This is a genomic window from Pseudomonas sp. C321, assembly GCF_055407105.1.
The window spans coordinates 115,343-173,013 of record NZ_JBUZRB010000001.1; the positions used below are offsets into that span (position 1 = coordinate 115,343).

The window sequence follows — 57,671 nt, forward strand, 5'->3', positions numbered from 1 at the left end:
CCGACGCGGCTCAGGGTGGTGTTGGTGGCGATCACCGCGTCCATCCCCGATTCCAGCAGGGCCTGGGCCACCAGTACGGTTTCTTCGTCACTCATGTCCGGAGCGATCTTGATCGCCAATGGCACCCGTTTGCCATGACGCACGGCCAGGTCTTCCTGACGCTGGCGCAAGGCTTCGAGCAGTTGCTTGAGAGTGTCACCGAATTGCAGGCTGCGCAGGCCCGGAGTATTGGGTGAACTGACATTGACCGTGACATAGCTGGCATGGGCGTAAACCTTGTCCAGGCAGATCAGGTAGTCATCCACGGCACGCTCCACGGGCGTATCGAAGTTCTTGCCGATGTTGATACCCAGGATACCCTTGTACTTCGCGGCTTGAACCCGCGACAGCAGGTGATCAACGCCAAGGTTATTGAAGCCCATGCGATTGATGATCGCCTCGGCCTCCGGCAGGCGGAAAATTCGTGGTTTGGGGTTACCCGGCTGCGGCCGAGGCGTGACGGTGCCGACTTCGACGAAACCAAACCCCAACTGGGCAAAGCCATCGATGGCCGTACCGTTCTTGTCCAGGCCTGCAGCCAGCCCTACCGGGTTGGGGAAGTCGAGCCCCATCACCGAGACCGGCATCTTCGTCGGCGCCTTGCACACCAGGCCATTGAGCCCCAGGCGGCCACCGGCACCGATCATGTCCAGGGACAGATCGTGGGAGGTTTCCGGAGAAAGTTTGAACAACAGCTGACGGGCCAGGGTATACATGGGCGGGTTTGACTCGGATGGCGGCGGATGGTGGCGCCGATTATAGCCGGGGGGACGGTGCGCGCGCGAGGTGTGGCGCACAGGTAGCACGATCATCCGTTACGCGCGGCCATCAACTCTTCGTAGCGCGTCCAGATTTTTTGCGCATAACGAAGCCGCAGCTCCTCCCGATGAGCCCCCTCCCCGGCACCGACGTTGTAGGAGCCCACCGCCGTCCAGTTGTAGCCAAACTGCTTGATGAAGTCAGCGAGAATGGAGGCCGCCACTTCTACCGACAGGCAGGGCTCACCCAGTAACCGCTGTTCGGTGATGCCTTGCTTGAGCAGGCGCGGTAGATGAATGCTGTTGATCTGCATCAGGCCAATATCACGGGTGCCATTTTTGTTGCTGTAATTCATGGCCTCGGCTCGATAACCGGACTCTACGGCAGCAATGGCCTGCAACAACTCCGGTTCTATATCATATTGGCTCGCAGCTTCGGTCCAGCAGTAAGCCTTAGCCTGACTCGACACGGCCAGAGCAACCAGCAGCATCACCTTGCTCCAGGCCCTCTTCATGTCAGACCGCCCCAGTTACTCTCCTGTCCACAGGCAGAGCACACGTAAATGGCGATGCCAGGACCAGCACGTGTTTGGCCAGGCACGTCGACCATCACTACCGGACAGCTGAAGCGATAGCCCTTGCCATATACGGTCGTGATAAATCCCTTGTTGTCCTTGAGGTGCTTGCGCAACGAATAGATACAGCGGGTCAGGGACTCCTCAGCGACTTCGCCATGGGGCCAGACCAGTTCCAGCAAATGATCCTTGGTGACCAGCACGCCCGCCGAGGCGAGCAACAGGCGCAATACATGCCATTCCTTGGGAGGCAATTGAATATCCGAGCCATCGCCTGTCAGCCTGCCATCACCCTGTAGCGTCCAGTGCCCAAAAGCCAAAGAGACGGACGTCAAACCATCAACCACGCCGACCATTCAAACCTCTGTAGCTGCCTACTGACATTCACGGCTCCTTAATTTCAGCATTGCCCCACCAGGGATGGCGCGACTATAGAAACCTGCCCCTTGGAACACCGTAGGCAAAAACCCATAAACTCAAGAAGTTCTGGACACAACCTGTAAGACGCTTCGATACAAGCAGCACACAACCCCGCTAGACCTTCTTGGGTGCGAGCGCACAGAAGGCCTCTGCGGGTGCACCTGTCATTGGTGAACGAGGTTGCACAGCTCTTCAACGTGGCTCAAAAACTCATTAAAAAACGCGCCTGATTTCATTACTCGGACAAGCGAGTGAAGGCGCCTTGTACGTGCTCGTATTGAGCAGCCGTCAGCGGCGGCGGATTCCCCTGCCCGGTCGCGGTCTTAAGTTCGTCACCCACGGCCTGGGCCTGGATCAAAAACAGACGCACACTGTTGGCCATTGGCCCGTCGTAGCGACCGAACATGGCACTACGCTCTGCAGCCTCGCCATCACGCCGAAAACTGCCCAGCAACAGGCGCTTGCCCTGGGCCACACGGACGACGGTATTGATACCTACACGCCCAACCGCCGCCGATGCCCCATTGCGACCACCGACCTTTCCTATCTGGCGGCCATCCTCAATGGTGAGCAGCATCTCGATTTCGTTCGCCTCGGCGAAACGCGGCAGGACGCTGACCTGTGTGCCATGGTTGATCGGCTGCCACTCATCGCTGTCCTCAGTAGATCGGGGCAGATAAAGGGTCTGGTTGTCATGGAAAACCGCCGGCACATTCTCCTGGGTCAGAATCACCGGCAACGCCACCACCCTTGCTCGCCGACGACGCTCCAGGGCCTGAACCCGCGCCATGAAAGCGCGGTCCTCAACGGGCGCCAGCACGCGACTCACTTGCCGCGACGTGTCCGGCCCCTTGCCATCACTGTCCGGGGCCATGCCCATTTGCTCGAATTCATGTCGATCCACGTCCACCAGCCATAGCGACACCTCAACCGGACGCTTGGGCACGTCCAGTTCCGCCACCAGACTCTCTAAAAAGCGCACTTGCGCAGGCATCCCCTTGATCAGCAGGCTGTTGGTGTCCGGGTAAGCCATCACTGAAATGTTTTTGTCGGCCAGCAACCCTGACTGCCGCGAACGACCTGGGGCGACATTCTTCTGCTCGGCTGCCAGCAGTTTTCCGATCATCGTGGCCATTCCCGGCACGGTGATCTGTTCACTTCCCATGTCGTACTGACGATCGGCGACATGGGTATTAAGCACCTGAACCACGCCGATCTTCTGAAGCCCCATGCGCAACTCGGCACGCTGCCTGTCCATCAGCTGGGCCAGGCGCAGCACCTGATCGACGTAGTTGGGTGGCCCGGAAACATAAAACATCCGTGTGCCCCCCTCACGAAGGGGATAACGCGCCTCGCTGAGACCCGACCGCCGCATGAACGCACGCAACATGTCGACCGAGATGTGCCGCAGGCTGACCACCGAGCTTTTTGCCTCGCTGGCGTCGTAGAGATAGAGCACCTGACCGTCGCTGTACCAGATCAACCCTTGCTGCAGGGCAACCTCCTCAAGGGTGCGTTGCACAGGATCGAAATCGTACTGCCCGGTGATTCGCTTGCCAGACGCCTTCTTGCTGACAACGATGGGTTGGCCCAAGGGCACTGACAACTCGGTAAAAAAAGCTTGCAGGCTTTCGTCATGCGCCTGATAAACCTCGCCCAAGGCAGGCGCACTGCCCAGCATCAGCAGGCAGCAGAGCAACCACCGCAGGTCGAGGCATACGGTCAGGCGGTACATCAGGGAAACCGACCCGAGGGCCGGCTGTAGATCTTTGCTGCAAAGTGATCGAGGTACACGCGGGGGTTCCTGAGCAGCCTGGCATTAGGGAGCGGCCATAGTGAAAGGCCCCCGACCTGCAATCTTGATGGGAAGTTGATCAAGCACCTCCCCGAACATGCCCCGTGGCATGTGCCTTGCTTTGCGTTATTCATCGCAGCCCGCACCAACGACGGAGCGGGCTCAAGGACAAAGGCGTCGTTACCCGTGAGCTGCTTGCACAAGCTGCCCGCAGGAACGGCGCTTTTTTTGAGAAAGAAGGTCATGAAAGGTAGATGTTGATGAATGATTCGGTCGACAACAGCCAGAAGAGCGATCCACTGGCCTGGGTCAACGGCAGCGATGCTCCGGAAAAGAGCAGCCTCAACCTGGGTTTCATGGCCTTGAGCGACTGCGCCTCGGTAGTCGTTGCCGCAACTCAGGGTTTCGCCCAGCCTTATGGACTGACGCTGAACCTCAAGCGCCAGTCATCCTGGGCCAATCTGCGGGACAAACTGGTCAGCGGCGAACTGGACGCGGCCCACAGCCTGTATGGACTGATCTATGCCGTGCACCTGGGCATCGGCGGTGTGGCGCCCACCGACATGGCCGTGTTGATGGGGCTGAACCAGAACGGCCAGAGCATCAACCTGTCCCACAGTTTGCAACAACAAGGGGTGACCAGTCCTGAGGCACTGGATCGCCACGTGCACCAAAGCCGAACAAAACTCACCTTCGCCCAGACCTTTCCCACAGGCACACACGCCATGTGGCTGTATTACTGGCTCGCCAGCCAAGGTATTCATCCGCTGCGGGACGTCAATAGTGTGGTGGTACCGCCGCCGCAAATGGTCGCGCACCTGCAAGCCGGACGGATTGACGGTTTTTGCGTGGGCGAACCCTGGTGCGCCAGTGCGGTAAAACAGAACCAGGGCTTTACCCTGGCCACCACCCAGGCGATCTGGCCGGATCATCCGGAAAAAGTCCTCGGCTGCACCAAGGCCTTTGTCGAGCAATACCCCAACACCGCCCGCGTATTGGTGATGGCTATTCTGGAAGCCAGTCGCTTTATCGAACAAAGCCCTGAAAACCGCCGCTCTACCGCGCACTTGCTAAGTGCCCGTGAATACCTGGACGCACCGCTCGATTGCATCGAACCGCGCTTGCTGGGTAACTACGACGACGGTCTGGGCAACCATTGGCAGGATGCCCACGCCCTGCGCTTTCACGCAGGTGGCGAGGTCAACCTGCCCTATCTGTCCGATGGCATGTGGTTCATGACCCAATTTCGTCGCTGGGGCTTGTTGCGCGAAGACCCTGATTACCTGGTTATCGCCCGTCAGGTGCAGCAGTTGGCGCTCTATCGTGAAGCCGCCACGGCGGCGGGTATTACGGCCGGGGATACAGAAATGCGCAGCAGCCAGCTGATCGACGGCAAGGTCTGGGATGGCTCGGACCCGACCGGCTATGCCCGCAGTTTCCGCCTGCATGCCATGGTCGACAACACCGCCCAGCTTGCTCGACGCTGACAGGAGCCGGACTTTATGCTGCGTATCCTGCTGATCAACGACACCCCGCGCAAAGTCGGACGCCTCAAGGCGGCGCTGACTGAAGCCGGTTTTGAAGTCATCGACGAGTCCGGCCTGACCATCGACCTGCCGGCGCGGGTCGAAACGGTGCGCCCGGATGTGATTCTGATCGATACCGAGTCACCGGGCCGCGATGTGATGGAGCAAGTGGTGCTGGTCAGCCGCGACCAGCCGCGCCCCATCGTGATGTTTACCGACGAGCACGACCCAGACGTTATGCGTCAGGCGATTAAGTCCGGGGTCAGCGCCTATATCGTCGAAGGCATCCAGGCCCAGCGCCTGCAACCGATCCTCGACGTGGCGATGGCTCGCTTCGAGAGCGACCAGGCCTTGCGCGCGCAGTTGCAGGCCCGTGACCAGCAACTGGCGGAACGCAAGCGCATCGAACTGGCCAAGGGCCTGTTGATGAAAATGAAGGACTGCAATGAAGAAGAGGCCTACACCCTGATGCGCCGCCAGGCCATGAGCCGGCAGCAGAAGCTGATTCAAGTGGCCGAGCAGATTATTGCCATGAGTGAGTTGTTGGGCTGACCTCACACCAACATTGGCTCAGCTCTTGCTATGTAATCACCACAGGTAACCAACGGCGGTTGCCCCCTCTACGACAAAGACGTCGCCCACCCGGTTTGCCCACGCGGACCCCGGTGGCGGCGTTTTTTCGTTTTGGCCCCATAGCCCGGGGCCGGTGGGGCGACTCTAACCAGCTGCTCCATCACAAGGCCTTCTTACAAGACCCCTTACCGCTGAGGTGCGTGATGAAATCAAGCTTCTGGAAATCCGGTCACACCCCGACCTTGTTTGCCGCGTTCCTGTATTTCGACCTGAGTTTCATGGTCTGGTACCTGCTGGGCCCGTTGGCGGTGCAGATCGCCACCGACCTGCAACTGACCACCCAGCAGCGCGGCCTGGTGGTGGCGACGCCGATCCTGGCCGGCGCCATATTGCGATTCCTGATGGGCATGCTGGCAGACAAGCTCTCGCCCAAGACCGCCGGCCTGATCGGCCAGGTAATTGTCATCTGCGCGCTGTTCGCCGCTTGGAAACTGGGCATTCACAGCTATGAACAAGCCCTGCTGCTGGGGCTGTTCCTGGGCATGGCCGGCGCCTCTTTCGCCGTCGCCCTGCCCCTGGCCTCCCAGTGGTACCCCGCCGAGCATCAGGGCAAGGCCTTGGGCATTGCCGGTGCGGGCAACTCGGGCACAGTGTTTGCCGCCTTGCTGGCACCGGTGCTGGCGGCTGCGTTTGGCTGGAGCAATGTATTTGGCTTCGCGTTGATCCCGCTGATCCTGACGCTGATCGTCTTCGCCTGGCTGGCCCGCAACGCGCCTGATCGACCGAAAGCCAAATCCATGGCCGACTATTTCAAGGCGCTGGGCGACCGCGACAGTTGGTGGTTCATGTTCTTCTATAGCGTGACCTTCGGCGGCTTTATCGGCCTGGCCAGCGCCCTGCCCGGCTACTTCAACGATCAATACGGCTTGAGCCCGGTGACCGCTGGCTATTACACCGCCGCCTGCGTGTTTGGCGGCAGCCTGATGCGCCCCTTGGGAGGTGCGTTGGCGGATCGTTTCGGCGGGATTCGCACCCTGCTCGGCATGTACGGCGTGGCGGCGATTTGCATCGCGGCGGTGGGCTTCAACCTGCCGAGTTCCTACGCAGCCCTCGCTCTGTTCGTCTGTACAATGCTTGGCCTCGGCGCTGGCAACGGCGCGGTGTTCCAGCTGGTGCCCCAGCGCTTTCGTCGTGAGATCGGCGTGATGACCGGCCTGATCGGCATGGCCGGCGGCATCGGCGGCTTTGCCCTGGCGGCGGGCATGGGCGCAATCAAACAAAGCACCGGCAGCTATCAGCTTGCGCTTTGGCTGTTCGCCAGCCTGGGTGTGTTGGCCTGGTTCGGCCTGTACGGCGTCAAGCGTCGCTGGAGAACCACCTGGGGTTCGGCGGCGGTCACCGCTGCGCGAGTCTGATGAGCCTGCAACTGAGTTTCGCCCAGGCCAGCGCCATCGGCCCACGGTCGGAAAACCAGGACGCCCTGCGCCTGGTTACCCCGGCCCCTGAGCTGGCCGCCAGCAAAGGCTATCTGTGCGCCATTGCCGACGGCGTCAGCCAGTGCGCCGACGGCGGCCTGGCCGCGCGCTCGACCTTGCAGGCCCTGGCCCTGGATTATTACGCCACGCCGCAAACCTGGGGCGTGGCCCAGTCCCTGGACCGCCTGCTGCTGGCGCAAAACCGCTGGTTGCAGGCCAACGGTGGCGGCCTGCCACTGCTGACCACCCTCAGCGCCCTGGTATTTCGCGGGCAGCGTTTTACCCTGGCCCATGTCGGCGACTGTCGGGTCTACCGCTGGCTCGATGACCAATTGCTGCGTATCAGCGAAGAGCACGTCTGGGAGCAACCGGGCATGCAGCATGTGCTCAAGCGCGCCCTGGGCCTGGATCAACACTTGGTGGTGGATTTCCTCGACGCAGAACTGCGCGAGGGCGAATGCTTCCTGCTGCTCAGCGATGGCGTCTGGGCCTCCCTGGGAGATCACGCCATCAGCGCAATCCTGCGGGAACAAACGGACCTGGACCTGGCCGTGAATACCCTGGTCAACTCAGCTCATCTGGCCGGCAGCCAGGACAATGCCAGTGCGATGCTGGTGCGTATCGACCAACTCGGCGCCGCCACCCTCGGCGACGCTCTGGTGCAGGTGCAGCAGTGGCCATTACCCCCCGCGTTGAAACCGGGGCAATACTTCGAAGGCTGGCAGGTGGAAGCGGTGCTGGGGCAGAGCCGGCAGTCCCTGCTCTATAGGGTGCGTGATGCCCAGCAACAGGCTTGGCTGCTGAAGACCCTGCCGGTCAGCCATGATGATGACCTGCAAGCTGCGCAAGCCTTGCTGGCGGAGGAATGGTTTTTGCGCCGGGTGGCCGGGCGGGCGTTTCCTGAAGTGCATTCAGCCAGCGGGCGTCAGCATTTGTACTACGTGATGCGTGAATACGCAGGCCAAACCCTCGCCGAACTGTTCAAGCAGCACGGCCCGCTGCCACTGGCGCAATGGCAGTCCCTGGCCGAGCGCCTGCTGCGGGCCGTCGGCCAGTTGCACCGAAGGCAGATCTTGCATCGAGACATCAAGCCGCAAAACCTGCTGCTGGGAGAGGACGGCGAACTGCGCGTGCTGGATTTTGGCCTGGCCTACTGTCCCGGACTTTCCGAGGATCGCGCGCACCTGTTGCCGGGCACACCGAGTTTCATCGCCCCCGAGGCCTTCAACGGCGACCGTCCTACCCCACAGCAGGACTTGTACAGCATTGGGGTGACCTTGTATTACCTGCTCACTGGGCATTATCCCTATGGTGAAATCGAAGCCTTTCAACGGCCAAAATTCACCACACCTGTCAGTGCCAGTCGTTATCGGCCGGACCTGCCCGAGTGGATGCAACAAAGCCTGGAACAAGCCGTAGCAGCGCAACCCGAACAACGCTACGAAACCGCCGAAGAGTGGTTGCTGGTGCTGGAGCAGGCCGACCGTCGTGAATTGAGTATCCGGCCCAAACCGCTGCTGGAGCGAGAGCCGCTGAAGGTCTGGCGAACGCTGGCGCTGGTGTCGTTGTTGATCAATCTGGTGCTGCTGTACTGGCTGTTGCACCACTAACGGGCGGCTCGCCTTGAATGGGTGCAGGCCGACATCGATAAAAAACGTCGAAAGCCAATAAATACGTGCTTCACGCCACTTGGCACAACCACTGCATTACCTTCCTCAACAACACACATACAGCCCAGCCTTCAACGACGAAGGCTGCGCTTCCCGAGAGAACGGGACCAGGACAAAGGCGTCCTCGCTAGCTAACTAGCGGGGACGCCTTTTTTTGTTTGCGCGTGATTTGTCGAGCCTGCGGAGAACGACATGAAGAAACTCAAACTGGTGATGATCGGCAACGGCATGGCCGGGGTTCGCACCCTTGAAGAATTGCTCAAGCTGAGCAGCGAGCTGTACGACATCACCGTCTTTGGCGCCGAGCCCCACACCAACTACAACCGCATCCTGCTGTCGCCGGTGCTGGCCGGAGAACAGACCTTCGAGGAGATCGTGCTCAACGACCTGAGCTGGTACCTGGACAACAACATCAAGCTGTTGCTCAACCGCAAAGTGGTGCAGATCGACCGGGTCAAACGCAAAGTCATCGCCGAGGACGGCAGCGAAGCCGAGTACGACCGCCTGCTGATCGCCACCGGTTCGACGCCTTTTATCCTGCCAATCCCAGGCAACACCCTGCAGGGTGTGATCGGCTACCGCGACATCGCCGACACCCAAGTGATGATCAACACCGCCAAGACCCACAAGCACGCGGTGGTGATCGGCGGCGGCCTGCTGGGTCTGGAAGCGGCCAACGGCCTGATGCTGCGGGGCATGCACGTCACGGTGGTGCATATCGGCGAATGGCTGCTGGAACGGCAACTGGACAAGACCAGCGGCCAACTGCTGCAAACCGAACTGGAAAGCCGTGGCCTGGTGTTCCGTCTGTGCGAACAAACCACCGCCCTGCACGACGCAGGCAACGGTCGGGTCGGCTCGGTGCAGTTCAAGAATGGCGACGTGATCCCCGCCGACCTGGTGGTGATGGCCGCTGGCATCCGTCCCAATACCGAACTCGCGGAAAAATCCGGCATCCCCTGCAACCGCGGGATTCTGGTCAACGACACCCTGCAAACCTACGACCCGCGCATCTACGCCATCGGCGAGTGCGCCAGCCATCGCGGAATTGCCTATGGCCTGGTGGCGCCGCTGTTCGAACAAGCCAAGGTCTGCGCCAACCATCTCGCACAGCTGGGCTTTGCTCGCTATCAGGGCTCGGTGACCTCGACCAAACTGAAAGTCACCGGTATCGACCTGTTTTCCGCCGGGGACTTCATGGGCGGCGAAGGCACGGAAACCATCACCCTTTCCGACCCCATTGGCGGCGTCTACAAGAAGCTGGTGATCAAGGACGACATCCTCGTTGGCGCGTGCCTGTACGGCGACACCGCAGACGGCGGCTGGTATTTCCGGCAGATCCGTGAGAACCACGCCATTGGCGAGATTCGCGACCACCTGATGTTTGGCGAAAATGCCATCGGTGATGTAGGCCACCAAGGCCAGGACAAAGCCATGAGCATGGCCGACAGCGCCGAAGTCTGCGGTTGCAACGGCGTGTGCAAGGGCACCATCGTCAAGGCCATTCAGGAACACGGGCTGTTCAGCGTCGATGACGTCAAGAAGCACACCAAGGCCGCCAGCTCCTGCGGTTCCTGTGCAGGATTGGTGGAACAGATCCTGATCAACACCGTGGGCGGGGCGGCCGACGTCAAACCGAAAAGCGAAAAAGCCATCTGCGGCTGCAGCGACCACAACCACGGGCAGATCCGCCAGGCCATCCGCGACCAGCACCTGCTGACCATCGCTGGCACCATGAGCTACCTGAACTGGCGCACCCCCAACGGCTGCGCAACTTGCCGCCCGGCGCTGAACTACTACCTGATCTCCACCTGGCCAGGCGAAGCCAAGGACGACCCGCAATCAAGGCTGATCAACGAACGGGCCCACGCCAACATTCAGAAAGACGGCACCTACTCAGTAGTCCCGAGGATGTGGGGCGGTGTGACCAATCCCTCCGAACTGCGCCGTATCGCCGATGTGGCCGACAAGTACAACGTGCCGATGGTCAAGGTCACCGGCGGGCAGCGCATCGATTTGCTGGGCATCAAGAAGCAGGACTTGCCGGGGGTCTGGAAAGACCTCGATATGCCGTCCGGGCACGCCTACGGCAAATCCATCCGCACCGTGAAGACCTGCGTCGGCAGTGAGTTCTGCCGCTTCGGCACACAAAATTCGACGCAACTGGGCATCGAGCTGGAACATGACCTGTTCAACATGTGGTCGCCCCACAAGGTCAAGCTGGCGGTCTCCGGCTGCCCGCGCAACTGCTCGGAAGCGGGGATCAAGGATGTAGGAATCATCGGTGTCGATTCCGGCTGGGAGATGTACATCGGCGGCAACGGCGGGATCAAGACAGAAGTCGCCGAGTTCTTCGTCAAGCTGAAAACTGCCGAAGAAGTACGCGAATACAACGGCGCGTTCCTGCAGCTGTACCGCGAAGAGGCCTTCTACCTGGAGCGCACCGTGCACTACCTGCAACGAGTCGGCATGGAGCACATCAAGAAAGCCGTACTGGAAGACCCGGCACGGCGCCAGGCCCTTAACGAACGCCTGCAGTTCTCCCTGTCGTTCGAACAGGACCCGTGGAAAGAACGCCTGGAACAGCCGTTACTGAAAAAGGAATTCGACACCATCTCCGTCAAACAGCTGGAGGTACTGGCATGAACTGGCTGGATATCTGCGCCCTCGAAGAAATCAACGCCCTCGGCTCGCGCATCATCAAAGGACCGAAAGGCGAGATCGCGATTTTTCGTACCAGTGACGACGAAGTCTTCGCCCTTGACGACCGCTGCCCGCACAAGGGCGGCCCGCTGTCCCAGGGTTTGATCTACGGCAAACGCGTGGCCTGCCCGCTGCACAACTGGCAGATCGACCTGGCGTCCGGTGAAGCTCAGGCCCCGGACATCGGCTGCGCCCACCATCATCACGCCCGGGTCGAAAACGGCCGGGTGATGCTGGCTCTGCGGGAAGCCGGTTGATGAACCGCCAGACCACCGCCTCGACCTGCTGTTATTGCGGAGTCGGTTGCGGCGTGCTGATCGAGCATGATGGCGAGCGTATTCTCGGGGTCAGTGGCGATCCGACGCACCCGGCCAACTTCGGAAAGCTGTGCAGCAAGGGCGCCAGCCTACACCTGACCGGCGACCTGGCGGCGCGCGCGTTGTACCCGGAACTGCGCCTGGGCAAAGGCCTGGCCCGCAGCCGCACCGACTGGGACACCGCCCTGGAACATGCGGCCAACGTGTTCGCCGAAACCATCGCCGAGCACGGCCCCGACAGCGTGGCGTTCTACATCTCCGGGCAATTGCTGACCGAGGACTACTACAGTTTCAACAAACTGGCCCGGGCGCTGGTAGGCACCAACAATATCGACAGTAATTCCAGGCTATGCATGTCGTCGGCGGTGGTCGGTTACAAACGCAGCCTGGGGGCCGATGCGCCGCCGTGCAGCTACGAAGACCTGGAGTCCAGCGATTGCGTACTGATCGTGGGCAGTAACATGGCCTACGCCCATCCGGTGTTGTTCCGACGGCTGGAGGAAGCCAAAGCCCGTCGTCCAGACATGAAAGTGGTGGTCATCGATCCCCGGCGCACCGACACCTGTGACCTGGCGGATCTGCACTTGGCGATCCTGCCCGGTACCGATGTCGCCCTGTTCCATGGGATTTTGCACCTGCTGCTGTGGGAAGAGTGGGTCGATCGTGACTTTATTCAGGCCCATACCGACGGCTTGGCAGAATTGAAAAGACTGGTGCATGACTACACGCCGCAAATGGTCACGCAACTGTGCGGGATCAGCGTCGAGCAATTACGCCAATGCGCCGAATGGGTCGGCACCTCACCCAGCTTTCTGTCGTTGTGGTGCATGGGGCTCAACCAGTCCACCGCCGGCAGCGCAAAGAACAGCGCCCTGATCAACCTGCACCTGGCCACTGGCACAATCGGCCGTCCAGGCTGTGGGCCGTTTTCCCTGACCGGCCAGCCCAATGCCATGGGCGGAAGGGAAACCGGCAGCCTGTCGAACTTGCTGCCAGGGCATCGCGAAGCGGCCAACCCTGAACACCGAGCGCAAGTGGCCGCCTACTGGGGCGTGGAGCAACTGCCCGCCAGCACCGGCTTGACCGCCATCGAACTGTTCGAACAAGTGCAGGCCGGCAAGATCAAAGCCTTGTGGATCGCCTGCACCAACCCCGCACAATCCCTGCCAGACCAGAACGCCGTGCGCCAGGCACTGGCCGCGTGCCCGTTCGTGGTCTTGCAGGAAGCCTTCCGCACCACGGAAACCGCACCTTTCGCCGACCTGTTATTGCCGGCCGCCAGTTGGGGGGAGAAAGAGGGCACGGTGACCAACTCCGAGCGACGTATTTCCCACGTGCGCCAAGCCATTGTCCCACCGGGCGAGGCACGGCCCGACTGGGCAATTACCGTAGATTTTGCTCAGCGTCTGGAGCGACGTTTGCGCCCAGGTTTGCCAAGCTTGTTTTCCTTTGAACAACCGGCGCAGATCTTTGATGAATACAAGGTGCTGACCCACGACCGCGACCTGGATTTGTCAGGCATCAGCCATGCCCTGCTCGACCAGATCGGGCCCCAGCAATGGCCGTTCCCGGCCAATGCGCAAACGGGCACACCACGGCTGTACACCGATGGCGTTTTTCCGACCGAAAGTGGTCGTGCGCATTTTGTCGCCGATCCCTACCGCGCCGCCAAGGAGCAGCGCGACGCGCGCTTTCCCCTGACCCTGATCACCGGCCGTCTGCGGGATCAATGGCATGGCATGAGCCGCACCGGCACCGCTGCGCAGTTGTTCGGCCATGTCAGCGAAGCCTTGCTGAGTCTGCACCCCGATGAGTTGCGCCGGCATCGGCTCCTGGAAGGTGACCTGATCAACCTTAAGAGCCGTCGCGGCAGCGTGATTATGGCCGTGACCCGTGATGACAGTGTGCGTCCCGGCCAGGCTTTCCTGCCGATGCACTGGGGCGATCGTTTTCTCAAGGGCGGCGTCAACGCCCTGACCCAACCGGCGTTCGACCCCTTGTCGAAACAACCGGAACTCAAGCACAGCGGGGTACGCCTGGAAGCCGTGCAATTGCCTTGGCAGTTGTTCGCGCTGATCGAGGGTGACGTCCAGCAACACTTTGAAGCCTTGCGCCCGCTATGCGAAGACTTTGCCTACGTCAGCCTGAGCCTGACTGGTCGCGAACGGCCAGCGCTGCTGATCCGGGCAGCCCATAGCGAGGCGCCAGACCTGCAGTTGCTCAGGCGTATCGATCAACTGCTGGGCCTCAATGACGGCCCGGTCATGGCCTATGACGACCCACGACGCTCTATCGGCAAGCGCGTGAAAATCGAGAAGGGCCGGATTACCGCAATTCGCCTGGCCGGCGAAACCCTCGCCCGACACTGGTTGCAAAGCCTGTGGCTGGAAGGCCGGGCCGATGAGCAACTGCGTCGCTGGCTGCTGGCGCCATTGAGCGCGCCACCGGGCAATGCAACAGGAAGCTCTACCGCCAATAAAATTCTGTGCAACTGCAAAAACGTCAGTGAAAACACCGTGTGCACCGGCATCGCCCAGGGCCTTGACCTGAATGGCCTGAAACAGGAATTGGGCTGCGGCACGCAATGCGGCTCCTGTGTACCGGAAATCAAACGACTATTGGCCAGCAACAAGCAGCCAATCGCAATCAGTGTGTGAGGGCAATAAACATGAACGCAAAAGTCTGGCTGGTGGGTGCTGGCCCCGGTGATCCGGAGCTGTTGACCCTCAAGGCGGTACGGGCTCTGCACGAGGCCGATGTGGTGCTGATTGATGATTTGGTCAACCCGGCGGTGCTTGAACACTGCCCCGGCGCGCGGGTGATCACAGTCGGCAAGCGTGGCGGATGCCGCTCCACACCGCAGGATTTTATCCATCGCCTGATGCTGCGTTATGCCCGTCAGGGCAAGTGCGTGGTGCGGCTCAAGGGTGGCGATCCGTGCATATTCGGGCGCGGCGGCGAAGAAGCGTTATGGCTCAGGGAGCGCGGTGTCGAGGTGGAACTGGTCAACGGCATTACTGCCGGGCTGGCAGGGGCGACCAACTGTGATATTCCGCTGACATTGCGTGGGGTCAGTCGCGGCGTGACCCTGGTTACCGCCCACACACAGGACGACAGCAGCCTCAACTGGCGAGCACTGGCCGAAAGCGGTACGACGCTGGTGGTCTATATGGGCGTGGCAAAACTGGAGGAAATCCGGCAGCAGTTACTGGAAGGTGGCATGGCCGCCGATATGCCGGTGGCAATGATTGAAAATGCTTCGTTGCCGCAGCAGCGGGAGTGCCGCAGCAGCCTGGCCTGTATGCATGATGACGCCAGGGCGTTTGCCTTGAAGAGCCCGGCGATTCTGGTGATTGGTGCAGTCGCGGCAACAGCGGTTGAAGCTGCCTTGCTGGCAAGCGCCTGAGCCAAATTTCAGGCAAAAAAAACCCGGCCTAAGCCGGGTTTTTTCTACAACTCAGTAATTACTGAGCTGCTTGAGCTTCAACCGATGCTTCTACGCGACGGTTAACAGCACGGCCTGCTTCAGTTGCGTTATCAGCAACTGGGCGGGATTCACCGTAACCAACCGAGCTTACACGGCCAGCGTCAATACCGTCTTTGACCAGGACTTGCTTAACAGCGTCAGCACGACGCTGGGACAGCTTCTGGTTGTAAGCGTCAGGACCGACGGAGTCAGTGTGACCTTCAACAACGGTAGTGGTTTGTGGGTACTGCTTCATGAAGTCAGCGAGGTTTTTCACGTCGCCGTAGCTGTTAGGCTTAACAACCGACTTGTCGAAGTCGAACTTCACGTCCAGCTCAACACGAACAACCTGAGCAACCGGAGCTTCTGGCTCTGGAACTGGCTCTGGAGCTGGTGCTGGGGTAGGAGCTGGTGCTGCTGCGCCAGCGTTACCGCCGAAGTTGACGCCCAGGCCGACCAGTGCGGAGTAATCCCACTTGCCGTTGTCCAGGTTGTGGTCAGCTTCAACGCCTGCACGTGCGAACAGGTTGTTGGTGAAGTAGTACTTCACACCGGTACCAACGATAGCCAGAGTCGACTGATCGCGACCGCTGTGGCCGTCAGCTTTGACGTTGCCACGGCTTTGGTGACCGAAACCACCTTCTACGTATGGACGCAGGGAGTCGACGCCAGCCTGACCGAAGTGGTAGGTAGCCAACAGGCTGCCGGTATCACCTTTGATCTTCTGGTTGCCAGTACCGTCGTTCGAACGGGTGTGGTTGGTCTTGTCGTAGGACAAGTTCAACGACAGGTCGTCGGTCAGGAAGTAACCGATGCGAGCGCCAGGATTGAAGCCGTCTTCGATGTGCTTGACGCTATCGTTGTACTGCTTCTTGTAGAACAGCTCGCCTTCAACTGCGCCTTGGCCTTGTGCCAGAACGCCGAAAGAAGTAGCGGCAATAAGAGAACCAATGGCCAAGCCCAAGGTGTTTTTCAGTTTCATCCGTTAAATCCCCATCTGGTGATTGTAAAGCAGTCCCACATACCGGGGGACAACTCGGCGACAAGTCTATCAGAACTTGCCTACACGTAAGAGATATTTGCCTCGCACTAAGTTTCAGTACTGTCCGCAAATTTCTCACGTAATTTATCAAGAGCACGTTTGTAACGCATTTTTGTAGCACTCAAGCCCATATGCATGATGTCAGCAATTTCCTGAAATTCCAGTTCTGCGACAAATCGCAGCACCAAAATTTCCCGGTCAATCGGATTCACATACACCAACCAGCGATCAAGCCCGCCCTTCTCCTCAGGTGTCGGCGCCTTTTCTTCAGACGCTTCCTCAAGGGGGTCCAGACTCAAGGCGTCCATCAAGCGACGCTTTCGCCGTTCCTTACGATACTGCGTGATGCATTCGTTGTACGTGATGCTATAGAGCCAGGTTTTGAACTTCGATTTACCCTCGAAGTTCTTCAAGCCATACAACACCTTCAACATCACTTCCTGACAGACATCATCCGCATCACGATCGTTCCCCAAATATCTTGAACAAACGTTGAACAGCGTGCGTTGATACCTGCGCATCAATTCTTCGTACGCGCGTGTTACGTGAAACAGCTCCGTGTGCGAGCGCGCGACCAACTCCTCATCAGAGAGCTCACGTGGGTCATAGCGCGTGGACAGCGTTTGGGCTTTATTCAAAACAAGTCGTGCCGACAGTCAGGTCAATGTCCGCCACAGCCTGGATAGCCAGGATTGCGGCGGCGTACATTAGCAGGGATTACCGGGTTAGCGGCTACTTACCTGCTGCTCCAGCAGAACTCGATTGGACAACGACACTAGTTCGCCATCATCGGTCAGCACTGTAGTTTTTACCGTGCCGATCTCTTCGATCTGCCCTTCGACCTCGCCCACACGCACGTGCTGCCCAACCTGATACAACTCACGCACATAAATTCCCGCAAGAATCTGACCGGCAATTTCCCGGCTTCCCAACCCCATGGCCAGCGCAACAGCCAGACCAACGGTAATCAAAACAATCACAATCACATGGTTAAGCAGGTCAGTCTTGACCTCCAACTGGCTGATCGCGACTGAAATACTGATGATGATCACCAGCCCCTGAGCGATTCGCCCCAGACCGCTGGCGTAATCCAGACCGACGCCTTCAGCCGCACCGCGCACCAGCCCATTGGCCAGTTGCGCCAGCAAAACCCCCACCAGCAACACCAGCGCGCCACCGAATACCTTCGGCAAATACAGCGCCAGCATATCGAGCGTAGCTGAAACTCGCTCAAGTCCAAGGGATTGCGCTGCAGAAACCAGAAAAATCAGCAGCACGAACCAATAAACGATCTTGCCGACCAGTGTCGAGATAGGCACTTTGAGCCCGGCACGCCCCAATAACTTGGTCAGGCCGGTGCCACCCATCAGGCGATCAAGGCCCAGTTTGGCCAACAGTTTGGACAGCAGGGTGTCGAGCAGCTTGGCCACGACAAAACCCAACAGCACCAGTACCAGCGCGCCAAACAGGTTGGGAATAAAATTCGCCACCTTGGTCCACAACGCAGTCATTGCAGTTACCAGACTCTGAGTCCAGAGATCAAGTTCCATATTCAATCAGCCTTATCAGCAGTGCGAGCAATAGGTTTACGACGGGAAACCGGGGAAACATGGGCCGAACCGTTGTTCAGGGCCATCATCAATGCCGGCAACCAACGGCCAAGCAAACCGAACAGGTCTCCCGCGCCGACTTGACGGTTGGCGGTTTTCAGTACGCGACCAAGGCAGGCATCGTCGTCACGGTTGGGCGGCGAAGCGTTAAGCATGTCACGCAAAGACTGTTCGAACGGATCGTGCATAGGGACCTCTCGCAAGTGAATTAAAAGACGAGGGTAAAATTCTTCGGGTCACATGACCTCTTGCCCCGTTCAGGTCTCATTCAGGTCAGACCCAACGTAAACGCCGGAACAACCACCACTGCCCCAACGCCACCGAGATCATCATCAGGCAGGCAATCAGGAACCCGTAAGGGCTGGAAGAGAACGGGATACCCCCCACGTTAATCCCCAGAAGCCCGGTGAGAAAACTCATCGGCAGGAAGATTCCGGTGATAATCCCGAAGCGGTACATGGTGCGGCTCATACGCACGCTCAAGCGTCGGCCTTCGGCCTCAAGCACAAGCCCTACGCGCTCCCGGGTCAACTCCAGCTCTTCCAGGTAACGGGTCAGGCTGTTGTTCAATTCGTTCCAGTAGTCGCCGTCATCGTCTACGAACCAGGGCAGTTTGATGCGTGTCATCTGAGCGAAAATATCCCGCTGGGGCGCGAGGAAACGCTTGAGCCCCGCGGCCCGCCGACGGATTTGCAAAATGCTGCCATGTTCGGGAGCGTACCGTTCGTCGGTATCCAGTTTTTCTTCTTCGGCGTCGACGACTTCCGAGAGGTCGCTGACCAGGTCCTGAACTTTGTTGGTCAGGTACTGCGCCATACAAAGGATCAATTCAGAGGCTGTTTTCGGACCTTTGCCATCCGCCAACTGCACCAACAGTTCATCGGTTGCACGCAAGGGACGTAAACGCAGGGAGATGACCCGCGTCCTTGAGGCAAAGATTCGCACCGAGACCATGTCTTCCGGTTCAGCCCCAGGGTTGAGATTGATCCCTCGCAGGAACAGCAGCAATTCGGCATCCGACAGCGGCAACAGCCGTGGACGGGTGTTCTCCTCCAGCAGCAGGTCACAGGCGAATTCGCTCAAGCCACTGGATTTGCGCAACCAGGTCTGGGTCTGCGGATGGCTGCGATCCCAATGCAGCCACAGGCTCTCCTGCGGCTGCAATTGCAGTTCGTCGAGCTCAGTCCGGGCAATCGAACGCGCACCGCCTTTACCGTCCAGCACCAGGGCGTGCACCAGCCCCCACTGCGCGTTTTCTTCCTCGAACATCCTCACCCCTGTCGGCTACAGCAATTTATTCAGGCATTTTCAGCGGGCTGGGCGAAACAATCACGCCATTATTGTCGGCGTAGACATATTCACCCGGACGGAAGGTCACACCGGCAAAGGTCACGGCCACGTTCAGATCGCCAATACCGCGCTTGTCGGTCTTCATCGGGTGGCTGGCCAGGGCCTGCACGCCCAGATCGGTCTGGGCGATGACGTCGACATCACGGATGCAACCGTAGATCAGCAGCCCTTCCCAGCCGTTTTTCGCGGCCTTCTCAGCGATCATGTCGCCCAGCAACGCCCGACGCAGGGAACCGCCGCCGTCGACCACCAGCACCTTGCCAGCGCCGTTGAGCTCGGCCTGTTCCTTGACCAGGGAGTTGTCTTCGAAGCACTTGATGGTGACGATCTCGCCACCAAAGGAGTCCCGGCCGCCGAAATTGCTGAACATCGGCTCGACCACCTGTACCAGTTCCGGGTAGGCATCGCACAGATCGGGGGTAAGGTAATGGTTCATCGAGAAGCTCCTGTCGGGGAAAGAAGGTGTCGAACATCCACTGTTACATCAGGAAAACGCACCGTAGCGACGAATCTTTAAGCCTGAAGCCGGCAATGATCAGACCCGCCGCCGAAGAACACAACACGCACTCAACGACTGAATGTGACCGGAACCGCACAAGACGTCATATCTTAGCCGTAAGCGCGGACGAGCGAAACGCCCCCGTTAGAGCCTCTGCCTTAAACTGTCACGACCGCCTCGGGCTGCACGGCGACCAACGGTGCCAGCGGGTCATTCAACCAGCGCTGCACCAGCGGCCAAACCTGCGCCTGCGCCGCCTTGCTGACCAGCATCTGCACATGGCCGAAGTCATCGGCAAAGCCTTGCTTGCGCCCCAGGCACAGATACTGACGGTGCTCGGAGCCCATTTGCTCGAACAGCTTGCGGCAGGCCCAGGCCGGGTCCTGATGATCGCCGGCAGCACTTACCGCAAGCACCGGCACGTCCACATCGGCCAAACCTTTCCACCAATCGCGCTCGGCGTCGCCAAAGCGCCCGAATAAACCGTGCCAACGCATGCTTTCCAGGGCTAGGCCGATGGGCTCGTCTTCAGGGCCGCGCTTGAGACGTGAGCCGGAGAGCTGAGCAAAACGTTTCAAAATGAACCGCCCGCCCCACTCCACCGGAGGGATTTTCAATGGCCAATAAGTCCGACTGACCTGGCAGCCAAACAACGCTACAGAGGCCACTGCCGGCGCTCCCAGGTAATGACCGCCCAATGCCGCCGCCAAGGTCGTCCCGCCCAGGGAATGGCCGATCCAGTGCGGAATCTGCGCGCTTTGTTCACGAACAAACGCGGCAATGGCCGGTAAATCGTAACGAGCATAGTCGGCTACGCGGTTCTTGGCGTAATCCTGATTGCGCCGCGAAAGGCCATGGCCGCGCATTTCCGGTATCCACACATCGAACCCCTGCCGCGCCAGATAAGCCCCAAGACCAATGCCCTTGGGCGAATACCAGAAACGCCGGTTGGAGAAGCTGCCATGTAATAGAACCACCGGCACGCCGCGGTTTTCCGGAGCATCAGCCAAGCCCAGGCGAGTCACTGCCAACTCGACGGTGCCATCAGGGCTATTGCCGGGTTTAAGACGATAAACATCTTCACTCAGGTCGCCACGACGCTCAGCGCTGATCAAGGCGACGGGAAACAGGTTGCTGCTGCTTTGCATAATGTTCTTGCACAAAAAAGGGCGGCGTCCAGATGGATTTCCGCCCTGTACAGAATGAGAAATGCCGGCCAACCCTTACGATTGACCGGCACTTTTGATGTTACGGCTTACGCCGGCGCTTGACCTTCAGCCAGGAAGAACCAGGTTTCCAGCACGGAATCGGGGTTCAGCGAGACGCTCTCGATGCCCTGTTCCATCAGCCATTTGGCCAGGTCGGGGTGATCGGAAGGACCTTGGCCGCAGATGCCGATGTACTTGCCGGCCTTGTTGCAGGCTTGGATGGCGTTGGCCAGCAGCTTCTTGACCGCAGGATTACGCTCGTCGAACAGGTGGGCGATAATCCCGGAGTCGCGGTCCAGGCCCAGGGTCAACTGGGTCAGGTCGTTGGAGCCGATGGAGAAACCGTCGAAGAATTCCAGGAACTCTTCAGCCAGGATGGCATTGGACGGTAGCTCGCACATCATGATCACGCGCAGGCCATTTTCGCCACGGGACAGACCATTTTCGGCCAGCAAGTCGATCACCTGGCTCGCTTCGCCCAAGGTCCGCACGAACGGCACCATGATCTCGACGTTGGTCAGGCCCATCTCGTTGCGCACACGCTTGAGGGCGCGGCATTCGAGTTCGAAGCAGTCACGGAAGGCTTCGCTGATGTAACGCGAGGCGCCACGAAAGCCCAGCATCGGGTTTTCTTCTTCCGGCTCGTAGAGCTTGCCGCCGATCAGGTTGGCGTATTCGTTGGACTTGAAGTCCGACAGGCGCACGATGACCTTTTTCGGGTGGAACGCCGCCGCCAGGGTGCTGATGCCTTCCACCAGTTTCTCGACGTAGAAACCCACCGGGTCGTTGTAGCCGGCGATGCGCTTGTCGACGCTGTCCTTGATGTCTTGCGGCAAGCCGTCGTAGTTCAGCAGCGCCTTGGGGTGCACGCCGATCATCCGGTTGATGATGAATTCCAGGCGGGCCAGGCCCACACCAGCGTTCGGCAACTGGGCGAAATCGAAAGCACGGTCCGGGTTACCGACGTTCATCATGATCTTGAACGGCAGATCAGGCATGGCTTCAATAGAGTTTTGCTTGATGTCGAAGCCCAATTCACCTTCAAAGATGAAACCGGTATCGCCTTCGGCGCAGGACACGGTAACGCCCTGGCCGTCTTTCAACAGTTGGGTGGCATTGCCGCAACCCACTACGGCTGGAATCCCCAACTCACGAGCGATGATCGCCGCGTGGCAGGTACGCCCGCCGCGGTTGGTGACGATGGCGCTGGCGCGTTTCATCACCGGCTCCCAGTCCGGGTCGGTCATGTCCGAGACCAGCACGTCACCTGGCTGGACCTTGTCCATCTCGGACACGTCCTTGATGATCCGCACCTTGCCAGCGCCGATGCGCTGGCCGATGGCACGGCCTTCAACCAGCACGGTGCCGGTTTCTTTCAGCAGGTAGCGCTCCATGACGTTGGCCGAGGTGCGACTCTTCACGGTTTCAGGGCGAGCCTGAACGATGTACAACTTACCGTCGTCGCCGTCCTTGGCCCATTCGATATCCATCGCGCACTTGTAGTGCTTCTCGATGATTATCGCCTGCTTGGCCAGTTCGTTGACTTCGGCGTCGGTCAGACAGAAACGCTCGCGTTCGGCCTTGTCGACATCAACGGTTTTCACCGAGCGACCGGCCTTGGCCTCGTCGCCGTAGATCATCTTGATGGCCTTGCTGCCCAAGTTGCGGCGCAGGATCGCAGGGCGACCGGCTTCAAGCGTGTGCTTGTGGACGTAGAACTCATCCGGATTGACCGCACCTTGTACGACGGTTTCTCCCAGGCCGTAGGCGCCGGTGATGAATACCACGCCACGGAAGCCTGATTCGGTGTCCAGGGTGAACATCACGCCGGCAGTACCGGTTTCCGAACGCACCATGCGCTGTACACCGACAGACAAGGCCACCAGCTTGTGGTCGAAACCCTGGTGTACACGGTAGGAAATGGCGCGGTCGTTGAACAGCGAAGCGAAGACTTCCTTAGCCGCTCGGATGACGTTTTCCACACCACGAATGTTCAGGAAGGTCTCTTGCTGACCGGCGAACGAGGCGTCGGGCAGGTCTTCGGCGGTGGCCGAGGAGCGCACGGCGACGGCCATGTCCGGGTTGCCCGCCGACAGCGTGGCGAAGGCAGTGCGGATCTCGGCGTTGAGCTTCTCGGGGAACTCGGCTTCCATGATCCACTGACGGATCTGGGCGCCGGTCTTGGCCAGGGCATTGATGTCATCGACGTCCAACGCATCGAGGGCCGCGTGAATTTGATCGTTGAGGCCACTCAATTCGAGGAAATCACGGTAAGCCTGGGCGGTGGTGGCAAAGCCACCGGGCACTGAAACACCAGCACCCGCAAGATTACTAATCATCTCGCCCAGGGATGCGTTCTTGCCCCCCACATGCTCTACATCATGGACACCGAGCTTATCGAGGGAAACTACGTACTCTACCAAGGTGATCTCTCCACTAACTATGTTGGAAAAGCTCAGGACGCCGGCGGCTCAATAGGAGCAAACACCTGCGCTTGTGGCCTGGACCTGGAAAATAAGTGAGAATGCGGGCCACTGGGTGCCGGCAAAGTCGCGCCTATCATATCCAAGATTCGTCATCAGCTTAAGGCCCAAGGCTCAAATGAAACGATCTGCTTTCTTTATCTCCGACGGCACCGGCATCACAGCCGAAACCCTGGGGCAAAGCCTGTTGGCGCAGTTCGAAAACATTACCTTCGCCAAATTCACGCGTCCCTATATCGATAGCGTGGATAAAGCGCGGGCTATGGTACAACAAATCAATCTTGCCGCCGAAAAAGACGGCTTTCGCCCGATCATTTTTGACACCATCGTCAATCAGGACATTCGTGAGATCCTAGCAACCTCCAATGGTTTCATGATCGACATCTTCTCCACCTTCCTGGCGCCGCTGGAGCAGGAGTTGAGTGAAGATTCCTCATACTCGGTGGGCAAGTCCCATTCCATTGGCCACAACACCAACTATATGGAGCGGATCGAGGCAGTGAACTTCGCCCTCGACAACGACGATGGCGCCCGCACCCACTACTACGACAAGGCCGACCTGATTCTGGTGGGCGTGTCCCGCTGCGGCAAAACGCCCACCTGCTTGTACATGGCCATGCAATTCGGCATTCGCGCGGCCAACTACCCGCTGACCGAAGATGACATGGAGCACCTGCAACTGCCGGCTGCCCTGCGCGCCCATCAGCACAAGCTATTCGGCCTGACCATCGACCCGGACCGCCTCACCGCCATCCGCAACGAGCGCAAGCCCAACAGCCGCTATTCAAGCTACGCCCAGTGCGAGTTCGAAGTGCGCGAAGTGGAAAATTTGTTCCGCAGGGAGAATATTGCGCACATTAATTCCACGCATTTTTCGGTGGAAGAGATTTCGGCGAAAATTTTGGTGGAGAAAGGGGTTGAGCGGCGGTTCAAGTGATGCTCATTGCCTGAACTACCTGTGGCGAGGGGGCTTGCCCCCTCGCCACAACAGCCAGCTCACAGACAAAACCGCCCACCGCCCTGCCCCAACGCCGTCGCCAGCGCATCAAACCCATCACGCAACAACTGATCATCCCCCGATGTATTGCAGATACTCGCCCGAATAAACTGCGGCACCGCCGTCTGCCCGACAGCAAATGCCTCGGCGGTGGCGATCAGGTAATTGTTCTGCTTGAGTTCGGCCTCTATTTCCGACGCTCGCCACGGCTCAGGGACTTCGATCCAGAAGTGCGGGCTGTTGAGATGGGTGCGGTATTCCAAGCCGACCAACAGATCTTCGACCAGGGCCTTGCGCCGGCTGATCTCGCTGATCTGCTGGCGCAGCAAATGGTCCGCCGTACCGTTTTCGATCCATTGGGTCGCCAATTCCAGGGTCACCGGCGTAGCCATCCAGCAGGTGGAGCGCAAAGCGGCGGAGATGCGACTGACCAGCGCCGGCGGCGCATGCACGTAACCAACCCGCAATCCCGCCGACACCGCCTTGCTCAGGCTACTGATCAGGATCGTACGTTCCGGGGCGAAATGGCTGAGGGGTGGCGGACGGTCTTCCACCAGCACGCCATGGGCTTCGTCTTCGAGGATCAGCAGGTTGTGTTCACGGCACACCTTCACCAGCGCCTCCCGGCGGGCGACTGACAGTACCGCCGTGGTCGGATTCTGGATGGTCGGTGTGCAGTACAACGCCGATATTCGGTGGTTGCGACAGACGTCATCCAGCGCCCCGGGCAGCAAGCCTTCTTCATCCATTTCCAAGCCGATCAAGCGTACCCCGAGCATTCGCGCGGCGGTGATCAGCCCAGGATAGGTCAACTGCTCAGTGACCACCGTATCGCCGGCCCGCAACAAGGCCATCATCGCGCACAGCAAGCCATGCTGGCCGCCGTTGACGCAGATCACCTGCTCGGGAATCGGAGTGAATTGCTGCTGGATCAGCCAGCGCGCACCAGCGGCACGATAGCGGGGCAACCCGGCATCCGGGGTGTAGGCGCTGATGTCCTGCAGAAACTTGGCATTGCCCGCCAGGCTTTGAAAGCTCTGCGCCAGGAATGCCGTTTCCTGCCCAGGGATATGCATGTTGCGGCTCATGTCGAAGTACTGACGCGGCTCGTCGCTGAAGTTGCGAAAGCCTTCATCGCGCTGACGCTCCATCCCACGCTTGCGCACGAAGGTTCCGTCACCGACCCGCGCCACTACCAGCCCGAGACGTTCCAGTTCGCCATAGGCTCGGCTGATGGTGCCGATGGTTACCCCGAGATTGTCGGAAAGCACCCGATGGGGCGGCAGTTTTCGCCCCGGCTCGATCAAGCCTTCAAGAATGCCGCGCTCCATGACATCGGACAGGCGTTTGTACTTCACGCCCTGACCGCTGGACAGCCCTTCTCGCATAATTGACACCATGTCAATATTTGTTTTGACAGCCATCATTCGCCCTAATAGTGTGCTTTTACGGGTTCAATCACCGGATTAAGGCTCTCAATATAGAGGTCAATTCCGTCACAGGGAAGCAATGTCACGATGCCAATGTCCGCCGTTCTAGAAAACGCTGAAAAAACAAAAACTCACAAGCAGTGGCTGGCGGGTTTGATTACCAGCGTGATGTTTCTCATTGTCTGCCTGAGTTGGGGCACCACCTGGCTGGGGATCAAAATTGCCGTGGAAAGCGTGCCGCCGCTGACGTCGGCGGGCCTGCGCTTCCTGATCGCCTTCCCGCTGTTCCTGTGTTTCGCCTGGGTGCGGCGCGAGCCGATCCTGTTCCCGCGAGAAAGCCGCTGGTTCTTCGTGTTCGTGACCCTTTCCTACTTCAGCATTCCCTATTACCTGCTCAACTACGGCGAGATGCATGTCTCCTCCGGCCTTACAGCCCTACTGTTCAGCTGCATGCCGGTATTTATCCTGATCTTCTCAGCGCTGTTTCTGCGTGAGCGCATCTACTTTTCCCAAGTGGTCGGGATCGGCATCGGTTTCGCCAGCTTGTACATGATCATCAAGAGCCAGGGCCTGCACCTGGACCATGCCGAGCTCTTTGGCGTGCTGGCGATTCTGACCGCGGCGATCATGCATGCCTTGTGCTACGTCATCACCAAGCAAAAAGGCAGCGCCATCAGTGTTATTACCTACAACACCCTGCCCATTGGCATCGCTGGGTTGATGCTATTTGTCGCAGGCCTGTGGTTTGAAACCCCGACCTTCGACGACATCACCCTGCGCTCCTGGAGCGCGCTGTTCTACCTCGGGCTGGTGGCCTCGGTCGGCGGGTTTATCGTCTATTTCATGCTGCTCAAGCGCCTGAGCCCGATCATCCTGTCCTTTGTCTTCATCATCTTCCCGGTGTTCGCCGTGATCATCGGCGCCTGGTACGAAGGCGTGGAAATCTCCAAGGACTTGATGCTGTACTCGGCGATCCTGCTGGTCGGCTTTGCGATCACCAAGCTGCCGATAGAAAAGCTCCTGGCCAAAAAAAATTGACCTTCCACCAACGCGAGAGAAACATGGACGTCCTCCGCCCCAACGCCCTGGAACAAATCTACGCCCACGCCGCCAGCACGTATCCCGATGAGTGCTGCGGCTTCGTCTTCGCCGACGGCAGCGTGTACCTGGGCAGCAATATCCAGAATGAACTGCACCGCAAGAATCCCCAGGTTTACCCACGCAGCGCAGCCAACGGCTACACCTTTTCGGTGGCCAACACGCTGATGATGAACAAGGCTTTTCACAGCAATAACCCGGTGGTCGTGATCTACCACTCCCACCCTGATGTCGGTGCCTACTTCAGCGACGAGGACCAGGACAAGGCCCTGTTCATGGGCGAACCTATCTATCCCGTCAGCTACCTGGTGGTGGATGTCCGCCAGGGCAAGGCCCAGGGTTCCAAGCTGTTTGCCTGGGACGGCAACCGCTTCGCCCGCAACCCCTTCAACGACCTGCAAACGGAGTTGTACATGAACGCTGTCTCTTTCCCCGACATTCTGGTCCGCGTGGCCAAGTTGCCAGGATCGACCCTTGAGGGTGCCGGATCGACATTGCGCGAAGTCATTGAAAGTCTGTGTGAACGCTATCCACAACTGCACGAACACCTGAAGCACAAGAACGATCAGCTCAAGGAACATTTCCTCTACACCGCCAATGGAGAGTTGCTTGAGCCCGATGACAAGCTGGTCAAATCCACTGAGATCGAAGTCATACTCGCCACCTCCGGCGGCATGGACATCGACCCACTGAGCAATGAAGAAGTGCAGCGTTACGTGCGCCACATCACCCTGCCCGGCGTCGGTCGCAAAGGCCAACTAAACCTGAAAAAGGCCAAGGTGCTGATCATCGGCACCGGCGGCCTGGGCTCACCCATCAGCCTGTACCTGGCAGCGGCCGGCATCGGCACCCTGGGGCTGGTGGATTTCGACGTGGTGGAAAGCAGCAACCTGCAACGCCAGATCGTCCACGGCAACAGCACGCTGGGCATGCCCAAGGTCGAATCTGCCAAGCAGCGCTTGCAGGACCTCAACCGCCACATCCAGATCAACGCCCACAACACCGCGCTCAACGCCGACAACGCTATGGAGCTGGTCGGCGCCTATGACCTAGTGATCGACGGCACCGACAACTTTGAAACCCGCTACCTGGTCAACGACGCCTGCGTGCAGTTGGGCAAGCCGTTGGTGTACGGCGCCATCTACCGTTTCGACGGGCAGATCAGCGTGCTCAACTACCAGGGCGGGCCGTGCTATCGCTGCCTGTTCCCCCATGCGCCACCGGCCGAACTGGCGCCCAACTGCAGCGCTGGTGGGGTGATTGGCGTGCTGCCTGGCGTGGTCGGGATGATCCAGGCCACCGAGGCGATCAAGCTGCTGATTGGTATTGGTGAACCTTTGTCGGGCAGGCTGATGCGCTTTGATGCCCTGGCGATGAAGTTCAGCGAAATTCGCTTCAAGCGCCGTGCCGATTGCCCGTGCTGCTCCGAGCTACGCCACAGTGAGCAACCGGCAGCCGCCGCATGTGCCGACGCGGTGAGCGCCGCCCCAACACTTGCCGAAGAGCGCTACATCAAACCGCGCATGCTCAAGCAACTGCTGGAACAACAGCGCAGCGCCGACGTGCTGTTGGACGTACGCGATGCCAGCGAACTGGAAGTCTGCAAATTACCCGGTGTGGTGCACATTCCCCTGGCCGAACTCGACGGCCAGCTCGACAGCCTGAGCCGGGACAACACCCACTATCTGATCTGCTACGCCGGGATCAGGGCTGAGCAGGCCGCCAGCACCTTGCTGGCCGCCGGCTTCGCCAACACCCGCGTGCTGGAGGGCGGCATGAAACATTGGGTTCGCGACGTCGAACCCGACATGCCTTTGTACTGACTACCGGCCATGGGTTCCTATCTGATGTTGCATAACTCGATACTCGACGCCATTGGCCATACGCCCATCGTGCGTCTGGAACAGTTTTCCGAAGACCTCGGCATTGAGGTCTACGCCAAGCTTGAATCCCTCAACCCAGGAGGCAGTCACAAGGCGCGCATCGCTCTGGGGATGATCCTCGACGCGGAACGCCGGGGCATCCTGATCCGTGGTTCGGGGCAAACCATCATCGAGCCCAGCGGTGGCAACACCGGGATTGGCCTGGTGATGGCCGGCAATGTGCTGGGCTACAAAGTGGTGCTGGTGATTCCCGACAACTACAGCCCGGAAAAGCAAAAACTGCTGCGCCTGTATGGCGCCAAGGTGGTGCTGTCGGATAGCCGCCTGGGTAACAACTCCCACGGCGAAAAGTGCATGGAACTGCAACTGGAAAACCCCAGCTACGTGATGCTCAACCAGCAGCGTAACGGCGCCAACCCGCAAACCCACCGCGACACCACCGCCCGGGAAATCATCCGCGCCTTTGGCGAACTGCGGGTGGACTACTTCGTCAGCGGCATCGGCACCGGCGGCCATATCACCGGTATCGGCGAAACCCTCAAGACCACCTGGCCGGCGATTCGAGTGATGGGGGTGGAACCGGAGGAATGCGACCTGCTCAACGACCGCCACGCCCCGCACCATATCCAGGGCCTGTCCATCGGTTTGATCCCGAGCATTCTCAACCTGGCGGTGATTGACGGCATGCTCAAGGTCTCGCGGGAAGAATGCCTGGAGATGATCAAACGCATCATGCGCACCGACGCCATCAGCCTGGGGCTGTCCTCGGCGGCCAACATGGTGGCCATCGCCAAGCTCGCGCCGGAACTGCCTACCGACACCGTCGTACTGACCATGGTCTACGACAGTGCCGACAGTTATCTGCCCTGTTTCGAATAACAAAATTACGGGGGGTGCCATCCATGGGAAGCTTTATCGACATGCAACAGCTGCACGATGAGTTGTTCACCCACCTCATCAAGACCCTCACGCCGACGCAGATGCAGCAGTTGCAAGACCATCTGGCGCCGCTGATCCAGACGGCGGCGCAGGCGGTGGCCGAGGACTTGATCGCCTACGCCTGGCGCGACCCTGCGTCCCGTGGTCGCAGTGAACTGATCCTGGAGTCCTACGCCTCGTTCAAGGCGGTGCTGTACTACCGGTTGGCGCACTTGGTGTGGAATTTACCCGACCAGTCCAACGGCGTGTTTTCAGCCATTGCACTGACGCTGAGCAACCAGGGCAAGATCCTTTCCGGCGCCGAGATCCACCCGGCAGCGCGGATCGGCCGGCGTTTTGTGCTCGACCACGGCTACGGCACGGTCATTGGCGAGACCTGCGAGATCGGCAACGACTGCTACATCCTCTGCGGCGTGACCCTCGGCGCCCGGGGCATCGCCAACAACCCTGACGGTAAGCGCCATCCACGCCTGGGCAACAACGTCGAGGTCGGTTCCGGAGCACGGGTGCTCGGCTATGTGCTGATCGGCGACAACGTGTTTATCAGCCCCTCATGCGTCATCACCCAGGACGTGCCGGCGGACACCAAGGTCAAGGTGGTCAACCAGATCCAACTGCAAAAAAACGATGAGTCGGACCACAGCAATTATCTCGGTGCCTTCGCCCTGGACGAACGCCTGCACGTGGTGGGCGAAGTCAACGCCAGCCACAAGGTCACGGTGCTGGACGCCGACTTTCACCCCCTGCCCGGCCTGATGCTGGAGCCCACGATCAAGGAGCGCCATCACCTGCAGTTTCGCCTGCACACCCTCGAGACACCTGCGCACCCGCCACGCCTGCCACTGAACCTGAAAGTGTGCGGGCCCGAGTTTGAGATCACCCTGCTTTCCCCCCCTGGCTTGAGCGCAATGGTTCGGCACCTGCTGCAAGTCAGCCCACTGATCGTCGGAGGTTGAACATGTCCGTGCACACAATGGAAACCCTGGCGCTGTTCGACAGCGCGCCCTACCAGAACGCCTTCAGTGCCCGGGTGATCGCTGTGAGTGAACACGGCATCGCCCTGGAACACACGCTGTTCTATCCCACCGGCGGTGGGCAACCGGGAGACACCGGCTACTTCACTCTGCCAGACGGCACGCGGGTGGACGTCACTGGGACGGTACGCGATCCGGTGCTGCGCTCGATCATCTGGCATCAGGTGGAGCATCGCCCTGAGCAGTTGAGCGCCGGAGTGGAGGTAGATGCCAGCCTGGACTGGGAACGCCGCTACCAACACATGAAAATGCACACATGCCTGCACCTGTTGTGTTCGATCATCGATGCGCCGGTGACCGGTTGCAGCATCAGCGCTGACAAGGGCCGCCTGGATTTCGACCTGCCGGAAATGACCCTCGATAAAGACACCATCACCCGCGACCTCAACGCACTGATCGAACAGGCCCACGAGGTCAAGACACTGTCGATGGCGGCCTCGGAGTACTCGACATTACTGCAGATCACCCGCACTCAAGCCGTGGCACCACCCGTGATCCAGGGCGCGGTGCGAGTGATTGAAATTGCCGGAATCGATATCCAGCCGTGTGGCGGCACCCATGTAATCAACACCGAGGAAATCGGCCGGGTGTATTGCGAGAAAATCGAGAAGAAGAGCAAACACAATCGAAGGGTGATTTTGCGGTTTGAATAACATCCACGCCATTCCCACGCAGCGCGTGGGAATGGTCAGGGGTCAGATCACGAACAGGTCCACAAACCGGTTTACCGGCGTCGCTTCAAGCCTCACCTGATCCTTGCACAAGGCAAAAATCTCGGCGCTGCGTTGGGCGGTAAACCGCGTCGCCAGGTTGGCCTTGAACTTGTCTTCCAGCAACGGAATTCCATCCACCCGACGACGGCGATGGCCAATCGGGTATTCCACCACCACTTGTTCGGTGCTGGAGCCGTCCTTGAAGAACACCTGCAAGGCATTGGCAATCGAACGCTTGTCGGGCGCGAGATAATCCAGGCTGTAGCGGGGGTCTTCGACAATCTCCATCTTCTCGCGCAGTTCATCGATGATCGGATGGGCGGCGTGGAAATCATCTTCGTACTGCTCGGCCACCAGGTTGCCAAACGCCAGGGGAACGGCAGTCATGTACTGGATACAGTGGTCGCGGTCGGCGGCGTTGGCCAGTTGACCGACCTTGGAGATGATGCGAATCGCCGACTCGTGGGTGGTGATAACGATTCGGTCGATCTCGTGCAGACGATTTTTGACCAGCGGGTGCAAGGTCACCGCCGCTTCACAGGCTGTCTGTGCATGGAACTCGGCCGGGAAGCTGATCTTGAACAACACGTTTTCCATCACGTAGGTGCCGTAGGGCTGGGACAGGCTGAAGGCGCGCTTGTCTTCGGGCTTGAGCGCCAGGTCCTTGTTGGTATGGCTGAACAGCACGTCGTAAAAGCCCCACTGCGGCGCGCTCAATACACCGGGAATACCCATCTCACCGCGCATGGCAATGTCCGCCAGGCGCACACCGCGACTTGATGCGTCGCCCGCCGCCCAGGACTTGCGCGACCCAGCGTTCGGCGCATGGCGATAAGTGCGCAAGGCCTGGCCATCGACAAAGGCCTGGGACAGCGCCGACAGCAGTTGCTCGCGGTTGGCGCCCATCAGCTTGGCGGTGACGGCAGTGGAGGCGATTTTCACCAACAGCACGTGGTCGAGGCCGACGCGGTTGAAGGAGTTTTCCAGGGCGATCACACCCTGGATTTCATGGGCCATGATCATCGCGTCCAGCACCGCCCGCACGGTCAGCGGTACGTCACCTTGCGCCACACGTTTTTGCGAAAGGTGGTCGGCCACCGCAAGGATGCCGCCAAGGTTATCGGATGGATGCCCCCATTCGGCGGCGAGCCAGGTGTCGTTGTAGTCAAGCCAGCGCACGATGCAACCGATGTCCCAGGCGGCCTTGACCGGGTCCAGGCGAAACGAGGTGCCCGGTACGCGAGCGCCAAACGGTACCACCGTGCCCTCGACGATAGGTCCCAGGTGCTTGGTGCATTCCGGGAAACGCAGGGCCAACAGGCCGCAACCGAGGGTATCCATCAGGCAGTTGCGGGCGGTGTCCAGGGCATCGCGGGAATCGATCCTGAAGTTCAAGACGTAGTCGGCGATGTCCTGCAGGACCTGGTCGTAGTCGGGGCGGTTGTTCTGGTCGACGTTGGCGCTCATGTTCAACTCACTCTGATTAGGCGTGATTAAAGTTTAGAAAGCATCGCCTGGGACACGGACGAAGCCTTCCATCAACACCCGTGCACTGCGGCTCATGATGGCTTTTTTCACGACCCATTCGCCGTTGATCTGGCTGGCTTCAGCGCCAACGCGCAAGGTGCCCGACGGATGTCCAAAGCGCACGGCGCTGCGTTCCACACCACCCGCTGCAAGGTTGACCAACGTCCCGGAAATCGCCGCCGCCGTGCCAATGGCCACCGCTGCGGTGCCCATCATCGCGTGGTGCAACTTGCCCATGGACAGCGCCCGCACCAGCAGATCGACATCGCCCGCTGCAATCGCCTTGCCGCTGGACGCCACATAGTCCGCAGGCCGCGCCACAAACGCCACCTTCGGCGTGTGCTGACGTTTGGCCGCTTCGTCCAGATGTTGGATCAAGCCCATACGCAACGCACCGTGGGCACGGATGGTCTCGAACATCGCCAAGGCTTTCGGATCGCTATTGATCGCGCCCTGCAACTCGGTACCGGTGTAGCCCAGGTCCTGGGCGTTGATGAAGATGGTGGGAATCCCGGCGTTGATCAGTGTGGCCTTGAAGGTACCGACACCGGGCACTTCCAGGTCGTCGATCAGGTTGCCGGTAGGGAACATCGACCCACCACCGCCCTCTTCTTCCGCCGCTGGGTCCATGAACTCCAGCTGCACTTCAGCCGCAGGGAAGGTCACGCCGTCCAGTTCAAAGTCACCGGTTTCCTGCACCGCGCCGTTGGTGATCGGCACATGGGCGATAATGGTCTTGGCGATATTGGCCTGCCAAATCCGCACCACGGCCACGCCGTTGTGGGGAATGCGTGCGGCGTCCATCAGGCCGCTGCTGATGGCGAAGGAACCCACCGCCGCCGACAGGTTGCCGCAGTTGCCGCTCCAGTCGACGAAAGGCTTGTCGATGGAAACCTGGCCGAACAGGTAATCCACATCGTGATCAGCACGGGTGCTTTTGGCGAGGATCACGGTTTTGCTGGTGCTGGACGTGGCGCCGCCCATACCGTCAATCTGCTTGTCGTAAGGGTCGGGGCTGCCGATCACTCGCAGCAGCAAGGCATCGCGGGCCGCGCCGGGCACCTGGGCCGATTCGGGCAGGTCCTTGAGGCTGAAAAATACACCCTTGCTGGTGCCGCCACGCATGTAGGTGGCGGGGATTTTGATCTGAGGTACGTGTGCCATGGTTTTCCTCATGGGCCGGGGTATAAACCCCGGCCACAGTTGTCAGGCGGTCACTGCCGATTCCAGGAAGTCCTGGGCAAAACGTTGCAATACGCCACCCGCCTCGTAGATCGACACTTCTTCAGCGGTGTCGAGGCGGCAAGTCACCGGCACCTCGACGCGTTCGCCATTTTTGCGGTTGATCACCAACGTCAGCGTGGCGCGCGGGGTGCGCTCGCCGATCACGTCATAGGTTTCGCTGCCATCAATACCCAGCGTCTTGCGGTCAGTGCCGGGGAAAAACTCCAGCGGCAACACGCCCATGCCCACCAGGTTCGTACGGTGGATACGCTCGAAACCTTCGGCGGCAATCGCCTCGACACCGGCCAGGCGCACACCTTTGGCTGCCCAGTCCCGGGACGAACCCTGGCCATAGTCTTGGCCTGCAATGATGATCAGCGGCTGCTTGCGTTCCATGTAGATTTCGATCGCTTCCCACATCCGCGTGACCTTGCCTTCCGGCTCCAGGCGCGTCAGTGAGCCCTGTTTGACTTTGCCGTTCTCGACGACCATTTCATTGAACAACTTCGGGTTGGCGAAGGTGGCGCGCTGGGCGGTCAGGTGGTCGCCACGGTGGGTTGCGTAAGAGTTGAAGTCGACTTCCGGCAAGCCCATTTTCGCCAGGTATTCGCCAGCGGCGCTGTCCAACATGATGGCGTTGGACGGCGACAGATGATCGGTGGTGATGTTGTCCGGCAGCACCGCCAGCGGGCGCATGCCCTTGAGCGGACGGGCACCGGCCAGAGCGCCTTCCCAGTACGGCGGGCGGCGGATATAGGTGCTTTGCGGGCGCCAGTCATACAGCGGCTCGACTTTCGGGCCGGTGTCTTCGTGGATAGCGAACATCGGAATATAGACCTGGCGGAACTGCTCCGGCTTGACCGACGCCTTGACCACCGCGTCGATTTCTTCGTCGCTGGGCCAGATGTCTTTCAGGCGGATTTCCTGGCCATTGGCGTCCAGGCCCAGCACGTCCTTTTCAATGTCAAAACGGATGGTGCCAGCAATGGCGTAAGCGACTACCAGCGGCGGAGAAGCGAGAAATGCCTGCTTGGCGTACGGGTGAATCCGTCCGTCAAAGTTGCGGTTACCCGACAATACGGCGGTGGCGTACAGGTCACGGTCGATGATCTCTTGCTGGATCACCGGGTCCAGCGCGCCGGACATACCGTTGCAGGTGGTGCAGGCAAATCCCACTACACCAAAACCCAGTTGCTCAAGCTCCGTGGTCAACCCGGCTTCGTCGAGGTACATGGCCACCGTTTTGGAGCCCGGCGCCAGGGACGACTTGACCCACGGCTTGCGCTCCAAGCCCAATTTGTTGGCGTTGCGCGCCAGCAGGCCTGCGGCAATCACGTTGCGCGGGTTGCTGGTATTGGTGCAACTGGTGATAGCGGCAATGATCACCGCGCCGTCGGGCATTTGCCCTGGCACATCATCCCACTGCCCGCAAATGCCCTTGGCCGCCAGGTCGCTGGTGGCGACACGGGCGTGAGGGTTACTCGGACCGGCCATGTTGCGCACGACGGAGGACAGGTCAAAGGTCAGCCCGCGCTCGTATTGCGCGCCTTTGAGGCTGTCGGCCCACAAGCCGGTGTGGCGGGCGTACTGCTCCACCAGGGTGACTTGTTCGTCTTCACGGCCAGTGAGTTTCAGGTAAGCGATGGTTTGCTGGTCGATGTAGAACATCGCCGCCGTGGCGCCGTATTCCGGAGCCATGTTGGAGATGGTGGCGCGGTCGCCCAGGGTCAGCTTCGACGCACCTTCACCGAAGAACTCCAGCCAGGCGCCGACGACTTTTTGCTGACGCAGGAACTCGGTCAACGCCAGCACCATGTCGGTGGCGGTGATGCCCGGTTGCAGCTTGCCCGTCAGCTCGACGCCGACGCTTTCCGGCAGGCGCATCCACGAGGCGCGGCCGAGCATCACGCTCTCAGCTTCCAGGCCACCAACGCCGATGGCGATCACGCCCAGGGCGTCCACGTGAGGGGTGTGGCTGTCGGTGCCGACGCACGTATCGGGGAAGGCCACGCCGTCACGCACCTGGATCACCGGAGACATTTTCTCCAGGTTGATCTGATGCATGATGCCGTTGCCCGGCGGGATCACGTCGACGTTCTTGAAGGCTTTTTTGGTCCACTCGATAAAGTGGAAACGGTCTTCGTTGCGGCGGTCTTCGATGGTGCGGTTTTTCTCAAAAGCGTCCGGGTCGAAACCGCCACTTTCCACGGCCAGGGAGTGGTCGACGATCAATTGGGTCGGCACCACCGGGTTGACCTGGGCCGGGTCGCCGCCTTGCAGGGCAATGGCGTCACGCAGGCCGGCGAGGTCCACCAGGGCGGTCTGGCCGAGAATGTCGTGGCAGACCACGCGGGCCGGGAACCACGGGAAGTCGAGGTCGCGCTTGCGGTCGATCAGTTGGCCGAGGGACGCGTTGAGGGTCGCCGGGTCGCAGCGGCGCACGAGGTTTTCTGCCAGCACACGGGAGGTATACGGCAAGGTGGCGTAGGCGCCGGGGGTGATTGCATCGACGGCCGCTTGGGCGTCGTAGTATTCCAGTCGGCTGCCGGGCAGCGGTTTGCGGTGTTCAGTGTTCATGGGCTAGGACTCGGTCACGGTAAGGTGTACAGCGTGAACCTGTGGCATTGGCCTAGATGAACACGGCTCCCTGTAGGAGCGAGCTTGCTCGCGATGGTCGTTAATGATGACGCGGGCGTCCTGAATGAACGCATCGCTCTCACGATCTTCGCGAGCAAGCTCGCTCCTACAGAAGGCCGGTTCCAAACCGAAAAACCAGCGCCTCCAGGTTTCCACTGCTCAGCGACGTTCGATTGGCACGAACTTGCGCTGTTCGACGCCGGTGTATTCGGCGCTCGGACGGATGATGCGGTTGTTGGCACGCTGTTCGAACACATGAGCCGCCCAGCCAGTCAGGCGCGAGCAGACGAAAATCGGCGTGAACATCTTGGTCGGGATGCCCATGAAGTGGTACGCCGAAGCATGGTAGAAGTCGGCGTTGGGGAACAGTTTCTTCTGTTCCCACATGGTCTTGTCGATGGCTTCGGAAACCGGGAACAACACCGTGTCGCCCACTTCGTCAGCGAGTTTTTTCGACCAGCCCTTGATCACTTCATTGCGCGGGTCGTTGTCTTTATAGATCGCGTGGCCAAAGCCCATGATCTTGTCCTTGCGCGCCAGCATGCCGAGGGTGCCTTCGACGGCTTCTTGCGGTGAAGAGAAACGCTCGATCATCTCCATCGCCGCTTCGTTGGCGCCGCCGTGCAGCGGGCCGCGCAGGGAGCCAATGGCGGCGGTGACGCAGGAATACAGGTCCGACAGGGTCGAGGCACAGACCCGTGCGGTGAAGGTGGAGGCGTTGAATTCGTGCTCGGCGTAGAGAATCAGCGAGACGTTCATGACCTTGACGTGCAACTCGCTCGGCTTCTTGTCATGCAACAAGTGCAGGAGGTGGCCGCCGATGGAGGCCTCATCCGTCACGCAGTTGGTGCGTAAACCCTCGTGACTGAAGCGATACCAGTAGCACATGATCGCCGGGAACGCGGCCAGCAGGCGGTCGGTGATGTCGTGCTGCACGCTAAAGTCTTTCTCCGGCTCGATATTGCCCAGGAACGAGCAACCGGTGCGCATCACGTCCATCGGGTGGGCGTCGGCGGGGATGCGTTCCAGCACCTCTTTCAGCGCTTGCGGCAGGTCACGCAGCTTGCCCAGCTTGGCGCTGTAGGCAGCAAGTTCGGTTTTGGTCGGCAGTTCGCCGTACAGCAGCAGGTAGGCGACTTCTTCAAACTGCGCGTCGGCGGCCAGTTCGCGCACGTCGTAGCCGCGATAGGTCAGGCCGGCGCCGGCCTGGCCCACGGTGGACAGTGCGGTCTGCCCGGCGATCTGGCCACGCAGGCCAGCTCCACTCAATACTTTTGCTTCAGCCATGGTTATCTCCAATCTTGTATTTATTAGGCTCTTTACTGAAAAAGCGCTTGGGCCATTACTTCTTGGCAGCAAACAGCGCGTCGAGCTTCTGCTCGAAGGTGTGGTAGTCGATGCGATCGTAAAGCTCCATGCGGGTTTGCATGGTGTCGATCACGTTCTGCTGGGTGCCGTCGCGACGGATTGCGGTGTAGACGTTTTCGGCGGCCTTGTTCATGGCCCGGAATGCCGACAGCGGGTACAGCACCAGGGAAACATCGGCAGATTTCAACTGTTCGACGGTGTACAGCGGGGTGGCGCCGAATTCGGTGATGTTGGCAAGGATCGGCGCCTTCACGCGGGCGGCGAACAGCTTGTACATGTCCAGTTCGGTGATGGCTTCAGGGAAGACCATGTCGGCGCCGGCCTCGATGCACGCGGCGGCACGTTCCAGGGCTGATTCCAGGCCTTCGACGGCCAGGGCGTCGGTGCGGGCCATGATCACGAAGCTGTCATCGGTGCGAGCGTCGACCGCTGCCTTGATGCGGTCGACCATTTCCTGCAGGGAGACGATTTCTTTATTAGGGCGATGACCGCAACGCTTGGCGCCCACCTGGTCTTCAATATGGATCGCCGCCGCGCCGAACTTGATCATCGACTTGACGGTGCGCGCCACGTTGAACGCCGAAGAGCCGAAACCGGTGTCGACATCCACCAACAGCGGCAGATCGCAGACATCGGTGATACGGCGCACATCGGTCAGCACGTCATCCAGGCTGGTAATGCCCAGGTCTGGCACGCCGAGGGAGCCTGCGGCCACCCCGCCACCGGACAGGTAAATCGCCTTGAACCCAGCGCGCTTGGCCAGCAAGGCATGGTTGGCGTTGATCGCACCAACGACTTGCAGCGGATGCTCGCTGGCGACGGCATCGCGAAAGCGCTGGCCTGGAGTGCTCTTGTTGTTGGAACTCATGACTCACCTCGTGGAGTGGCTGTCTGGTGGGCGCTGTCCGGAAAATGACGCGCGATATTGCGTTTGGAAGCGCCGATATGACGGCGCATCAACAATTCGGCCAGTTCACCGTCGCGATCGGCAATCGCGTCAAGTATCCGGTGATGCTCGGCAAAGGCCTGGCGTGGACGATTGGGGGTAGCGGAAAACTGGATGCGGTACATGCGCACCAACTGATACAGCTCGCCGCACAACATTTGGGTCAGGGTGCGATTGCCGGCGCCTTGAATTATCCGGTAATGAAAGTCGAAGTCACCTTCCTGCTGGTAGTAGCCGACGCCGGCCTGGAACGCCGCATCGCGCTCGTGGGTGTGCAGCACCTGGCGTAATTCCTCGATCTCTTCGTCGGTCATGCGCTCGGCAGCCAGCCGGCAAGCCATGCCTTCCAGGGACTCGCGGATTTCGTAGAGCTCCACCAGTTCGGCCTGGCTGAGGGAAACCACCCGCGCACCCACGTGGGGAATGCGCACCAGCAGGCGCTGGCCTTCCAAGCGGTGAATCGCCTCGCGCAGCGGGCCACGGCTGATACCGTAAGTGCGCGCCAGCTCCGGCTCGGAGATCTTGCTGCCGGGGGCGATTTCGCCCTTGACGATGGCGGCCTGGATTCGCCGGAAGACGTTCTCCGACATGGTCTGGGAATCGTCCTGCGCCGCGACCGGAATTTCCAGCTGATCCAGCATATTGTCGACACCTTTAAAAGCAATGCCGCAAAAACTAGCCAATCAGCCCAAAATAGTCAAAGATTAAATAGACATTGTCGACAATCGTCTAATAACCCTCCTAACTCTTTATCAGGGCATGGCCGCCTGCCAGCGCTGGCGTCAGAAAACCTTCATGCTAGAATGCCCGCCGTATTTGCCTGACATCCAAAGATGAAAAGGCGCACGAGGGAGCTTGCGCAGCAATGCCAGTCGCCTTGAATCAAACATCGCACTGACCGCCTCAGGATTTATGAGACTCAAGCCCTTCCCCCTATTGTTTTGCCTACTGTTTATTCCGGGCCTTGGCTATGCCGCCGAGAAGACCGTGTATGGCCTCAATGAATACGCCAAACTGGCCGGCATTGACCTGGAAGTCGCCGCCAAGCTCGACACCGGCGCCAAGACCGCCTCCCTGAGTGCCCGCGACATCAAGCGTTTCAAGCGCAACGGTGAATCCTGGGTGCGTTTCTACCTCGCCATCGATACCGCTCACTCCCACCCCATCGAACGTCCTCTGGCCCGCGTCAGCAAGATCAAGCGCCGCGCCGGCGATTACGACCCCGATGAGGACAAAAACTACACCGCCCGTCCAGTGATTGCCCTGGACATCTGCATGGGCACCGCTTTACGCAGCATCGAAGTGAACTTGACTGACCGCAGCGCTTTCCAATATCCACTGCTGATCGGCTCCGAAGCCTTGAAACGCTTTGATGCGCTGGTCGACCCCAGTCTTAAATACGCGGCGGGCAAACCTGCCTGCGCCACCGACGCTCATACCGCCGAGTAATCCCAATGCGCGCTCTTAATCTGCACCTGAAAATCCTGATCGCTGTCCTGGTGGTGCTGGGCATTTCGATCACGGCCTATCAGATTTTCGTCCTGGGCATCCCGGTGACCGAAGATGCCACCGACGACCTGTGGAACATCGACGCCAAGGTCGAGTTCGTCGCCAACGCCAAGGACCCGGTGAAAATCCAGATGTTCGTGCCGCCCCTGAGCCGCGATTACGTCAGCCTAAATGAAAGCTTCATCTCCAATAACTACGGAGTAAGCGTCAATCGCGTCGACGGCAATCGCAAGGTCACCTGGTCGGCGCGCCGCGCCAAGGGTAACCAGACCCTCTACTACCGCCTGGTGCTGACCAAGCGCTACAGCGGCGAGAAGATCAAGGTCAAGGGCCCGACTTTCCGCGACAGCATCGCCGTCGAAGGCCCGGAAAAAATCGCCGCCGAAGCCCTGCTTGCGCCAATCCGCCAGCACTCGGCGGACGTCGAAACCTTTATCAGCGAAGCCATCAAGCGCACCAATAACCTCAGCGACGACAACGTCAAGCTGCTGCTGGCGGGCGACCCCTCGACGCCGCACAAAGCCAAGATTGTCGAACTGCTGCTGTCCATCGCCCACGTGCCGGTGGAAAAGGTCCACACCATCCGCCTCGTCGCCGACCAGCCGCAAACCCCGGAACTGTGGCTGCGCAGCTTCAATGGCAATGACTGGCTGTACTTCAACCCGGACACCGGCGAACAAGGCCTGCCGTCTGACCGCCTGCTGTGGTGGACCGGTGACGAAAACCTGATCACCGTCGACGGCGGCAAGAAGGCCATGGTGACCTTCAGCCTGAACAACAGCGAAATGAACGCCATTCGCCTGGCCAAGCTGACCGACGAAAACACTGACGCCAACTTCCTCGAATACTCGCTCTACGGCCTGCCGCTGCAAACCCAGCAGACCTTCATGATCATGGTGATGATCCCGATTGGCGTGCTGGTGATCCTGATCCTGCGCAACCTGATTGGCCTGCAGACCCTGGGCACGTTTACGCCGGTGCTGATTGCCCTGGCGTTCCGTGAGACGCAGCTGGGCTTCGGTATCGTGTTGTTCACCATTATTACCGCGCTGGGGTTATCCCTCAGGTCGTACCTGGAACACTTGAAGCTGCAGATGCTGCCCAGGTTGTCGGTGGTGTTGACCTTCGTGGTGGTGCTGATCGCGGCCATCAGCCTGTTCAGCCATAAGCTGGGCCTGGAACGCGGGCTGTCGGTTGCGCTGTTCCCGATGGTGATCCTGACCATGACCATCGAACGCCTGTCTATCACCTGGGAAGAGCGCGGTGGCGGCCATGCCATGAAAGTGGCGATCGGCACGTTGTTCGCCGCGTCCCTGGCGCACCTGATCATGAGCGTGCCGGAGTTGATCTACTTCGTCTTCACCTTCCCGGCGATCCTGCTGATCCTGGTGGGCTTTATGCTGGCCATGGGTCGTTATCGCGGCTACCGCCTGACCGAACTGGTGCGTTTCAAGGCCTTCATCAAGGCTGACTCGTAATGTTCGGCTTCTGGAAGACCTGGAAGGCCCTGGAAGCGCGGGGCATCATGGGCATCAACCGGCGTAACGCCGACTACGTGCTCAAGTACAACAAGCGCAGCCTGTATCCCATCGTCGATGACAAAATCATCACCAAGGAACGGGCCATCGCCGCCGGCATTCATGTACCGGAGCTATACGGGGTGATCTCCACCGAGAAGGAAATCGACAAACTCGACGAGATCATCGGCGGGCGCAGCGACTTCGTGATCAAGCCGGCCCAGGGCGCCGGCGGTGACGGCATCCTGGTGATTGCCGACCGCTTTGAAGGCCGTTATCGCACGGTGTCCGGCAAGATCATCAGCCATGAGGAAATCGAACACCAGATTTCCAGCATCCTCACCGGCCTGTATTCCCTGGGCGGCCACCGCGATCGCGCGCTGATCGAATACCGGGTGGTCCCAGACCAGATTTTCAAAAGCATCAGCTACGAAGGCGTGCCAGACATCCGCATCATCGTGCTGATGGGCTACCCGGTGATGGCCATGCTGCGCCTGCCGACCCGTCAGTCCGGCGGCAAGGCCAACCTGCACCAGGGTGCCATCGGCGTCGGCGTAGACTTGGCCACCGGCCTGACCCTGCGCGGTACCTGGCTGAACAACATCATCACCAAACACCCCGACACCACCAACGCGGTGGATGGCGTGCAGTTGCCCAACTGGGACGGCTTCATGAAGCTCGCGGCAGGCTGCTATGAGCTATGCGGGCTGGGGTATATCGGCGTGGACATGGTGCTGGACCAGGAAAAAGGTCCGTTGATCCTGGAACTCAATGCCCGACCGGGGCTGAATATCCAGATCGCCAACGACTGCGGCCTGACCTTGCGTACCCACGCAGTGGAAGCACGACTGGAAGAGCTGAAGGCGGCCGGCGTGACGGAAACGCCGGAAGAACGAGTGAAGTTTGCGCAGGAGCTGTTTGGGCATATTCCGCCCGTGGAAGGCTGATCCGGCCTTCGAACTGTCTATCCCCGACATCCCCTCTAGGAGCAAATCCTACAGGGGACTACAATCCCCCTCCCCCCGCGCCATTGACTGATCCAACCCCGCATGTCGACCTGCTCCGTATACCCATTGCCCTACCGGGCCAACCCCGCCGAGTATTTTGCGGCGGTTCGCCACGCTCCCGGCGCGGTACTGCTCGACAGCGGCCGTCCGGCAGCCGAACGTGGGCGTTACGACCTGCTCAGCGCCTGGCCTGAAGCGACCTTGACGGTAGCGCCTGACGAAAGCGGCGCTGATTTCCTGCAACGTTTACGGGAAAACCTGACGCGATTGGGTGAAGCCGCAATCCCCGCCGGTTTGCAATTGCCGTTCGCCGGCGGCCTGATCGGCTACCTGAGCTACGACTTCGGTCGGCACCTGGAGCCCATGCCGCACCTTGCGGTGGATGACCTGCACCTGCCGGACGCGCGCTTCGGGCTGTACGCCTGGGCGCTGATCAGTGACCACCAGGCGCACACCAGCCAGCTTGTGTTTCATCCCACTCTGGCAGACAGCGAACGGCAACGGCTGATCGCGTTGTTCAGCCATTGCGCTGTCGACACAGCGGCAACGTTCACACTCCAGGGCCCGATGGCACCGGACCTCAGTGCCGAGGCCTACCGCCTGGCCATCGTGCGCATCCAGGACTACATCCAAGCTGGCGACTGCTATCAGGTCAATTTCGCCCAACGCTTTCGCGCGCCTTGCATCGGCGATCCGTGGGTGGCTTATTGCGCTCTGCGCGAAGCCTGCCCGACGCCGTTTTCGGGGTTCCAGAGCCTGCCGGACGATGGCGCGGTACTGAGCTTGTCGCCCGAGCGTTTCGTCAAAGTCAGCGAACGCCAGGTAGAAACCCGGCCGATCAAGGGCACGCGTCCGCGCGGGCTGACACCCAGCGAAGACGCCGCCAACGCCACCGAGCTCCTGGCCAGCGCCAAGGATCGTGCAGAAAACCTGATGATCGTCGACCTGCTGCGCAACGATCTGGGCCGCACCTGCCGCACTGGCTCGGTGAAGGTGCCAGAGTTGTTCAGCCTGGAAAGTTATCCCAACGTTCACCACCTGGTCAGCAGCGTCACCGGCGAATTGGCGATTGATAAGGACGCCCTGGACCTGATCGCCGGCAGCTTCCCCGGCGGCTCGATCACCGGCGCGCCGAAGATTCGCGCGATGCAGATTATTGACGAACTGGAACCGACCCGGCGAGGGCTGTACTGCGGCTCATTGTTGTACCTGGACGTGCGCGGGGAGATGGACAGCTCCATCGCCATTCGCAGCTTGTTGGTCAAGGATGGTCAGGTGTGTTGCTGGGGCGGTGGCGGGATTGTCGCCGACTCCGAGTGGCAGGCGGAGTATCAAGAGTCGATGACCAAGGTGCGGGTGTTGCTGGAAACCCTGGAAGGGCTGTAAATACCCTGTGGCGAGGGGGCTTGCCCCCTCGCCACAAAGAGCCCCTCGACACAAAATTGAAGCCTACAAAGTTCGTAGGTCTATTCGCTTCCCATCACCAGAGAATCACAGGCTCAACGGCCGATTCGACGCCTTGATGAATTCCCGCTTCAAATCCTCAAACGTATGCACCGCCGGAAACTGCGGGAACTCTCGAATCACATTCTCCGGTGCGTGAAACAGGATGCCCTGATCGGCCTCACCCAACATGGTGGTGTCGTTGTAGGAATCCCCGGCAGCAATCACGCGGTAGTACAGGCTCTTGAAGGCCAACACCGACTGACGCTTGGGATCTTTCTGACGCAGCTGGTAGCTCACCACCCGATCATTCTCGTCGGTAATCAACCGATGGCAGAGCAAGGTCGGGAAGCCCAACTGGCGCATCAGCGGCTGGGAAAACTCATAGAACGTATCTGACAGAATCACCACCTGGAAGCGCTCGCGCAGCCAGTTGACGAAGTCAATGGCGCCGTCCAGCGGCTTGAGGGTGGTGATCACTTCCTGGATGTCGGAGAGTTTGAGGCCGTGCTCGTCGAGAATCCGCAGGCGTTGCTTCATCAGCACGTCGTAGTCGGGAATGTCCCGGGTGGTGGCCCGCAGGGATTCAATACCGGTTTTTTCGGCGAAGGCGATCCAGATTTCCGGAACCAGTACCCCTTCCAGGTCGAGACAGGCAATTTCCACAAGACACTCCCATTGATATTATTAAGTTGAGCGAGCACAAAAAGGACTGCCGAACTCTAGCGATTCATGCTCGCCGCCGCAACGCAGAGCGGATTTTGTTACCATCGCCTCCTATAGAGCGCTCAGCGCCACTGACCTGTAGGAACCGTCCTGATGAACCAAGCCTTCGACGTCGCTGAACTCGCCGCGACTTATGCCAAAAAATCCGCCCAGGACATCCTCAAACTGGCGTTCAGCCAGTTCGGCGACGACTTGTGGATCTCTTTCAGCGGTGCCGAGGACGTGGTGCTGGTGGACATGGCCTGGAAGCTGAACAAAAACGTCAAGGTGTTCAGCCTCGACACCGGCCGCCTGCACCCGGAGACCTACCGGTTTATCGAGCAGGTGCGGGATTTCTACAAAATCGATATCGAATTGATCTCCCCGGACCAAAGCAAGCTGGAACCTTTCGTCAAGGAAAAGGGCCTGTTCAGCTTCTACAAGGACGGCCATGGTGAATGCTGCGGCGTGCGCAAGATCGAGCCGCTGCGACGCAAGCTCTCCAGCGTCAGCGCCTGGGCCACCGGCCAGCGCCGCGACCAGAGCCCCGGCACCCGCAGCCAAGTGGCCGCGCTGGAAGTCGACACGGCCTTCTCCACCCCGGAACGCACCCTGTACAAATTCAACCCGCTGGCACAAATGACCAGCGAGGAGATCTGGGGCTACATCCGCATGCTGGAATTACCGTACAACAGCCTGCACGAGCGCGGCTTTATCAGCATCGGCTGCGAGCCTTGCACCCGCCCGGTGTTGCCGAACCAGCACGAGCGCGAAGGCCGTTGGTGGTGGGAAGAAGCAACCCAAAAGGAATGCGGGTTGCACGCGGGGAATATCATCAGCAAGGGGTGAAACCCGCCTCACATTTGTGATGGTGCAAGCTTCAAGTTCGGGATCAGTCCAGAACGTTGTTCAGGACTTCATAAATGATCCCGGTGGCGATGGTCACCAGGATCAAGTCCGTACCGGCCTGCTGCCATTCGTAACCCTCGTAACGAGGCAAGCGCCCGAGCAGGCGCCCGTCGAGTTTTTTGGCAATGCCCGGCGGCAACGGCTTGCCACGGGCGAGGTTTTTCTGGATACCCGGCGGCAAGGAAGAACCACCCCGCCAATACTCCCGGCTATCTCCCAGAATCACTCGCACACCACCGATGTCAATCTGCGGCCCACCGTAATAGGCGTCACCACCCTTTTTACCTGCGCCCTGGCCCTGGTTACCCTTGTTGCCGTGGGCATTACCCTTGCCGTTACCGTTGCCCGGATCGGCCAGCAGCGCCGGGGAACCTGCGATCAACGCCAGACTGGTAAACACTAGCAACACGCGTGATTTGGACATGATCCGTCTCTCAAGTCGCAGGCCATATCGGCCTGTATCAGCTTAGAACAGAAGTGGACAACACGTTCTGGCAGTGGGCACCTCACACCGCGCTGAACCGCTGCCCCAGTTGCTGTTCGGCAAATTGCTCGATGATGAAGTCGACGAAGGCCCGGGTCTTGCCGGGCAGCAGTTTGTGTTCGGCGTAGTAGAGAGAGATGTTGCCGTCGTCGACGTACCAGTCCGGCAGGACTCGCTGCAACTCGCCGCTGTCGAGGAATGGCACCGCCATCGGCATGCTCACCAAGGCAATGCCAAGGCCTTGGGCGCTGGCGCAGCAGGCGGCTTCGGAGTCACTCATGGTCATTCGCGGCTTGAGCACCAATGGCCGGTGCTCGTGACTGCGACTGGTCAGTTGCCAGGAACGCACTCGCCCGGTTTGTGGCGAGCGAATCAGGATGCCGTTGCACCGTGCCAGGTCCTCGGGCGACAGTACCGGCAGGCGTCGCGACAGGTAATCCGGTGAGGCCACCAAAATCCGGTGAGCCGGGGTCAATTTGCGCGCGACCACCCCTTGAGGCAGGTCAAAACCACCGCCAATGGCGGCGTCGAAGCCTTGGCCGATCAGGTCCACCTGGCGATTGTCAAAATGCCAATCCGGGCTGATATCGGGAAAACGTTTCAGAAACTCCGCCAGCAACGGCATCACATAGCGGTTACCGAACACGGTGCCCATGCTGACCTTGAGCGTGCCCACCGGCCGTCCTTCGGCGCTGGCCAGGTTGGCCACGGCGTTTTGGATGATGGTGAGGCTGCTGCTGACCTCTTCCAGAAACAACTTGCCGGCTTCGGTCAGGGTCAAGCGCCGGGTGCTGCGCTGGAACAAGCGCACACCCAGGCGCGCTTCCAGCTTGGCAACGCTTTTGCCGACGGCAGCCGGGGTCAGGCTCAGGTGCCGGGCGGCTTCGGCAAAGCTGCCGCCTTCAGCGCTGCGCACGAAGCATTCGATACTGCCAAAGCTTTCCATATCATCACATTCTAAACTTTTGGTTTACACAGACTATAACAATCACGGGCTACCGAGGTAGGGTTGTGTGGTCGATACTCGGCGCCAACACCAAGGCAGCCCTGCCTTGAATAATTGGGAGATCGACATGACCACACAAAACCTCAGCGGCAAAGTCGCCTTGATCCAGGGCGGTTCCCGAGGCATCGGTGCCGCCATCGTCAAACGCCTCGCGGCGCAAGGCGCAGCAGTTGCCTTCACCTACGTCAGCTCTGCGGCCAAGGCCCAAGACTTGCAAAACAGCGTGATCAGCGACGGTGGCAAAGCCCTGGCGATACATGCTGACAGCGCCGATGCCGCAGCCATTCGCAATGCGGTCAGCGCTACCGTCGAAGCGTTCGGGCGCCTGGATATCCTGGTGAACAACGCCGGCGTACTGGCAGTGGGGCCGCTGGAAGACTTCAAACTGGAAGACTTTGACCAGACCCTGGCCATCAACGTGCGCAGCGTGTTTATCGCCACTCAGGAAGCAGCCAAGCATATGGGCGAAGGTGGCCGCATCATCAACATCGGCAGCACCAACGCCGAGCGCATGCCATTTTCCGGTGGTGGTCCGTATGCCATGAGCAAGGCGGCGCTGGTGGGCTTGACCAAAGGCCTGGCGCGGGACCTGGGGCCTCGGGGGATTACCATCAACAACGTGCAGCCGGGCCCGGTGGATACTGATATGAACCCGGCCAACGGTGATTTTGCCGAGAGCCTGATCGGGCTCATGGCGGTTGGGCGTTATGGCCGCGTAGAAGAGATTGCCAGTTTTGTGGCGTATCTGGTGGGGCCGGAAGCTGGGTATATCACTGGCGCGAGTTTGACGATTGACGGTGGGTTCAGTGCTTGATCGGTCTGAAATGCACTCTTTGATCTGACAGAGATCAGATGTGGGAGCTGGCTTGTTGGGTTGGGTTGGGTTGGGGACATATCCGTTTTTTGGTCAGGGCGGCTTGGGGTTACGCCCTTACGGCGTGTCACTTTGAAAAGCCCAAAGTAACCAAAGGCTCTTGCCCCACCACTCGGTGCCTCGCTGTGGCTCGGCATGCCTTCACTCCGGCATTGCTCCGTGGGCCGCCGCGATGGGCCATCCTTGGCCCAGCGCGGCTAAACCGGCGTCCTGCCGGTTTACCCACGGATCAATGCCTGCGTTCAGCCATCGTGGTTTAACGGGGCGCCTTAGATCAAGATCAAAAGCAAAAGCACGGCGGCCTGGTAGCCGACCTGAGTGGTGAGAAGCAAGAGCGGATTCACTGCCACCTGTAGGAGCGAGCTTGCTCGCGATGGTCGTTAACGATGACACGGGCATCCTGGATGAATGCGGTGCCCTAAGGTTTTTCACGAGCAAGAACTAGGCGTCCTCCTCGCTCCTACAGAAAAGCGGATGGCGCTGGCTCTTGATCTGCCTGCCAATAAAACCAGAGGCTGAACACAGGTGTTGTGCAGTGGGTAAACCAGCAAGGATGCCGGTTTACCCAGGTGGATCAGCGCAACGGCGGCAGGCCGTAAGCGGCAAGATCAAAGTCCGCCAGTTGGCGGATGATCTGGTCGGCGTGGTGGTACTTGCTGTCGGCCATGGCTTCATCCGGCACGGCGATGGCGGTCATGTTCGCGGCTTTGGCAGCGGTGACGCCGAAGGGCGAGTCTTCAAACACCAGGCAATCCTCGGGCGCTATGCCCAGACGGCGAGCGGCGGTGAGGAAGATGTCCGGCGCAGGTTTGGCGGCACCAACTTCTGGGTCGTCGGCGGTGACGATGGTGTCGAACAGGCTGAACCATTCCTTGTGCAGGGTGGTTTTGTGGCCAAAGGAATTACGCGATGAACTGGTGCCCACGGCAATCGGAATGTTGTGGGCCTTCAAGTGCCGCACCAGCGCTTCGGCGCCCGGCATGCCGAGGGCTTTGGGGAAGCGCGCGCTCATCAGCGGCTCGCGGATCACCAGGAATTCTGCGGGTGTAATCGGCAATTCCAGGGCCTTGACCACGTACTCAGCCAAGTCCTGGGCGCCACGCCCGATGATGTGCTGCTTGATACTCCAGTCATAGGTACGACCGTAGCGTTCGGCGATGATTTGCGTGACTTCGGTGTAGATGCCTTCAGTGTCCAGCAACAACCCGTCCATATCGAAAATCACGGCCTTGATCGGGCCGACAGCAGTACGCGGTGCGTTCATCACAACAGATCCGTTGGCAGGGACGTCGGCGCAGCAGCACGCCGCAGACGTTGAAGACTAAAAGGATTCAGCACAATAACGGCCGGGGTTGCCTGTAAGCAACCGTTAAGGATCTGCGACCAGAAAGGTAGCGGATGCCTGAAGTCACTACCTATCAGCTGGAACGCCATGGCTCGCTTATCTCAAGCGAGCACAAGCATCAAAACAACGCGGCGCTAATAACGGCGCAAGAGACAGACGATTATTTGATTTTCTTAACCTGACCTTCATCTTCCATCAGTGCGGCAAACTGCTTCCAGCTCAGGCGGTGTTTGTTGACACTATTACCAGCAGGCACCCATTCAATATTGCCCTTGCTGATCAGGATCTTCCCAAGCTTTGCGCCGTCAGCCTTGACCTCGACTTCAATATCTTTGCTCAGGACGACTTTCTGGTGAAAATTGACGCTAACTTCGTGAGCCATTGCGGCTTCCTTGTCTGATGATTGCTTCAACCACTGCTCGACGAGTAGCGGCCGGCGAACAATAATATCATATTGATATCATTCACTTGCACTCGCCTGATCCATGCCCTGCGTGATCGAATAATTGCACTGCAAACGGAACTCATGATGCTTTATCGCCTAGCCGCCGACAGCCTGGTGCTGTTTCACCTGTCCTTTATCCTGTTCGTGCTGTTTGGCGGACTGCTGGCCCTCAAGTGGCGCCCCGTCATCTGGCTGCACCTGCCCGCCGCCGCATGGGGCGTCGCCGTTGAAGTCTTCCACCTGCCCTGCCCGCTGACCCGCTGGGAAAACCTGTTCCGACACCTCGCCGGGCAAGACGGTTATGGCGGCGGTTTTATCGAGCACTACATCCTCACATTGATTTATCCCGCCGGGCTGACCCCGCAGATCCAGCTGGGCCTGGGAGCCCTAGTGTTGTTGATCAATATAGCGGTGTATGTGCGGTTGATCAGGCGTGTAGGCTGATGTCTCGGTGTGCTTCTTGGGCAGTCATGTCGCCCACAGTCGGTATCCACTCGGTTTTCAAACTCAGAAACTGACCGTTCGGCTGTTTTGCGCCGTGCATGGTTTGCCAATCTGGGCCTGAGGAGCTATTCATTCTGAGTGGGAGTTACTGTCACTGGGCCAGTATCTTTTTTTGATGTTGTTCTGGGATGGAATAGCTCTTCTTGGGGTCGGGTCTATGCAAAGCATTCGCTCAGTGAGTCGCCGGTTCGGTCGTGTGTACGACATCCTGTGGGTGATCGGTGGGCAGGCCGCGCAAAGCCTGGCCAGCTTTCTTACAGGTCTGGCACTCGGTCGATGGGTTTCGCAGGAGGCACTGGGGGCATATGCCTTGGGTTATACCTTCTGCTTTTTGATTATTTCCCTGGGCGATACGCTGATCGCCACCCCTTACACCTATTTTCGAGCGCGTCAGGAAGGTGAGCAGGCGCAACTGTTTCCGACGGCCTTGCTGGGTACGCTATTGCTGGGGCTGGTGGTTGCGCTGGGCCTGACGCTGTTTCATGTTCTCGGCACGGGAATACTGGCCGAGCTCTGGCCGGCCTTACCGGTTGCGGTTTGCTGTTTGGTGCTGCGCGAGTTTCTGCGTCGGCATTTCTATGTCATCGGCCGCTCTGTTTCGGCCTTGTTGCTTGACCTGCTCACGGCTGCTGGCCAACTGGTGTTGCTGGGCTGGCTGCTGGCCAGCGATCGACTGAACGCCAACAACGTTTTCTGGACCATCGGCGCAGTCTCCGGGATCGCATTTGTTGTGTTCCTGCCGATGGCACAAGAGCGCTTTGTGGCCATTGGCCCGGGGAAACTCTGCAAGAGCTTGCGTGAGTTTTTTGGCTATGGCGCCTGGCTGGTGGGTGGCGGACTTTGCCATGTGGCCAGTGTCCAATTGTATCCATGGCTGGCGCTGCTGGGTGGCGGACAAGGCCAGGCCGGGCTCTACGCCGCCTGTGTTGCGCTGACCAACCTGATCAATCCGCTGCTCATTGCCCTGACCAATTATTTTCGCCCACGTTTCATTGCGCACTATAAAGAGGCGCAGGGACGCGATTTTGTGGCGTATGTGTTCAGGCGTGCGTTGCTATTTCTGATTCCCTCTCTGGTGTTGTTACTGGTGGTCACCTTTGAAGGTGGCACATTGCTGCGTCAGCTGTATGGCGAACCCTTTACCGCAGGTGCTCCCGCGCTGGTATTCCTGGCCCTCGGCCTGTTAGCTGTCGCCTGTGCCGCGCCTGTGCAACTGGGCCTTCTGGCCCTTCGCGCTCCGGTCAGTAACGTGTTCTACCATGGCTCCATCCTGCTGGTACTGGTGGTTTTGGCTTACTTCTGGCGTGACCGTCTGTCACTTGTCACCCTGGCCCAGATATACCTTGGTTCAAATGTTGCCGGCCTTTTGATGTTGCTGGGATTACTGCAATTTTTTAAAAAAAATAACCATGGTGCAACTGGCGAATCAATAGCGAGCAGCTAAAGTTCAGAAGCGTTGGTGATGGTATTTTGATATTGAAGTGCCGCCCTTTGGTGTGGCAGTCAATGCAGTAGTAAGCGTGGTGACATGCCCCCGTTTGCGCAGTATCCAGAAGGGGCTTATGGCTGGGTCTAAAACGTTGAATTCTTAAACGGTCCTGTGATCGGGGAGATTCGGGTTATGCGCAAAATAGTCATTACAGGCGGGGCGGGCTTTGCTGGGTCGCATATTGTTGATGAGGTGTGTCGGCGTTTTCCGAGTTCGAAGGTAGTGGTCCTTGACAAGATGACGTATGCCGGGGATTTCAGGAATATCTCCCATCACGTTTTTTCCAATCGCGTCCAGTTGCTGGTTGGCGATGTGACAGATCTCGATTTGTGTCGGCGTGTCGTGAAAGGGGCCGATCTGGTCATTCACGCGGCTGCCGAAAGCCATGTCGACAACTCTTTTGGCAACTCCCTGGAGTTTACCCGGACCAATGTCCTCGGGACCCACAGCCTGGTGGAGGCTTGCCGTCAGGAAAAGGTAAAAAAGATCATTCATGTCAGCACCGACGAGGTTTACGGTCAGATCATGAGTGGTGCGGCGAGCGAGGATGAAGTCTTGCGCCCGACCAACCCCTACTCGTCGTCCAAGGCAGCGGCAGAGATGATTTTGCAAGGCTATGTCCAGTCCTATCACGAGCCCATCGTGATCATTCGAGCCAACAACCTCTACGGCATCCGCCAGTTCCCGGAAAAAATCATTCCGCGATTCATCAGCCACCTGTTGACCGAAAGACGCCTGCCCTTGCACGGAAATGGCAGCTATCGACGCCACTACCTCAGTGCCGTGGACTTCGCCGAAGCGGTGGTATTCGTTGCCGAGCACGGTGCGGTGGGCGAGGTCTACAACATCGGCACCACCGAGGAGTACACCAACCTGGAGGTAGCCGAGTTGATCAGCAACGCCTTTGGCAAGGACTCGTCCGAGTTGGTCGATTTTGTGCCGGATCGTCCTTTCAACGATGGCCGCTACTCGGTCTCGTGGGAAAAGCTCCAGGCCATGGGCTGGTCGCCACGGCACAGCCTGCATACAGACATCCCGCTGCTGGTCGATTGGTATCGTAACAATTTCGAGCGCTATTCGGAGTTGTTCGGGCCTGTACTCGTGCGTGAGCGGATGGAGCTTGAGAACGACACTTTTACTGCGCCGCTGGTTGAACAACGACCCGGTCCGTTCGGACCTCTCGACTCCTGATCTTCGTAGGCCATACCCGTAGTTTACGGGGCTGGGGAGGATGCAATGACAGTATCGGAACCGCTTCTGGGCGTAGCCCAGAAGGAGGGGGACACTTGTGCCCGAGCCCGGGGAAAACCGACGCGACGTTTCGAAGCGGCGGCCCTGGATGGTCTTGAGATCTTATTGGTGCGCCTGGCCCGGGCCTGTGGCGGGGCTCTGGCAACGTTGCTGCTGGCCAGCCAGTACTGGTTGCTCAACGGTGCTCACTGGCCTGGTGTCTGGCTGGTCGGGCTGGCTCTGGTGTGCAGCATGAGTTTGCTGCCGGTACGGGGTTACAAGGGTTTCGCCAAGCATGACGTTCGAGCACTGCGCATCGTCTATGCGGTGCTCGGCAGCGTGCTAGTGACGCTGTTTATCGTGCTGTTCATGTGGGTTGGCAACTTACCGCTGCTCCCGGCGGTGATGTACCTGGAGCTCACCCTGGCACTGGTGCTGTTGTGGCTACTCGCAGGGTGGGTCGTCGATAAACTGACGCGAGGCTGGGATCGCAAGGTGCGTCTGGTGATTGTCGGAGCCGGCGAACAGGGCGTGGCTATTTCGCGCTACATGACCGAGCACGAGTCGGGGATCGAGATTATCGGGTTCATCGATGATCGCCAGTCCCGGATCGATTGCAGCAACCTGCCGTTTCCAATGCTGGCCGGAGGCACCGCGCAACTTGAGCAATTGCCGGCGGACGTGGATGGAGTCGTCATCGCTCTACCCAATCAGGCCGGTGACCGGGTCAGCTCGCTGGCCACACGTCTGCGCGGACAACTGGGCAATGTCTATCTGGCGCCGGACGAGCCAGTGCTGGGGCACGCGTTCGTCAATCGGCCGACACAGGGTCCGGGCAATATGCTGTTGCTGGGGATGAATCCGCTGCCGATCGAAGCACGGCTGATCAAGCGTGTTTTCGATATCACCTTCGCTTTTTGTGTGCTGACACTGTTCCTGCCATTGGGTTTGATTATCGCGGCGCTAATCCGTCTCGAGTCGCCCGGCCCGGTGTTGTTTACCCAGAAACGCTACGGCTTGCGCAATTGCATGTTCGATATCTACAAATTCCGCAGTATGCGTTTTGACGCCGACTCCGCCAGCAAGGCCATCAACCTGACACAGCGCACGGACAGTCGGGTCACACGCGTGGGCAATTTCTTGCGGCGTACCAGCCTCGATGAGTTTCCGCAGTTTATAAATGTATTGCTCGGCCATATGTCGGTCATCGGCCCTCGACCGCACCCTCCCGGGGTCATGGCCGGCGATCGGACCTATGAAACCGTTATTGTGGATTTCGTCGAGCGTTATAAGGTGCGCCCCGGCATTACCGGCTGGGCCCAGGTCAATGGCCTGCGCGGCAACACGTTTACGGAAGAGTCACTGACCGAACGTTTTGTCTACGACGTGCAGTACATCGAGAACTGGTCGCCGGAACTGGACCTGTGGATCGTGTTCAAGACCATGTTCGGCGGTTTCGGAGGTGCTAATGCATTCTGATGACCAACAGGCCCTTGTCTCACTGGTCGAGCGCACCAGTATCGTGATTCTGACCCTCAATGCCGCCGAGCACTTGCGCGCATTGTTGCCTGCGCTGGCGGCATTGGAACATGCGCCCCAACGGGTGCTGTTTGTTGACTCGGCTTCGACCGACGAAACCGTCTCGTTGGTGCTGGGTAGCGGTTACAACGTCCAGAGCATCCAGCGCCGTGAGTTCGGGCACGGCAAGACCCGCAATCTGGCGGCGCAGCTATGTGCCGATAGCGACTACCTGGTGTACCTGACGCAGGATGCCTGCCCGCAGGGCAGCGACTGGCTGGCGCAATTACTGCAGCCTTTCGCCGACCCGCAGGTAGCGTTGGTGTATGGGCGTCAGCTGCCGCGTGTCGAGGCAACCGAGGCCGAACGTTTTGCCCGTGAGTTCAATTACCCGGCCCGCGCAGAGCGCACCACGCTGGCCGATATCGCTCATACCGGGATCAAGGCGGTGTTCTGCTCCAATTCTTTTGCCGCCTACCGGCGCGAGGCGTTGGAAAAAGTCGGCGGTTTTCCCGAGCACTTACCCCTGGGCGAAGACATGGCGGTTGCCGCGCGCTTGCTCAAAGGCGGCTACGCGCGGGTATACCAACCTGCGGCACGTGCGATTCACAGTCACGACTACAGCATTGTCCAGGAGCTCAAACGTTATTTCGATATCGGCACCCTGATCGCCATGGACAGCGAACTGAGCAGGGCCCGGCTGGCGGCGTCCGGCGAAGGCATGCGTTTTGTCAAAAGCGAGATTGCTGCCGCCCTGCAGCGCAAGCAGCCGCTGGCGTTGGTGCCAATTCTATTGCGAACCGCCGGGAAGTATTTCGGCTACTCACTGGGCGAACGCTATCACCTGTTGCCGCTCGGTTGGCGGCGCCGGTTGAGCATGCACTCGTTCTTCTGGGATCAGCCATGAGCATCGTCGTCGTTGGCAGCACCAGCCTGATTTCCCGTGCCTTGCAGGAGCGCCCGGAGACCGCAGGCTGGCACTTCATCGGTCACCGCCAGGCACTGGACGAGGATGCCTGGCCGGGCAACGTGCGCGTGGTGCTCAACCTGGCCTACAACCCGGCATTGCGCAATGGCTACGACCCGGCACTGGATTTCGAGCTGGCCCTGGCCAGGCGCGTGGAGCGCTTGCCGGATGTGCATTACATCATGGCCAGCTCGCGGATGGTCTATGGCCCCGCCGGCGGCGACGGGCGCTTGCACGAGGAGCGAGTTCCCAACCCGGTGAACCCTTATGGCGTAGGCAAGGTGCTCACTGAAAATGCCTTGTCGCAGCTACTCGGGCAGCGGCTGACCATTGTGCGACTGAGCAATATCTTTGGTTACGAGCTGGACGATAGCCGGCGAAATTTTTTCGCCATGGTCTTGCGCAGTTTGTTCATAAGCCAACGGATCGTGTTCGACATGAGCCCCTTCGTCGAGCGCGACTTCCTCCCGGTGGAAGTGCTGGCGCGCTGGCTGGTGCGAGTGATTGAGGCCCCGGTGCCGGGCATCTTCAACCTGGGTGCCGGTTTTGGCACGCCGACCGGGCGTATTGCGCAATGGTTAATGGAAGGTTTCGGGGGTGGCGAGTTGTTGGTCAACGACATGCGTGAAGTCGACGCGTTCTGGCTGGACATGCAGGCGGCAGAACGCGCGTTCGGTATCTCGGGGGCCAAACCGGACTGGCTGAAAACCCATTGTCATGTCCTGGGGGCACGTCTGCGTCAGGAGCACCGACTGTTGAAGGAGCATCGCGGATGAAGTCCCTGACTGTTTCCATCGTCAATTACCGCACGGCACAGTTGGTGAACGAGTGCATTGATTCGCTCAAGGCGTTCCCTGCGACCCTGGCTCAGACCAGCATCGTAGTGGTCGATAACGCCTCGGGCGATGACAGTGTGGCGCAGATTGCCAGCCGGCACCCGGATGTCCGGCTGATCGCGTCGGCGCAGAACCTGGGGTTTGGAGGGGGTAATAACCTCGTACTCCGGGGCCTTCAGAGTCACTACGTGTTGCTGCTCAACAGCGATGCACAGGTTGAGGCCGGTACGCTCGACAGCCTGCTGCGGGTGCTCGAAGCTCAACCTGAAGTCGGTGCGGTGAGTGCCCGGGTGGTTAATGCCAGCGACGGTGCCGACCAGGACTTCCCGTGCCGCTTCCCGACACTGCCGGAAATGCTTCGGCGGTTGTACGGCGGCCCGCAGTTTCCGGCCAATGGCCAGGAAGTGCCGCTGGAACTGGAACGCCTGCACGGTGCCTGCATGATGATACGAGGCGAACTGCTGGGCAGCGTCGGCCTGTTCGATGAAGGCTTCTTCATGTACGACGAAGATGTCGACTGGTGTGTGCGGGCACGAAACCAGGGCTGGCGCTTGCTGTTGGTGCCCGCAAGTCGTGTG

51 protein-coding genes (2 of these 51 running past the window's edge) are annotated in these 57,671 nt (G+C 59.6%); 27 read left to right on the top strand and 24 right to left on the bottom strand.

The window, feature by feature from the left end:
* From ACZRJ6_RS00475 to sctC, 4 genes are all read right to left on the bottom strand, one after another.
* Positions 1-755, bottom strand: partial view of a quinone-dependent dihydroorotate dehydrogenase gene (locus ACZRJ6_RS00475; protein ID WP_463969915.1) — the 5' portion only. It extends 271 nt beyond the left edge of the window; only the first 755 of its 1,026 coding nucleotides appear in the window; it begins with the start codon at positions 753-755; the stop codon falls past the left edge of the window.
* Between the two features lie 92 nt (positions 756-847).
* Positions 848-1,312 (bottom strand): transglycosylase SLT domain-containing protein, encoded by a 465-nt coding sequence (locus ACZRJ6_RS00480; protein WP_463969914.1) that lies wholly within the window; start codon positions 1,310-1,312, stop codon positions 848-850.
* Positions 1,309-1,728, bottom strand: a complete 420-nt coding sequence (locus ACZRJ6_RS00485) for a winged helix-turn-helix domain-containing protein (protein WP_463969913.1) — start codon at positions 1,726-1,728, stop codon at positions 1,309-1,311. The genes ACZRJ6_RS00480 and ACZRJ6_RS00485 overlap by 4 nt, the downstream gene beginning before the upstream one ends.
* A gap of 299 nt (positions 1,729-2,027) precedes the next feature.
* Positions 2,028-3,527, bottom strand: coding sequence for a type III secretion system outer membrane ring subunit SctC (gene sctC, locus ACZRJ6_RS00490; RefSeq protein WP_463969912.1), 1,500 nt, complete (start codon positions 3,525-3,527; stop codon positions 2,028-2,030).
* A 320-nt stretch (positions 3,528-3,847) separates the two neighbouring features.
* On the opposite strand from sctC, the gene ACZRJ6_RS00495 reads away from it, so the two are divergent.
* From ACZRJ6_RS00495 to cobA, 8 genes are all read left to right on the top strand, one after another.
* Positions 3,848-5,074: a CmpA/NrtA family ABC transporter substrate-binding protein gene (locus ACZRJ6_RS00495; RefSeq protein WP_463969911.1), complete on the top strand. Its 1,227-nt coding sequence runs from the start codon at positions 3,848-3,850 to the stop codon at positions 5,072-5,074.
* A gap of 15 nt (positions 5,075-5,089) precedes the next feature.
* Positions 5,090-5,665 carry an ANTAR domain-containing response regulator gene (locus ACZRJ6_RS00500; RefSeq protein WP_149412024.1) on the top strand — a complete coding sequence of 192 codons (576 nt, stop codon included), beginning with the start codon at positions 5,090-5,092 and terminating at the stop codon, positions 5,663-5,665.
* Between the two features lie 224 nt (positions 5,666-5,889).
* Positions 5,890-7,101 (top strand): nitrate/nitrite transporter, encoded by a 1,212-nt coding sequence (locus ACZRJ6_RS00505; protein ID WP_463969910.1) that lies wholly within the window; start codon positions 5,890-5,892, stop codon positions 7,099-7,101.
* Positions 7,101-8,771: a protein kinase domain-containing protein gene (locus ACZRJ6_RS00510; RefSeq protein WP_463969909.1), complete on the top strand. Its 1,671-nt coding sequence runs from the start codon at positions 7,101-7,103 to the stop codon at positions 8,769-8,771. Before ACZRJ6_RS00505 ends, ACZRJ6_RS00510 begins: the two co-directional genes overlap by 1 nt.
* Before the next feature lie 252 nt (positions 8,772-9,023).
* Positions 9,024-11,477: a nitrite reductase large subunit NirB gene (gene nirB / locus ACZRJ6_RS00515; protein ID WP_463969908.1), complete on the top strand. Its 2,454-nt coding sequence runs from the start codon at positions 9,024-9,026 to the stop codon at positions 11,475-11,477.
* Positions 11,474-11,791 (top strand): nitrite reductase small subunit NirD, encoded by a 318-nt coding sequence (gene nirD, locus ACZRJ6_RS00520; RefSeq protein ID WP_133101674.1) that lies wholly within the window; start codon positions 11,474-11,476, stop codon positions 11,789-11,791. The genes nirB and nirD overlap by 4 nt, the downstream gene beginning before the upstream one ends.
* A complete protein-coding gene (locus ACZRJ6_RS00525; protein WP_463969907.1) occupies positions 11,791-14,508 on the top strand; it encodes a nitrate reductase in 2,718 nt (905 codons plus the stop codon). The genes nirD and ACZRJ6_RS00525 overlap by 1 nt, the downstream gene beginning before the upstream one ends.
* Positions 14,509-14,519: 11 nt before the next feature.
* Positions 14,520-15,257 (top strand): uroporphyrinogen-III C-methyltransferase, encoded by a 738-nt coding sequence (gene cobA, locus ACZRJ6_RS00530; protein ID WP_463969906.1) that lies wholly within the window; start codon positions 14,520-14,522, stop codon positions 15,255-15,257.
* A gap of 58 nt (positions 15,258-15,315) precedes the next feature.
* Here cobA and ACZRJ6_RS00535 read toward each other — a convergent pair whose 3' ends face one another.
* From ACZRJ6_RS00535 to ppsA, 8 genes are all read right to left on the bottom strand, one after another.
* On the bottom strand, positions 15,316-16,299 hold the full coding sequence (locus ACZRJ6_RS00535) for an OmpA family protein (protein ID WP_149412030.1): 984 nt from the start codon (positions 16,297-16,299) through the stop codon (positions 15,316-15,318).
* A 107-nt stretch (positions 16,300-16,406) separates the two neighbouring features.
* Positions 16,407-16,997: an RNA polymerase sigma factor SigX gene (sigX, locus tag ACZRJ6_RS00540; protein ID WP_463969905.1), complete on the bottom strand. Its 591-nt coding sequence runs from the start codon at positions 16,995-16,997 to the stop codon at positions 16,407-16,409.
* Positions 16,998-17,084: 87 nt separating this feature from the next.
* A complete protein-coding gene (locus ACZRJ6_RS00545) occupies positions 17,085-17,909 on the bottom strand; it encodes a mechanosensitive ion channel family protein (RefSeq protein ID WP_463969904.1) in 825 nt (274 codons plus the stop codon).
* Positions 17,910-17,911: 2 nt separating this feature from the next.
* Positions 17,912-18,157 (bottom strand): CrfX protein, encoded by a 246-nt coding sequence (locus ACZRJ6_RS00550; RefSeq protein ID WP_133101680.1) that lies wholly within the window; start codon positions 18,155-18,157, stop codon positions 17,912-17,914.
* Between the two features lie 85 nt (positions 18,158-18,242).
* Positions 18,243-19,238 carry a zinc transporter ZntB gene (locus ACZRJ6_RS00555; protein WP_133101681.1) on the bottom strand — a complete coding sequence of 332 codons (996 nt, stop codon included), beginning with the start codon at positions 19,236-19,238 and terminating at the stop codon, positions 18,243-18,245.
* Between the two features lie 25 nt (positions 19,239-19,263).
* A complete protein-coding gene (gene rraA / locus ACZRJ6_RS00560) occupies positions 19,264-19,755 on the bottom strand; it encodes a ribonuclease E activity regulator RraA (RefSeq protein WP_133101682.1) in 492 nt (163 codons plus the stop codon).
* A 221-nt stretch (positions 19,756-19,976) separates the two neighbouring features.
* The gene (locus ACZRJ6_RS00565; protein WP_463969903.1) at positions 19,977-20,966 is read right to left on the bottom strand and encodes an alpha/beta fold hydrolase; all 990 of its coding nucleotides are present in this window, start codon (positions 20,964-20,966) and stop codon (positions 19,977-19,979) included.
* A gap of 107 nt (positions 20,967-21,073) precedes the next feature.
* Positions 21,074-23,449, bottom strand: a complete 2,376-nt coding sequence (ppsA, locus tag ACZRJ6_RS00570) for a phosphoenolpyruvate synthase (protein ID WP_463969902.1) — start codon at positions 23,447-23,449, stop codon at positions 21,074-21,076.
* Between the two features lie 178 nt (positions 23,450-23,627).
* Here ppsA and ppsR point away from each other — a divergent pair, with 178 nt between their 5' ends.
* Positions 23,628-24,446, top strand: coding sequence for a posphoenolpyruvate synthetase regulatory kinase/phosphorylase PpsR (gene ppsR / locus ACZRJ6_RS00575; RefSeq protein WP_463969901.1), 819 nt, complete (start codon positions 23,628-23,630; stop codon positions 24,444-24,446).
* Positions 24,447-24,505: 59 nt separating this feature from the next.
* Here ppsR and ACZRJ6_RS00580 read toward each other — a convergent pair whose 3' ends face one another.
* Positions 24,506-25,930: an aminotransferase-like domain-containing protein gene (locus ACZRJ6_RS00580; RefSeq protein ID WP_463969900.1), complete on the bottom strand. Its 1,425-nt coding sequence runs from the start codon at positions 25,928-25,930 to the stop codon at positions 24,506-24,508.
* A gap of 150 nt (positions 25,931-26,080) precedes the next feature.
* On the opposite strand from ACZRJ6_RS00580, the gene ACZRJ6_RS00585 reads away from it, so the two are divergent.
* From ACZRJ6_RS00585 to ACZRJ6_RS00605, 5 genes are read left to right on the top strand one after another with little or no spacing between them, the layout of a single operon-like run.
* Positions 26,081-26,974: a DMT family transporter gene (locus ACZRJ6_RS00585; RefSeq protein ID WP_463969982.1), complete on the top strand. Its 894-nt coding sequence runs from the start codon at positions 26,081-26,083 to the stop codon at positions 26,972-26,974.
* Positions 26,975-26,997: 23 nt separating this feature from the next.
* The gene (gene moeB, locus ACZRJ6_RS00590; RefSeq protein ID WP_463969899.1) at positions 26,998-28,857 is read left to right on the top strand and encodes a molybdopterin-synthase adenylyltransferase MoeB; all 1,860 of its coding nucleotides are present in this window, start codon (positions 26,998-27,000) and stop codon (positions 28,855-28,857) included.
* A 24-nt stretch (positions 28,858-28,881) separates the two neighbouring features.
* Complete coding sequence (locus ACZRJ6_RS00595; RefSeq protein WP_463969981.1) at positions 28,882-29,796, top strand: PLP-dependent cysteine synthase family protein; 915 nt, start codon at positions 28,882-28,884, stop codon at positions 29,794-29,796.
* 23 nt (positions 29,797-29,819) lie between these two features.
* Positions 29,820-30,812 carry a serine O-acetyltransferase gene (locus tag ACZRJ6_RS00600; RefSeq protein WP_463969898.1) on the top strand — a complete coding sequence of 331 codons (993 nt, stop codon included), beginning with the start codon at positions 29,820-29,822 and terminating at the stop codon, positions 30,810-30,812.
* Positions 30,813-30,814: 2 nt separating this feature from the next.
* On the top strand, positions 30,815-31,543 hold the full coding sequence (locus tag ACZRJ6_RS00605; protein WP_149412039.1) for an alanyl-tRNA editing protein: 729 nt from the start codon (positions 30,815-30,817) through the stop codon (positions 31,541-31,543).
* 42 nt (positions 31,544-31,585) lie between these two features.
* Here ACZRJ6_RS00605 and prpD read toward each other — a convergent pair whose 3' ends face one another.
* The 6 genes from prpD to ACZRJ6_RS00635 form a co-directional block, all read right to left on the bottom strand.
* Positions 31,586-33,070 (bottom strand): 2-methylcitrate dehydratase, encoded by a 1,485-nt coding sequence (gene prpD / locus ACZRJ6_RS00610; protein WP_463969897.1) that lies wholly within the window; start codon positions 33,068-33,070, stop codon positions 31,586-31,588.
* 33 nt (positions 33,071-33,103) lie between these two features.
* Positions 33,104-34,294 carry a 2-methylaconitate cis-trans isomerase PrpF gene (gene prpF / locus ACZRJ6_RS00615; protein ID WP_463969896.1) on the bottom strand — a complete coding sequence of 397 codons (1,191 nt, stop codon included), beginning with the start codon at positions 34,292-34,294 and terminating at the stop codon, positions 33,104-33,106.
* A 42-nt stretch (positions 34,295-34,336) separates the two neighbouring features.
* Positions 34,337-36,931, bottom strand: coding sequence for a Fe/S-dependent 2-methylisocitrate dehydratase AcnD (acnD, locus tag ACZRJ6_RS00620; protein ID WP_463969895.1), 2,595 nt, complete (start codon positions 36,929-36,931; stop codon positions 34,337-34,339).
* Between the two features lie 219 nt (positions 36,932-37,150).
* A complete protein-coding gene (prpC, locus tag ACZRJ6_RS00625) occupies positions 37,151-38,278 on the bottom strand; it encodes a bifunctional 2-methylcitrate synthase/citrate synthase (protein WP_463969894.1) in 1,128 nt (375 codons plus the stop codon).
* A gap of 55 nt (positions 38,279-38,333) precedes the next feature.
* Entirely contained in the window at positions 38,334-39,227 is an 894-nt protein-coding gene (gene prpB, locus ACZRJ6_RS00630; RefSeq protein ID WP_133101695.1) for a methylisocitrate lyase, read from the bottom strand.
* A complete protein-coding gene (locus ACZRJ6_RS00635; protein WP_463969893.1) occupies positions 39,224-39,946 on the bottom strand; it encodes a GntR family transcriptional regulator in 723 nt (240 codons plus the stop codon). The genes prpB and ACZRJ6_RS00635 overlap by 4 nt, the downstream gene beginning before the upstream one ends.
* A gap of 271 nt (positions 39,947-40,217) precedes the next feature.
* On the opposite strand from ACZRJ6_RS00635, the gene rloA reads away from it, so the two are divergent.
* From rloA to pabB, 4 genes are all read left to right on the top strand, one after another.
* The gene (gene rloA / locus ACZRJ6_RS00640; RefSeq protein WP_463969892.1) at positions 40,218-40,754 is read left to right on the top strand and encodes a retropepsin-like aspartic peptidase RloA; all 537 of its coding nucleotides are present in this window, start codon (positions 40,218-40,220) and stop codon (positions 40,752-40,754) included.
* A gap of 5 nt (positions 40,755-40,759) precedes the next feature.
* Positions 40,760-42,292: an osmotic stress tolerance membrane protein RloB gene (gene rloB, locus ACZRJ6_RS00645; protein WP_149412047.1), complete on the top strand. Its 1,533-nt coding sequence runs from the start codon at positions 40,760-40,762 to the stop codon at positions 42,290-42,292.
* A complete protein-coding gene (locus ACZRJ6_RS00650) occupies positions 42,292-43,278 on the top strand; it encodes an alpha-L-glutamate ligase-like protein (protein WP_463969891.1) in 987 nt (328 codons plus the stop codon). Before rloB ends, ACZRJ6_RS00650 begins: the two co-directional genes overlap by 1 nt.
* Positions 43,279-43,380: 102 nt before the next feature.
* Positions 43,381-44,724 (top strand): aminodeoxychorismate synthase component I, encoded by a 1,344-nt coding sequence (gene pabB / locus ACZRJ6_RS00655; protein WP_463969890.1) that lies wholly within the window; start codon positions 43,381-43,383, stop codon positions 44,722-44,724.
* 105 nt (positions 44,725-44,829) lie between these two features.
* Here the strand turns inward: pabB and thrH are convergent, their stop codons facing one another.
* The gene (gene thrH, locus ACZRJ6_RS00660; RefSeq protein ID WP_463969889.1) at positions 44,830-45,447 is read right to left on the bottom strand and encodes a bifunctional phosphoserine phosphatase/homoserine phosphotransferase ThrH; all 618 of its coding nucleotides are present in this window, start codon (positions 45,445-45,447) and stop codon (positions 44,830-44,832) included.
* A gap of 153 nt (positions 45,448-45,600) precedes the next feature.
* Here thrH and ACZRJ6_RS00665 point away from each other — a divergent pair, with 153 nt between their 5' ends.
* On the top strand, positions 45,601-46,335 hold the full coding sequence (locus tag ACZRJ6_RS00665; protein ID WP_463969888.1) for a phosphoadenylyl-sulfate reductase: 735 nt from the start codon (positions 45,601-45,603) through the stop codon (positions 46,333-46,335).
* A 43-nt stretch (positions 46,336-46,378) separates the two neighbouring features.
* On the opposite strand, the gene ACZRJ6_RS00670 is transcribed toward ACZRJ6_RS00665, so the two are convergent.
* Both ACZRJ6_RS00670 and ACZRJ6_RS00675 read right to left on the bottom strand, forming a co-directional pair.
* Positions 46,379-46,819 carry an anti-virulence regulator CigR family protein gene (locus tag ACZRJ6_RS00670; RefSeq protein WP_463969887.1) on the bottom strand — a complete coding sequence of 147 codons (441 nt, stop codon included), beginning with the start codon at positions 46,817-46,819 and terminating at the stop codon, positions 46,379-46,381.
* A gap of 82 nt (positions 46,820-46,901) precedes the next feature.
* Positions 46,902-47,825: a LysR family transcriptional regulator gene (locus ACZRJ6_RS00675; protein ID WP_463969886.1), complete on the bottom strand. Its 924-nt coding sequence runs from the start codon at positions 47,823-47,825 to the stop codon at positions 46,902-46,904.
* A gap of 127 nt (positions 47,826-47,952) precedes the next feature.
* Between ACZRJ6_RS00675 and ACZRJ6_RS00680 the strand changes: the two genes are divergently transcribed.
* Positions 47,953-48,699: a 3-oxoacyl-ACP reductase family protein gene (locus ACZRJ6_RS00680; protein ID WP_463969885.1), complete on the top strand. Its 747-nt coding sequence runs from the start codon at positions 47,953-47,955 to the stop codon at positions 48,697-48,699.
* Between the two features lie 634 nt (positions 48,700-49,333).
* Here the strand turns inward: ACZRJ6_RS00680 and ACZRJ6_RS00685 are convergent.
* Both ACZRJ6_RS00685 and ACZRJ6_RS00690 read right to left on the bottom strand, forming a co-directional pair.
* Positions 49,334-50,023: an HAD-IA family hydrolase gene (locus ACZRJ6_RS00685; protein ID WP_463969884.1), complete on the bottom strand. Its 690-nt coding sequence runs from the start codon at positions 50,021-50,023 to the stop codon at positions 49,334-49,336.
* A gap of 241 nt (positions 50,024-50,264) precedes the next feature.
* Entirely contained in the window at positions 50,265-50,486 is a 222-nt protein-coding gene (locus tag ACZRJ6_RS00690; RefSeq protein ID WP_463969883.1) for a hypothetical protein, read from the bottom strand.
* A gap of 147 nt (positions 50,487-50,633) precedes the next feature.
* Here ACZRJ6_RS00690 and ACZRJ6_RS00695 point away from each other — a divergent pair, with 147 nt between their 5' ends.
* The 7 genes from ACZRJ6_RS00695 to ACZRJ6_RS00725 form a co-directional block, all read left to right on the top strand.
* The gene (locus ACZRJ6_RS00695; protein ID WP_463969882.1) at positions 50,634-50,993 is read left to right on the top strand and encodes a DUF2784 domain-containing protein; all 360 of its coding nucleotides are present in this window, start codon (positions 50,634-50,636) and stop codon (positions 50,991-50,993) included.
* 217 nt (positions 50,994-51,210) lie between these two features.
* The gene (locus tag ACZRJ6_RS00700) at positions 51,211-52,497 is read left to right on the top strand and encodes a lipopolysaccharide biosynthesis protein (protein ID WP_463969881.1); all 1,287 of its coding nucleotides are present in this window, start codon (positions 51,211-51,213) and stop codon (positions 52,495-52,497) included.
* Between the two features lie 177 nt (positions 52,498-52,674).
* Positions 52,675-53,733, top strand: coding sequence for a GDP-mannose 4,6-dehydratase (locus ACZRJ6_RS00705; RefSeq protein WP_463969880.1), 1,059 nt, complete (start codon positions 52,675-52,677; stop codon positions 53,731-53,733).
* A 45-nt stretch (positions 53,734-53,778) separates the two neighbouring features.
* The gene (locus ACZRJ6_RS00710) at positions 53,779-55,251 is read left to right on the top strand and encodes an exopolysaccharide biosynthesis polyprenyl glycosylphosphotransferase (protein WP_463969879.1); all 1,473 of its coding nucleotides are present in this window, start codon (positions 53,779-53,781) and stop codon (positions 55,249-55,251) included.
* Positions 55,241-56,197, top strand: a complete 957-nt coding sequence (locus ACZRJ6_RS00715; protein WP_463969878.1) for a glycosyltransferase family 2 protein — start codon at positions 55,241-55,243, stop codon at positions 56,195-56,197. Before ACZRJ6_RS00710 ends, ACZRJ6_RS00715 begins: the two co-directional genes overlap by 11 nt.
* Positions 56,194-57,033: an NAD-dependent epimerase/dehydratase family protein gene (locus tag ACZRJ6_RS00720; protein ID WP_463969877.1), complete on the top strand. Its 840-nt coding sequence runs from the start codon at positions 56,194-56,196 to the stop codon at positions 57,031-57,033. Before ACZRJ6_RS00715 ends, ACZRJ6_RS00720 begins: the two co-directional genes overlap by 4 nt.
* On the top strand, positions 57,030-57,671 hold the 5' portion of the coding sequence (locus tag ACZRJ6_RS00725) for a glycosyltransferase family 2 protein (protein WP_463969876.1). Its footprint extends 318 nt past the window's final position; the window shows 642 of its 960 coding nt (coding positions 1-642); its start codon is at positions 57,030-57,032; the stop codon falls past the right edge of the window. The genes ACZRJ6_RS00720 and ACZRJ6_RS00725 overlap by 4 nt, the downstream gene beginning before the upstream one ends.

Coding starts and splice junctions, on each gene's coding strand:
- ACZRJ6_RS00580 (WP_463969900.1), bottom strand. CDS start 25,930: ATGGCTGTCAAAACAAATATTGACATGGTGTCAATTATGCGAGAAGGG.
- ACZRJ6_RS00485 (WP_463969913.1), bottom strand. CDS start 1,728: ATGGTCGGCGTGGTTGATGGTTTGACGTCCGTCTCTTTGGCTTTTGGG.
- ACZRJ6_RS00720 (WP_463969877.1), top strand. CDS start 56,194: ATGAGCATCGTCGTCGTTGGCAGCACCAGCCTGATTTCCCGTGCCTTG.
- rloA (WP_463969892.1), top strand. CDS start 40,218: ATGAGACTCAAGCCCTTCCCCCTATTGTTTTGCCTACTGTTTATTCCG.
- ppsR (WP_463969901.1), top strand. CDS start 23,628: ATGAAACGATCTGCTTTCTTTATCTCCGACGGCACCGGCATCACAGCC.
- ACZRJ6_RS00600 (WP_463969898.1), top strand. CDS start 29,820: ATGGGAAGCTTTATCGACATGCAACAGCTGCACGATGAGTTGTTCACC.
- ACZRJ6_RS00670 (WP_463969887.1), bottom strand. CDS start 46,819: ATGTCCAAATCACGCGTGTTGCTAGTGTTTACCAGTCTGGCGTTGATC.
- nirD (WP_133101674.1), top strand. CDS start 11,474: ATGAACTGGCTGGATATCTGCGCCCTCGAAGAAATCAACGCCCTCGGC.
- ACZRJ6_RS00510 (WP_463969909.1), top strand. CDS start 7,101: ATGAGCCTGCAACTGAGTTTCGCCCAGGCCAGCGCCATCGGCCCACGG.
- acnD (WP_463969895.1), bottom strand. CDS start 36,931: ATGAACACTGAACACCGCAAACCGCTGCCCGGCAGCCGACTGGAATAC.
- ACZRJ6_RS00480 (WP_463969914.1), bottom strand. CDS start 1,312: ATGAAGAGGGCCTGGAGCAAGGTGATGCTGCTGGTTGCTCTGGCCGTG.
- ACZRJ6_RS00550 (WP_133101680.1), bottom strand. CDS start 18,157: ATGCACGATCCGTTCGAACAGTCTTTGCGTGACATGCTTAACGCTTCG.
- prpC (WP_463969894.1), bottom strand. CDS start 38,278: ATGGCTGAAGCAAAAGTATTGAGTGGAGCTGGCCTGCGTGGCCAGATC.
- moeB (WP_463969899.1), top strand. CDS start 26,998: ATGGACGTCCTCCGCCCCAACGCCCTGGAACAAATCTACGCCCACGCC.
- ACZRJ6_RS00685 (WP_463969884.1), bottom strand. CDS start 50,023: ATGAACGCACCGCGTACTGCTGTCGGCCCGATCAAGGCCGTGATTTTC.
- ACZRJ6_RS00500 (WP_149412024.1), top strand. CDS start 5,090: ATGCTGCGTATCCTGCTGATCAACGACACCCCGCGCAAAGTCGGACGC.
- ACZRJ6_RS00535 (WP_149412030.1), bottom strand. CDS start 16,299: ATGAAACTGAAAAACACCTTGGGCTTGGCCATTGGTTCTCTTATTGCC.
- sctC (WP_463969912.1), bottom strand. CDS start 3,527: ATGTACCGCCTGACCGTATGCCTCGACCTGCGGTGGTTGCTCTGCTGC.
- prpF (WP_463969896.1), bottom strand. CDS start 34,294: ATGGCACACGTACCTCAGATCAAAATCCCCGCCACCTACATGCGTGGC.
- rraA (WP_133101682.1), bottom strand. CDS start 19,755: ATGAACCATTACCTTACCCCCGATCTGTGCGATGCCTACCCGGAACTG.
- rloB (WP_149412047.1), top strand. CDS start 40,760: ATGCGCGCTCTTAATCTGCACCTGAAAATCCTGATCGCTGTCCTGGTG.
- ACZRJ6_RS00555 (WP_133101681.1), bottom strand. CDS start 19,238: ATGTTCGAGGAAGAAAACGCGCAGTGGGGGCTGGTGCACGCCCTGGTG.
- ACZRJ6_RS00665 (WP_463969888.1), top strand. CDS start 45,601: ATGAACCAAGCCTTCGACGTCGCTGAACTCGCCGCGACTTATGCCAAA.
- ACZRJ6_RS00705 (WP_463969880.1), top strand. CDS start 52,675: ATGCGCAAAATAGTCATTACAGGCGGGGCGGGCTTTGCTGGGTCGCAT.
- ACZRJ6_RS00545 (WP_463969904.1), bottom strand. CDS start 17,909: ATGGAACTTGATCTCTGGACTCAGAGTCTGGTAACTGCAATGACTGCG.
- ACZRJ6_RS00595 (WP_463969981.1), top strand. CDS start 28,882: ATGTTGCATAACTCGATACTCGACGCCATTGGCCATACGCCCATCGTG.
- ACZRJ6_RS00700 (WP_463969881.1), top strand. CDS start 51,211: ATGCAAAGCATTCGCTCAGTGAGTCGCCGGTTCGGTCGTGTGTACGAC.
- prpB (WP_133101695.1), bottom strand. CDS start 39,227: ATGAGTTCCAACAACAAGAGCACTCCAGGCCAGCGCTTTCGCGATGCC.
- ACZRJ6_RS00605 (WP_149412039.1), top strand. CDS start 30,815: ATGTCCGTGCACACAATGGAAACCCTGGCGCTGTTCGACAGCGCGCCC.
- ACZRJ6_RS00710 (WP_463969879.1), top strand. CDS start 53,779: ATGACAGTATCGGAACCGCTTCTGGGCGTAGCCCAGAAGGAGGGGGAC.
- ACZRJ6_RS00675 (WP_463969886.1), bottom strand. CDS start 47,825: ATGGAAAGCTTTGGCAGTATCGAATGCTTCGTGCGCAGCGCTGAAGGC.
- ACZRJ6_RS00690 (WP_463969883.1), bottom strand. CDS start 50,486: ATGGCTCACGAAGTTAGCGTCAATTTTCACCAGAAAGTCGTCCTGAGC.
- nirB (WP_463969908.1), top strand. CDS start 9,024: ATGAAGAAACTCAAACTGGTGATGATCGGCAACGGCATGGCCGGGGTT.
- ACZRJ6_RS00525 (WP_463969907.1), top strand. CDS start 11,791: ATGAACCGCCAGACCACCGCCTCGACCTGCTGTTATTGCGGAGTCGGT.
- ACZRJ6_RS00695 (WP_463969882.1), top strand. CDS start 50,634: ATGCTTTATCGCCTAGCCGCCGACAGCCTGGTGCTGTTTCACCTGTCC.
- ACZRJ6_RS00650 (WP_463969891.1), top strand. CDS start 42,292: ATGTTCGGCTTCTGGAAGACCTGGAAGGCCCTGGAAGCGCGGGGCATC.
- ACZRJ6_RS00635 (WP_463969893.1), bottom strand. CDS start 39,946: ATGCTGGATCAGCTGGAAATTCCGGTCGCGGCGCAGGACGATTCCCAG.
- ACZRJ6_RS00565 (WP_463969903.1), bottom strand. CDS start 20,966: ATGCAAAGCAGCAGCAACCTGTTTCCCGTCGCCTTGATCAGCGCTGAG.
- ACZRJ6_RS00715 (WP_463969878.1), top strand. CDS start 55,241: ATGCATTCTGATGACCAACAGGCCCTTGTCTCACTGGTCGAGCGCACC.
- ACZRJ6_RS00680 (WP_463969885.1), top strand. CDS start 47,953: ATGACCACACAAAACCTCAGCGGCAAAGTCGCCTTGATCCAGGGCGGT.
- ACZRJ6_RS00495 (WP_463969911.1), top strand. CDS start 3,848: ATGAATGATTCGGTCGACAACAGCCAGAAGAGCGATCCACTGGCCTGG.
- ACZRJ6_RS00505 (WP_463969910.1), top strand. CDS start 5,890: ATGAAATCAAGCTTCTGGAAATCCGGTCACACCCCGACCTTGTTTGCC.
- prpD (WP_463969897.1), bottom strand. CDS start 33,070: ATGAGCGCCAACGTCGACCAGAACAACCGCCCCGACTACGACCAGGTC.
- cobA (WP_463969906.1), top strand. CDS start 14,520: ATGAACGCAAAAGTCTGGCTGGTGGGTGCTGGCCCCGGTGATCCGGAG.
- pabB (WP_463969890.1), top strand. CDS start 43,381: ATGTCGACCTGCTCCGTATACCCATTGCCCTACCGGGCCAACCCCGCC.